The organism is Xanthomonas sp. NCPPB 2864 (genome assembly GCF_056675615.1).
Genome location: NZ_JBWWVS010000004.1, coordinates 57672 through 113964, shown reverse-complemented (window position 1 = coordinate 113964; position 56293 = coordinate 57672). Strand labels below are relative to the sequence as shown.

50 protein-coding genes, 1 tRNA gene and 2 pseudogenes (2 of these 53 only partly in view) are annotated in these 56293 nt (G+C 67.2%); 25 read left to right on the top strand and 28 right to left on the bottom strand.

Annotation, left to right across the window (positions count from 1 at the left end; all coding sequences use genetic code 11):
- The 3 genes in view from arsC to AC1KVE_RS11040 are tightly spaced (at most 17 nt apart) and all read left to right on the top strand, a layout consistent with a single transcriptional unit that may run on beyond the window.
- Positions 1-377 carry the 3' portion of an arsenate reductase (glutaredoxin) gene (gene arsC / locus AC1KVE_RS11050; protein WP_080931373.1) on the top strand. The gene continues 34 nt to the left of window position 1, outside the view, so 377 of the gene's 411 nt are visible here — the last part of the coding sequence; its start codon lies off the left edge, out of view; the stop codon is at positions 375-377.
- Positions 378-391: 14 nt separating this feature from the next.
- On the top strand, positions 392-1099 hold the full coding sequence (gene arsH / locus AC1KVE_RS11045; RefSeq protein ID WP_184379437.1) for an arsenical resistance protein ArsH: 708 nt from the start codon (positions 392-394) through the stop codon (positions 1097-1099).
- Between the two features lie 17 nt (positions 1100-1116).
- Complete coding sequence (locus AC1KVE_RS11040; protein ID WP_481092091.1) at positions 1117-2421, top strand: arsenic transporter; 1305 nt, start codon at positions 1117-1119, stop codon at positions 2419-2421.
- An 88-nt stretch (positions 2422-2509) separates the two neighbouring features.
- On the opposite strand, the pseudogene AC1KVE_RS11035 reads toward AC1KVE_RS11040, so the two are convergent.
- Positions 2510-2974 (bottom strand): annotated as a pseudogene (locus tag AC1KVE_RS11035) (DNA methyltransferase); the annotation flags it as partial.
- A 573-nt stretch (positions 2975-3547) separates the two neighbouring features.
- Here AC1KVE_RS11035 and AC1KVE_RS11030 point away from each other — a divergent pair.
- Positions 3548-3766 (top strand): hypothetical protein, encoded by a 219-nt coding sequence (locus AC1KVE_RS11030; protein WP_184458070.1) that lies wholly within the window; start codon positions 3548-3550, stop codon positions 3764-3766.
- On the top strand, positions 3763-4041 hold the full coding sequence (locus tag AC1KVE_RS11025; protein ID WP_161961094.1) for a hypothetical protein: 279 nt from the start codon (positions 3763-3765) through the stop codon (positions 4039-4041). Before AC1KVE_RS11030 ends, AC1KVE_RS11025 begins: the two co-directional genes overlap by 4 nt.
- Positions 4042-4172: 131 nt before the next feature.
- Here the strand turns inward: AC1KVE_RS11025 and AC1KVE_RS11020 are convergent.
- The 4 genes and pseudogenes from AC1KVE_RS11020 to dtd form a co-directional block, all read right to left on the bottom strand.
- Positions 4173-4248: transfer RNA gene (locus AC1KVE_RS11020), tRNA-Ile, on the bottom strand.
- A 275-nt stretch (positions 4249-4523) separates the two neighbouring features.
- Positions 4524-4837, bottom strand: a pseudogene (locus AC1KVE_RS11015) (hypothetical protein).
- Positions 4838-5023: 186 nt separating this feature from the next.
- The gene (gene rpoD, locus AC1KVE_RS11010) at positions 5024-6898 is read right to left on the bottom strand and encodes an RNA polymerase sigma factor RpoD (protein ID WP_016902493.1); all 1875 of its coding nucleotides are present in this window, start codon (positions 6896-6898) and stop codon (positions 5024-5026) included.
- Positions 6899-7005: 107 nt separating this feature from the next.
- Complete coding sequence (gene dtd / locus AC1KVE_RS11005; protein ID WP_481092090.1) at positions 7006-7446, bottom strand: D-aminoacyl-tRNA deacylase; 441 nt, start codon at positions 7444-7446, stop codon at positions 7006-7008.
- Here dtd and AC1KVE_RS11000 point away from each other — a divergent pair.
- Positions 7445-8461 (top strand): lauroyl acyltransferase, encoded by a 1017-nt coding sequence (locus tag AC1KVE_RS11000; RefSeq protein ID WP_024938516.1) that lies wholly within the window; start codon positions 7445-7447, stop codon positions 8459-8461. The two genes, dtd and AC1KVE_RS11000, sit on opposite strands and share 2 nt — an antisense overlap.
- A gap of 54 nt (positions 8462-8515) precedes the next feature.
- Here AC1KVE_RS11000 and AC1KVE_RS10995 read toward each other — a convergent pair whose 3' ends face one another.
- Positions 8516-9037, bottom strand: a complete 522-nt coding sequence (locus AC1KVE_RS10995) for a GNAT family N-acetyltransferase (RefSeq protein ID WP_016902496.1) — start codon at positions 9035-9037, stop codon at positions 8516-8518.
- Positions 9038-9281: 244 nt separating this feature from the next.
- Between AC1KVE_RS10995 and ribA the strand changes: the two genes are divergently transcribed.
- The 3 genes from ribA to AC1KVE_RS10980 all read left to right on the top strand — a co-directional run bounded on the left by ribA (position 9282) and on the right by AC1KVE_RS10980 (position 12532).
- On the top strand, positions 9282-10415 hold the full coding sequence (gene ribA, locus AC1KVE_RS10990) for a GTP cyclohydrolase II RibA (RefSeq protein WP_481092089.1): 1134 nt from the start codon (positions 9282-9284) through the stop codon (positions 10413-10415).
- A gap of 138 nt (positions 10416-10553) precedes the next feature.
- Positions 10554-11030, top strand: coding sequence for a PH domain-containing protein (locus AC1KVE_RS10985; RefSeq protein ID WP_024938517.1), 477 nt, complete (start codon positions 10554-10556; stop codon positions 11028-11030).
- Positions 11027-12532, top strand: coding sequence for a PH domain-containing protein (locus AC1KVE_RS10980; RefSeq protein WP_481092088.1), 1506 nt, complete (start codon positions 11027-11029; stop codon positions 12530-12532). Before AC1KVE_RS10985 ends, AC1KVE_RS10980 begins: the two co-directional genes overlap by 4 nt.
- Positions 12533-12618: 86 nt before the next feature.
- Here AC1KVE_RS10980 and AC1KVE_RS10975 read toward each other — a convergent pair whose 3' ends face one another.
- Positions 12619-13677, bottom strand: a complete 1059-nt coding sequence (locus AC1KVE_RS10975) for a CDP-glycerol glycerophosphotransferase family protein (RefSeq protein WP_184433170.1) — start codon at positions 13675-13677, stop codon at positions 12619-12621.
- Here AC1KVE_RS10975 and AC1KVE_RS10970 point away from each other — a divergent pair, their 5' ends adjacent.
- The gene (locus tag AC1KVE_RS10970; protein WP_184433167.1) at positions 13678-14502 is read left to right on the top strand and encodes a glycosyltransferase family 2 protein; all 825 of its coding nucleotides are present in this window, start codon (positions 13678-13680) and stop codon (positions 14500-14502) included.
- Between the two features lie 122 nt (positions 14503-14624).
- Here AC1KVE_RS10970 and AC1KVE_RS10965 read toward each other — a convergent pair whose 3' ends face one another.
- The 5 genes from AC1KVE_RS10965 to def form a co-directional block, all read right to left on the bottom strand.
- A complete protein-coding gene (locus AC1KVE_RS10965) occupies positions 14625-15902 on the bottom strand; it encodes an O-antigen ligase family protein (RefSeq protein ID WP_481092087.1) in 1278 nt (425 codons plus the stop codon).
- 153 nt (positions 15903-16055) lie between these two features.
- The gene (locus AC1KVE_RS10960; RefSeq protein WP_102253306.1) at positions 16056-17777 is read right to left on the bottom strand and encodes an ArnT family glycosyltransferase; all 1722 of its coding nucleotides are present in this window, start codon (positions 17775-17777) and stop codon (positions 16056-16058) included.
- A gap of 48 nt (positions 17778-17825) precedes the next feature.
- A complete protein-coding gene (rsmB, locus tag AC1KVE_RS10955; protein WP_481092086.1) occupies positions 17826-19136 on the bottom strand; it encodes a 16S rRNA (cytosine(967)-C(5))-methyltransferase RsmB in 1311 nt (436 codons plus the stop codon).
- Entirely contained in the window at positions 19136-20059 is a 924-nt protein-coding gene (gene fmt / locus AC1KVE_RS10950; protein WP_047124865.1) for a methionyl-tRNA formyltransferase, read from the bottom strand. Before fmt ends, rsmB begins: the two co-directional genes overlap by 1 nt.
- Positions 20060-20356: 297 nt before the next feature.
- Positions 20357-20869, bottom strand: coding sequence for a peptide deformylase (gene def / locus AC1KVE_RS10945; protein ID WP_046344678.1), 513 nt, complete (start codon positions 20867-20869; stop codon positions 20357-20359).
- A 131-nt stretch (positions 20870-21000) separates the two neighbouring features.
- Here def and AC1KVE_RS10940 point away from each other — a divergent pair, with 131 nt between their 5' ends.
- From AC1KVE_RS10940 to AC1KVE_RS10900, 9 genes are all read left to right on the top strand, one after another.
- A complete protein-coding gene (locus tag AC1KVE_RS10940; protein ID WP_104575567.1) occupies positions 21001-22137 on the top strand; it encodes a LysM peptidoglycan-binding domain-containing protein in 1137 nt (378 codons plus the stop codon).
- Positions 22138-22208: 71 nt separating this feature from the next.
- Positions 22209-23345, top strand: a complete 1137-nt coding sequence (gene dprA, locus AC1KVE_RS10935; RefSeq protein ID WP_481092085.1) for a DNA-processing protein DprA — start codon at positions 22209-22211, stop codon at positions 23343-23345.
- Between the two features lie 43 nt (positions 23346-23388).
- Complete coding sequence (locus AC1KVE_RS10930; RefSeq protein WP_003484452.1) at positions 23389-23862, top strand: DUF494 family protein; 474 nt, start codon at positions 23389-23391, stop codon at positions 23860-23862.
- 37 nt (positions 23863-23899) lie between these two features.
- Complete coding sequence (locus tag AC1KVE_RS10925) at positions 23900-24634, top strand: pilin (protein ID WP_435004737.1); 735 nt, start codon at positions 23900-23902, stop codon at positions 24632-24634.
- Between the two features lie 27 nt (positions 24635-24661).
- Positions 24662-25894, top strand: coding sequence for an RDD family protein (locus AC1KVE_RS10920; protein WP_481092084.1), 1233 nt, complete (start codon positions 24662-24664; stop codon positions 25892-25894).
- A gap of 182 nt (positions 25895-26076) precedes the next feature.
- On the top strand, positions 26077-28575 hold the full coding sequence (locus AC1KVE_RS10915) for a DNA topoisomerase I (RefSeq protein WP_184458050.1): 2499 nt from the start codon (positions 26077-26079) through the stop codon (positions 28573-28575).
- Between the two features lie 9 nt (positions 28576-28584).
- The gene (gene tsaC / locus AC1KVE_RS10910) at positions 28585-29148 is read left to right on the top strand and encodes an L-threonylcarbamoyladenylate synthase type 1 TsaC (protein WP_039515356.1); all 564 of its coding nucleotides are present in this window, start codon (positions 28585-28587) and stop codon (positions 29146-29148) included.
- Between the two features lie 90 nt (positions 29149-29238).
- Positions 29239-30054, top strand: coding sequence for a DUF4124 domain-containing protein (locus AC1KVE_RS10905; RefSeq protein ID WP_481092083.1), 816 nt, complete (start codon positions 29239-29241; stop codon positions 30052-30054).
- The gene (locus AC1KVE_RS10900) at positions 30051-30731 is read left to right on the top strand and encodes a DUF4124 domain-containing protein (RefSeq protein ID WP_184458046.1); all 681 of its coding nucleotides are present in this window, start codon (positions 30051-30053) and stop codon (positions 30729-30731) included. The genes AC1KVE_RS10905 and AC1KVE_RS10900 overlap by 4 nt, the downstream gene beginning before the upstream one ends.
- A gap of 268 nt (positions 30732-30999) precedes the next feature.
- On the opposite strand, the gene AC1KVE_RS10895 is transcribed toward AC1KVE_RS10900, so the two are convergent.
- Positions 31000-31776, bottom strand: a complete 777-nt coding sequence (locus tag AC1KVE_RS10895; protein WP_184458044.1) for an SDR family oxidoreductase — start codon at positions 31774-31776, stop codon at positions 31000-31002.
- Positions 31777-31882: 106 nt separating this feature from the next.
- Between AC1KVE_RS10895 and AC1KVE_RS10890 the strand changes: the two genes are divergently transcribed.
- Positions 31883-32098, top strand: a complete 216-nt coding sequence (locus tag AC1KVE_RS10890) for a hypothetical protein (protein WP_016903674.1) — start codon at positions 31883-31885, stop codon at positions 32096-32098.
- A 277-nt stretch (positions 32099-32375) separates the two neighbouring features.
- Here AC1KVE_RS10890 and sppA read toward each other — a convergent pair whose 3' ends face one another.
- The 4 genes from sppA to AC1KVE_RS10870 form a co-directional block, all read right to left on the bottom strand.
- Positions 32376-34277, bottom strand: a complete 1902-nt coding sequence (gene sppA / locus AC1KVE_RS10885; RefSeq protein WP_184458042.1) for a signal peptide peptidase SppA — start codon at positions 34275-34277, stop codon at positions 32376-32378.
- 84 nt (positions 34278-34361) lie between these two features.
- A complete protein-coding gene (locus AC1KVE_RS10880; protein WP_054591083.1) occupies positions 34362-35738 on the bottom strand; it encodes an MATE family efflux transporter in 1377 nt (458 codons plus the stop codon).
- 364 nt (positions 35739-36102) lie between these two features.
- Entirely contained in the window at positions 36103-36705 is a 603-nt protein-coding gene (locus AC1KVE_RS10875; protein ID WP_481092082.1) for a DUF3106 domain-containing protein, read from the bottom strand.
- The gene (locus AC1KVE_RS10870) at positions 36692-37726 is read right to left on the bottom strand and encodes a hypothetical protein (RefSeq protein ID WP_481092081.1); all 1035 of its coding nucleotides are present in this window, start codon (positions 37724-37726) and stop codon (positions 36692-36694) included. The genes AC1KVE_RS10875 and AC1KVE_RS10870 overlap by 14 nt, the downstream gene beginning before the upstream one ends.
- Positions 37727-38196: 470 nt before the next feature.
- Here AC1KVE_RS10870 and AC1KVE_RS10865 point away from each other — a divergent pair, with 470 nt between their 5' ends.
- Complete coding sequence (locus tag AC1KVE_RS10865) at positions 38197-40419, top strand: primosomal protein N' (protein WP_481092080.1); 2223 nt, start codon at positions 38197-38199, stop codon at positions 40417-40419.
- A 347-nt stretch (positions 40420-40766) separates the two neighbouring features.
- Here AC1KVE_RS10865 and AC1KVE_RS10860 read toward each other — a convergent pair whose 3' ends face one another.
- From AC1KVE_RS10860 to AC1KVE_RS10850, 3 genes are read right to left on the bottom strand one after another with little or no spacing between them, the layout of a single operon-like run.
- Positions 40767-41429 carry a glutathione S-transferase family protein gene (locus AC1KVE_RS10860; protein WP_386134523.1) on the bottom strand — a complete coding sequence of 221 codons (663 nt, stop codon included), beginning with the start codon at positions 41427-41429 and terminating at the stop codon, positions 40767-40769.
- Positions 41426-42256, bottom strand: coding sequence for an NYN domain-containing protein (locus AC1KVE_RS10855; RefSeq protein ID WP_481092079.1), 831 nt, complete (start codon positions 42254-42256; stop codon positions 41426-41428). Before AC1KVE_RS10855 ends, AC1KVE_RS10860 begins: the two co-directional genes overlap by 4 nt.
- Positions 42253-42786 (bottom strand): hypothetical protein, encoded by a 534-nt coding sequence (locus AC1KVE_RS10850; RefSeq protein ID WP_481092078.1) that lies wholly within the window; start codon positions 42784-42786, stop codon positions 42253-42255. The genes AC1KVE_RS10855 and AC1KVE_RS10850 overlap by 4 nt, the downstream gene beginning before the upstream one ends.
- Positions 42787-42904: 118 nt before the next feature.
- Here AC1KVE_RS10850 and AC1KVE_RS10845 point away from each other — a divergent pair, with 118 nt between their 5' ends.
- Both AC1KVE_RS10845 and AC1KVE_RS10840 read left to right on the top strand, forming a co-directional pair.
- Complete coding sequence (locus AC1KVE_RS10845) at positions 42905-44197, top strand: NAD(P)/FAD-dependent oxidoreductase (RefSeq protein ID WP_481092077.1); 1293 nt, start codon at positions 42905-42907, stop codon at positions 44195-44197.
- 52 nt (positions 44198-44249) lie between these two features.
- Positions 44250-44864 carry a trimeric intracellular cation channel family protein gene (locus tag AC1KVE_RS10840; RefSeq protein WP_016903683.1) on the top strand — a complete coding sequence of 205 codons (615 nt, stop codon included), beginning with the start codon at positions 44250-44252 and terminating at the stop codon, positions 44862-44864.
- A 150-nt stretch (positions 44865-45014) separates the two neighbouring features.
- Here the strand turns inward: AC1KVE_RS10840 and rpoH are convergent, their stop codons facing one another.
- The 6 genes from rpoH to rhlB form a co-directional block, all read right to left on the bottom strand.
- The gene (gene rpoH, locus AC1KVE_RS10835) at positions 45015-45890 is read right to left on the bottom strand and encodes an RNA polymerase sigma factor RpoH (protein WP_024938885.1); all 876 of its coding nucleotides are present in this window, start codon (positions 45888-45890) and stop codon (positions 45015-45017) included.
- Between the two features lie 200 nt (positions 45891-46090).
- Entirely contained in the window at positions 46091-46816 is a 726-nt protein-coding gene (gene ung, locus AC1KVE_RS10830) for a uracil-DNA glycosylase (RefSeq protein WP_054591102.1), read from the bottom strand.
- Between the two features lie 5 nt (positions 46817-46821).
- Positions 46822-47664, bottom strand: a complete 843-nt coding sequence (locus AC1KVE_RS10825; protein ID WP_016903686.1) for a response regulator — start codon at positions 47662-47664, stop codon at positions 46822-46824.
- 8 nt (positions 47665-47672) lie between these two features.
- A complete protein-coding gene (gene ftsX / locus AC1KVE_RS10820; RefSeq protein WP_046344707.1) occupies positions 47673-48623 on the bottom strand; it encodes a permease-like cell division protein FtsX in 951 nt (316 codons plus the stop codon).
- Entirely contained in the window at positions 48620-49306 is a 687-nt protein-coding gene (gene ftsE, locus AC1KVE_RS10815; RefSeq protein ID WP_016903688.1) for a cell division ATP-binding protein FtsE, read from the bottom strand. Before ftsE ends, ftsX begins: the two co-directional genes overlap by 4 nt.
- A 75-nt stretch (positions 49307-49381) precedes the next feature.
- On the bottom strand, positions 49382-51100 hold the full coding sequence (gene rhlB / locus AC1KVE_RS10810; protein WP_167709813.1) for an ATP-dependent RNA helicase RhlB: 1719 nt from the start codon (positions 51098-51100) through the stop codon (positions 49382-49384).
- Between the two features lie 198 nt (positions 51101-51298).
- Here rhlB and trxA point away from each other — a divergent pair, with 198 nt between their 5' ends.
- Together trxA and rho are read left to right on the top strand one after the other, a co-directional pair.
- Positions 51299-51640, top strand: coding sequence for a thioredoxin TrxA (trxA, locus tag AC1KVE_RS10805; RefSeq protein WP_005923050.1), 342 nt, complete (start codon positions 51299-51301; stop codon positions 51638-51640).
- 218 nt (positions 51641-51858) lie between these two features.
- Entirely contained in the window at positions 51859-53748 is a 1890-nt protein-coding gene (gene rho, locus AC1KVE_RS10800) for a transcription termination factor Rho (RefSeq protein WP_481092076.1), read from the top strand.
- Positions 53749-54385: 637 nt separating this feature from the next.
- Here the strand turns inward: rho and AC1KVE_RS10795 are convergent.
- The gene (locus AC1KVE_RS10795; protein ID WP_184626089.1) at positions 54386-55270 is read right to left on the bottom strand and encodes an energy transducer TonB; all 885 of its coding nucleotides are present in this window, start codon (positions 55268-55270) and stop codon (positions 54386-54388) included.
- Between the two features lie 59 nt (positions 55271-55329).
- Positions 55330-56293: the 3' portion of a bifunctional isocitrate dehydrogenase kinase/phosphatase gene (gene aceK / locus AC1KVE_RS10790; protein ID WP_481092075.1), read on the bottom strand. Its footprint extends 776 nt past the window's final position; the window shows 964 of its 1740 coding nt (coding positions 777-1740); the start codon falls outside the window, past its right edge; the stop codon is at positions 55330-55332.

Below are 56293 nucleotides of genomic sequence, written 5' to 3'. Positions count from 1 at the left end.
CGTCCCGGAACGTCTTGGAGATGATGCGCCAGTCTGGCGAGGACCCTGAGATCATCGAATATCTGCACACCCCGCCGACGCGCGAGAAGCTGGTCGAGCTAATTGCCGCCATGGGCATTGCGCCGCACGATCTGTTACGCCAGAAGGGAACCCCGTACGCGGAGTTGGGCTTGGACAATCCTGCCCTCACTGACGAACAGCTGGTGGACGCGATGATCGCGCACCCAATCCTTATCAATCGTCCCATCGTCGTTTCCGATCGGGGCGTGGCGCTCTGCCGGCCATCCGAGAAAGTGCTCACGTTGCTGGCCCACCCGGTCGCGTCCTTTACGAAAGAAGACGGCGAAGCGGTGACGACAGGCGGAGCGTCGAAGTAATGGGGGGCGTTGCCATGGATCTACCCGGCATCGATCCGACACACCTCACCCCAATCGACGTCAACGCACTGGCCACGCCCGGCGACCCCAGACATCCGCCCCGCATCCTCATCCTGTACGGCTCGTTGCGCGAGCGTTCCTATTCGCGGCTGCTGGCAGAGGAAACTGGCCGCTTGTTGCGCTGGTACGGCTGCGACGTACGCATCTTCGATCCGCACGATCTGCCGCTGCCCGACGGGGCGGCTCCAGACCACCCGAAGGTGAGTGAATTACGCGAGCTCGCCTACTGGTCGGAGGGTATGGTTTGGGTCAGTCCGGAGCGCCATGGCGCGATGACAGGGATCATGAAAGCGCAGATCGACTGGATTCCTCTCACCGAGGGCGCCAAGCGCCCGACGCAGGGCAAGACGCTGGCCGTCATGCAGGTTTGCGGCGGTTCGCAAAGCTTCAACGCCGTGAACCAGCTGCGCGTGCTCGGCCGGTGGATGCGCATGCTCACGATCCCGAACCAGTCATCCGTTGCCAAGGCGTTTCAGGAGTTCGATGAGTCTGGGCGGATGAAGCCGTCTGCCTACTATCAACGCGTCGTCGACGTTTGCGAGGAACTGGTGAAATTCACCTGGCTTGTGCGTGGCCGCTCGGCGTATCTGACCGATCGCTATTCTGAGCGAGTTGAAAACGCTGAAGAATTGTCCAAGCGCGTAAATCAGCGCTCCATCTGACCACTGCGGAGCGCTGCATGCTTGCCCTCGCGATTTTCATCGTCACCCTTGTTTTCGTCATCTGGCAACCGCGCGGGATTGGCATCGGCTGGTCGGCCCTCGCCGGTGCCGCAGTCGCTTTGGCTACCGGCGTCGTCGGGTGGAACGACGTCGGCACCGTGTGGGGGATCGTCTGGGATGCGACCTTTACCTTCGTCGCCCTCATCATCATCTCGCTCATCTTGGACGCGGCCGGCTTCTTTGCCTGGGCAGCACTGCACGTGGCTCGATGGGGCGGCGGCAATGGTCGGAAACTGTTTCCACTGATCGTTCTGCTAGGCGCCACGATCGCTACGGTTTTCGCTAACGATGGCGCGGCACTTTTGCTGACGCCCATTGTTCTCGCCATTTTGCTGCGCCTGAATTTCCCACCTGCCGGCGCGCTCGCGTTCACGGTGGCATGTGGTTTCATCGCTGACACGGCAAGCCTTCCGCTCGTTGTCTCGAATCTGGTCAACATTGTCACGGCGAACTTCTTTGACGTGTCATTCGGACGCTATGCAATGGTCATGGTGCCGGTAAATCTAGTGTCGGTCGTAGCGACACTGATCGTGCTGTGGCTCTGGTTCCGGCGCGACATTCCTCGCACGTATCCGGTCAGCGATCTCGAAGCGCCGCGTGAGGCGATACGTGACACGGCGGTCTTCCGTGCTGCCTTGCCCCTTCTCGCGTTGCTACTTGTGGCGTATTTCGTGACCGGGCCGCTCGGTGTACCCATCGCTCTGGTGACGGGCGCGGCCGCGCTGATGCTGATGGCAATTGCTGGCCGCTGGGCGACGGGCGGCAGAGGCGCCACGATGCAGCTGACGAAGATCCTGCGCGAAGCGCCCTGGCAGATCGTGCTGTTTTCGGTTGGCATGTATCTGGTGGTCTACGGACTCGGCAATGCTTGGCTAACTAAAGCGGCAAGTGCGGTCCTTGAGTGGCTGGCGGCGCAAGGAAGCTTTGTGGCCACGATCGGCACCGGCTTCGCAGTGGCGGGACTCGCCTCGATCATGAACAACATGCCGGCAACGCTGGTGGGCGCGCTCGCCATCGATGGGGCCAACGTTCCCGATGCTACCCGCGAATTGATGATCTATGCCAACGTCGTGGGCAATGATTTGGGTCCTAAGCTCACCCCGATCGGCTCGCTCGCGACGCTTCTATGGCTGCATGTCCTAGCCGGAAAGGGCCAACGAATCACGTGGGGCCAATACATGAAGGTGGGACTGATACTGACGCCGCCCGTTCTATTGGTCACCCTCGTCGCGCTTTGGATCTGGCTGCCGCTATCGCAATGATGGTCTGGGCGGTTGCTTGGACTGATGCACAACAGGTTGATGATGGCGCAACGAAATCGGAGCCGAGAATTCTCAGCTCCAGTAAGTTTTACAGGTAGCCTAACCGCTCGGACGCATAGCCCACATAGTGGCTAGTCATCTCCACACCGGTCCAGCCGTATCCCTCAAGCTCGGCCGCTACCAGTGTCGTGCCGCTGCCGGCGAAGGAATCTAGGATTCGTCCGCCTGTCTCGCAGATCTTGACCAGCTGCCGCTTCAAATCGGTGGGTTTGCCGGTCAGGTGATGCTTGTCAGCCTTGCGCACCGATTCACGGATGACCCCCGGCAGCACAGGCGCGCGGCGATCCAGTGGCATGTTGCCCTTGCTGCCCCACACGGTGTGTTCGGCTTGGTTCCAGCAGCGCCCCAACTGCGGCCGCACGCCTTCGGTCTTGTCCCACACAGTGATGTCGCGCCAGGCAACGCCGGCGATCTACAGCGCGTCGGTGACCAGCAGCACCGGCGCGCCTTCCTTGAGCACGCGCGCGCACTCGGACAGCCACAGGTGCATCCACGCCGGCCTTGCACAGCAGGCGGGCGCATTCGCCACAACGGAGGGTCTTGAGCATTGCGTGGTCTTGCGGTGGGACGAGATTACGCCGCTGCTCGTGGCGTAATTCGGTCAGGCTGGCACTGCTGGACTTGAGACATTGCTACACGGAACGACGGCGCAATTCGCGCCGGCATACGCTTATGTCGGCCAACACTGCCTTAAGGATCGCGGCACTCACCAATCGTTTCCGCACCGCCACCGCTATGAAGTGTGTTGCCTCAAGACTATTGCTATAGCGTTGCGGATTTTCCCGTTGACACGCTCCTAGCAGCGGAGCGAGTATTCCAACGTCGCCGCACATTCGGCGACCGGGATTGGCGTCCCGTAACCTGAGGCGCACCAGCGCCCATCGATCGATGCATGGCGCTTTTTTATCGCCCGCATCGTCGCGGGCGCATGCCGGCCAGCTTTATGGCGGGCGGTGCGCGGGGGCCGCAAGGCCCACCGGTCCTCAGGCCGGCACGCCAACCGCGTACCGTCCGCCACCCGGATTGGCGTCGGGGTGACGGATTTCCAAAACCTGAGGAGACCCGTATGTCCTACGACACCCAAGAAGCACCATTGTCGGCGGCGAGCCAGATTGCCCGCCAAGTCGACCTGATCATCAACGCTCTCGCTTGCAGCCATGCCACGTGGCTAAGCCTGATGGCACACCTCGCAAGTACACGCGAAGCCATCTACACCGTCACGTTTGCCGACGCTGCTGCAGCGATCACTACCGTCGATGCCTTAGATGCGCAGGTGCGGCGATGAGCACTAGCAAACAGTTCCGCGTCTGCACCGGCGTCACCCTCAGCTTCGAAATGATGCAGGGCTATGTGCTGGCCATGCTGCATTCCCACGCGCAGCCCGGTCTGCCGCCGATCCTGATCGCCTGCGAAGCCACCGGCTTCGATGACGTGTTGCCAGGCGGCGATGCGCAGAGCGTCGTACTGGGCCGACTGCATGTCTGTATGCATGAAGACCCGGCAGTTGACGTCCTTACTTGGCTGCGCAAGCAAGCGCACCGCAACGGAGCGACACGATGATTACCACACACGCAAACGCTTATCCAGAAGACGCCGACTACGCGATCAGCGAAGAAGAACACGGCGTTGCCCGATAGTTTCCGAGTCATAAAAAAGGCACTTGGGCGCGCGTCCAAGTGCCTGCTTTCTATTGGTGGGCCCACCAGGATTCGAACCTGGAACCAAAGGATTATGAGTCCTCTGCTCTAACCGTTGAGCTATAGGCCCGGCAGGGTGGGTGGCGAGATGCGGGGCATGTCGGACCGTCCAGCTGAGGCGAAAGTTTACCTGTCCGCGCGCGTCGCTGTCTGCTGACATCAGGCATTGATGAGGAGAAGCGCCCGCACCCACCCGTGCCCGTGCATGCCCACAAAAAAAGCCCGGCGCGAGCCGAGCTTCTAAATTTGTATGCGATCAGTGCGCTTTGCGCACCGTTCGCGGTAGACGACCCGGATCGACAAGCACCTCAGCAATCCCGAATCCCCACTCCCCACTCCCCACTACTAAGCCACCTCAAGCTGCGCATCGACCAATTGCCGGCCTGCACGGAATCCCTGCGCGATGGCTTCCTGGTAGGTCTCCCATCCCTGTTCCCGGCCACCGATGCGTGGCTGGCGTTTGCCGCCCAGTGCATACACGTCGACCCACAACGTCCACCTGGCGCCCGGGGACGCCTGCTCGGTGCGTACGCGAATCTCGTGCTCGCGGTATGTGGTGGTTTCAAAGCGGCTTTGCCTGCTCATACGACGGCCTCGTTCCATTCGTCCATCAACTTAGAAGCCACGGCTAGAACGTCACGTGAGTCAGGCAGAAACATCGGCTTTATGTTGCGCCGCTGTCTGGCTTCGTCGCCGGGGCGTGAATGTCGCCTGCGCCATCCCCGGCGCGTCCGTGCTTCGGCGACGTCCACCCGGGCAAGCATAGCGCGCAGCATGCCCCACAACGCAACAGCCCCGCATGTGCGGGGCTGTTGTGTGATCACTGCACCGATACGGCTACCGGATCAGTCGATGTCCAGGAACGAGCGCAGCTGTTCCGAACGGCTCGGGTGACGCAGTTTGCGCAACGCCTTGGCCTCTATCTGACGAATCCGCTCGCGGGTGACGTCGAACTGCTTGCCCACTTCTTCCAGCGTGTGATCGGTATTCATGTCGATACCGAAGCGCATCCGCAGCACCTTGGCCTCGCGCGGGGTCAGCCCTGCCAACACGTCTCGCACCGTCTCGGAGAGATTGATGTTGGTGGTGTTGTCGATCGGGGACTCCACGTTGGTGTCCTCGATGAAGTCGCCCAGATGCGAATCCTCGTCGTCGCCGATCGGGGTTTCCATCGAGATCGGCTCCTTGGCGATCTTCATCACCTTGCGGATCTTGTCCTCGGGCATGTCCATTTCCTTGGCCAGCTCCTCCGGCGTGGCCTCGCGGCCGAACTGCTGGAGCATCTGGCGGGAAATGCGGTTCAACTTGTTGATCGTTTCGATCATGTGCACCGGAATACGGATGGTGCGCGCCTGATCGGCGATCGAACGGGTGATGGCCTGGCGGATCCACCACGTTGCATACGTCGAGAACTTGTAACCGCGGCGGTATTCGAACTTGTCCACGGCCTTCATCAGGCCGATGTTGCCTTCCTGGATCAGGTCGAGGAACTGCAGGCCGCGGTTGGTGTACTTCTTGGCGATGGAGATGACCAGGCGCAGGTTGGCCTCGACCATTTCCTTCTTGGCCTTGCGTGCCTTGGCTTCGCCATAGGCCATCGCGCGGCTGATCTCCTTGATCTCGCCCAGGGTCAGGTAGTTGGCCTTCTCCATCTCGATCGAGCCCTGCTGCTCGGAGACGATCTGGTCCTTGACGTCGCGCAGCGCCGACGACCACTTCTGCTTGCGCTTGAGTGCGTCTTCCACCCATTCCAGGTTGGTTTGGTTGCCTTCCCAGGAGCGGATGAAATCCTTGCGCGGCATGCGTGCCACGGTGGTGGCCAGGTGCAGCACCTTGCGCTCGTGATCCTTGATGCCGTTGACCACGCCACGCAGCTGGGTGACCAGCGCATCGGTCAGCGGCAGCGGCAGCTTGAGCGTGGTGAAGATGGCGGCCATGTCCTCGCGCGCCTTGACCACCAGCTTGTGCTCGGCGCCGTTCTTGGCATAGATCTTCTTGAACTTGGCGTATTCGTTGGCCAGGTTCTCCATGCGCGTGGCCACTTCCACCGGGTCCGGACCGGTCGGGCCGGCCTCTTCCTCGGCAGCGTCGTCATCGCCGTCTTCGTCGTCGTCTTCATCGACCGCGTCTTCGTCGACGGCGACCGGGCCGGCGGCGGCCAGCGCAGCAGCGGCGGCGTCGGCTTCTTCGATCAGGTCGTTGAAGCCGACCACGATCTCGGCCAGACGCTTCTTGCCTTCCTTGTGCGCTTCGTAATCGGCCAGCAGCATTTCGGTCGACAGCGGGAACACGCCCAGCGCTGCCTGGACCTGGCTCAGGCCTTCTTCGATACGCTTGGCGATGGCGATTTCGCCTTCGCGGGTCAGCAGCTCGACCGTACCCATTTCGCGCATATACATGCGCACCGGGTCGGTGGTGCGGCCACCTTCGGTGTCGAGCGCGGTCAGCGCGGCGGCAGCTTCTTCGGCTGCGGTGTCGTCAACCTCGCGGTTGCCGGTGTTGCCATCGTTGAGCAACAGGGTTTCAGCATCGGGGGCAACTTCATGGACATCGATGCCCATGCCGTTGATCATGCTGATGATGTCTTCGATCTGCTCCGGGTCGACCAGGTCGTCGGGCAGGTGGTCATTGACTTCGGCGTAGGTCAGATAGCCCTGTTCCAGGCCCTTGCTGATCAGTAGCTTGATGTCGGATTGCTGGGCAGGACGTTCGTTGGCCATGAGTGCTCGCGCCACCGGCTTTGAGATTGGAAAGAGAACCTAGCATTATACCAGCGTGAAGCCCGGTCTGCCGGATTCAAGACAGGACCGCTGGTGGACGTGGGTTTCTAGGGTCTGAGAAGGAAGGTCACCGGGCCATCGTTGACCAGGTCGACAACCATATGGGCACCAAAGCGCCCGGTTTCCACCCCGCCGCAATGTTTTTGACGGCAGATCGCCACCAATTGATTGAACGCCCGTTCAGCCTCCAACGGCGGCGCCGCCGTGCTGAAGCCGGGGCGATTGCCGGAACTGGTGTCTGCGGCCAAGGTGAACTGGCTGACCAGCAGCAGGCCGCCGCCGGTGTCGGTGAGTGAGCGGTTCATCTTGCCGGCGTCGTCGGCAAACACGCGGTAGCCGAGCAGGCGCTCGGCCAGGCGCCGGATCTGCGCGTCGCTGTCGCCGGGTTCGACCCCGACCAGGGCCAGCAGCCCGGGACCGATCTGCCCGACGGTCTGCGCATCGACCGTGACGGCGGCGCGGGTGACACGTTGGATCAGCGCAAGCATGGGCACTCTCCGGCAGCAAACTGTGCCGCGCAGCATGCCCAGCACGGTTGGCACTGTCACGCGCGGGTCATCGCCGGCCGCGCTGTTTAGAATTGCGCGGATGAAACCCGATGTTCGCGCTCGCCTGCTCTACGCCACCGCCGCCACCGTGGGCCGCCTGCCGTGGCCGTTGCTCAAACGTGTGGCCGACGCGCTGGCCTGGAGCTGGCGCAAGCTCAATGCGCGCGAGGCGCGCGTGGCACGCCGCAACCTGGAACTGGCGTACCCGGAACTGGATGCCGGCCAGCGCGCGCAGCTGCATGCGCAGGTGCTGCGGTCGACCGCGCGGCAGACGCTGGAAGTGCTGCGCACCTGGACCCGCCCGCCGGCCGAGAACCTTGCCCGGCTGCAACGCAATGGCCAGGCGCTCTACGATGCCGCGCTGGCTTCCGGGCGTGGTGTCATCGTGGCCGCGCCGCATTTCGGCAACTGGGAGCTGCTCAACCAGTGGCTGTCCGAACGCGGGCCGATCGCCATCGTGTATCGCCCGCCCGAATCGGACGCGGTGGACGGCTTCCTGCAACTGGCCCGCGGCGGCGACAACGTGCGCCAGGTGCGTGCCGAAGGCCCGGCGGTGCGGCAGTTGTTCAAGGTGCTCAAGGACGGTGGCGCGGTCGGCATCCTGCCCGACCAGCAGCCGAAAATGGGCGATGGCGTGTTTGCGCCGTTCTTCGGCATCCCCGCCCTGACCATGACCCTGGTCAACCGACTGGCCGAGCGCACCGGCGCGATCGTGCTGTATGGCTGGTGCGAACGTGCCGGTGGCGACCTGCAATTCGCGTTGCATGTGCAGCCGGCCGACCCGGCAGTGGCCGACGCCGACCCGGTGCGCGCCGCCAGCGCGCTCAACGCGGGCATCGAACAGATCGCCCGGCGCGACCCGGCGCAATACCAATGGACCTACAAGCGCTACACGCTGCGCCCGCCGGGCAGCGGCGAGCCCAATCCGTATGCGACCGAGCGGCATCCGCACTGACGCCGGCTGGCTGAAGACGGAGCCGCTCGCACACAGCGCGGCGGCGGCAGCGGGTCAATCGTCGTGCGGATCGGCCGGCGTGGCGAGGATGCGCTGATAGAACGCCAGGTCCAGCCAACGGCCGAACTTGAAACCGGCCTCGCGCACGGTGCCGGCATGGGTGAAGCCGAACTGTTCGTGCAGGGCGATGCTGGCCTGATTGCTGGCATCGATGCCGCCGACCAGCACATGCACGCCGCGCTGTTCCGCCGCCGCGATCACGCCCTGCAACAGCAGGCGTCCAAGCCCCTTGCCGCGATGGTCGCGGTGCACGTAGATCGAATGCTCCACGCTGTACTTGAACGCCGGCCAGGCGCGGAAGGTGCCGTAGCTGGCGAACCCCATCAGGCTGCCGTCGGCAGCTTCCACCCCGATCACCGGAAAGCCGCCCGCGCGCTTGGTCGCAAACCAGCCGACCATGCTCTCCGGTGGCCGCGGCTTGTAGTCGTACAACGCGGTCGAATTGGCGATGGCGTCGTTGAAGATCTCCAGGATGGCGCTGGCGTGGCGGTCTTCGCTGCAATCGATAAGAGACATGGGGTCCGGTGCGGGCAGAGGGTCTTGGGATTAAAAGGCATTGCCGGGCGATGAACAACGCAGCCGGCATGCAACCAATCCACGCCTGCCGCGCAACTCAGACGGCGGGCGCTGGATGCAGCGTTCCACCCGGCCGTGGCGACTGGCGCTTGCGAACCACGCGACAATGGCCGCACGCGGCAGGCAACAGCCGCGGCGGCGTCCGCCTTGAAGCGGCCGTGGCAATCCCCATCTGGAGTCGTGCATGAGCAGCCCCGTCCCCTCCCCCAGCGCACAGGCCTTCGGTGATCCGGCGGCGATCCGTTGCGAGCGCGCCGCCTCCGAGCTGCGCGCCGGCCGCCCGGTGCTGCTGACGGCGGCCAACGGGCAGGCGCGCGCGGTGCTGGCGCTGGACAGCAGCACCGCGCAGTCGTACGCGGCCTTCGCGCGTGCGGCGCAGGGGCGGCACTATCTGTTCGTCACCCCGACCCGCGCCCAGGTGCTGGGCCTGAGCGCGCCGCAAGGCGCACGTGTGGCGCTGGTCGAACACGACTACGACCAGCTCGCTGCCCTGGCCTACCTGCGCGACACCCCGGTACCGACGCAATGGACCCCGGGCGATGCGCTGGATGCCGGCGCGGTGGAAATCGCGCGGCTGGGACTGCTGCTGCCGGCGATGCTGGCCGTGGAACTGCACGACGCGGATGACCACGCCGCCTTCGCCGGTTGCCAGTCGCTGACACTGGACGATCTGGGCAGCGGCTGCGCCAAATCCGCCGCGGCCGGCTACGAGCTGGTCACCCGCACGCCGGTGCCGTTGCGCGGGCTGGGGATGAGCGAGTTCGTGGTGTTTCGTGGCGGAGTGGCGCAGCGCGACCAGGTGGCGATCGTGGTCGGCCAGCCCGACCTGTCGGCGGCAGTGCCGGTGCGCGTGCATTCCTCCTGCCTGACCGGCGATCTGTTCGGTTCGCTCAAATGCGATTGCGGCGACCAGCTGCGGCATGGCCTGGCCAAGCTGAAGGAACTCGGCGGCGGCGTGCTGCTGTATCTGGATCAGGAAGGCCGCGGCACCGGCATCGCCGCCAAGATGCGCGCGTACGGCTACCAGCATGCCGGCCTGGACACCATCGATGCCGACGCGCAACTGGGCTTCGGCCCGGACGAGCGCCGCTACGGCAGTGCGGTGGCGATGCTGCGCGGTCTGGGCATCGGCCGGATCCGGCTGCTGACCAACAATCCCGCCAAGGCCGAGCGCCTGCGTGCGGCCGGCATCGCGGTGGAAGACCGCATCCCGGTGACCGGCGACATCACTCCGGAGAACGAGCAGTACCTGCGCACCAAGGCCGCGCGTGCCGGGCATGCGCTGGATGTGGACGCGCTGATTCTGGCCGCGCAGTAAGCGCCGCTGCGCCGGATGCGCCCGTCCGCGGCGCCCGGCTATGCTTGCGCACCGCTCCTGCAGGCCAACCTTGTGCACGACGCTCCACCGCCGCACCCCGAGGTCATCGTCGCTGCCGCGCCGGCACAGGCTCCGGCGGTGGACCACACCCAGTGGCAACCGCTACCGCAACGCGGTGCGTATGTGGCCGGCGTCAACGGCGCGCTGGGCGGCGGATGTGCCGGGCTGATCGCCGCCGGCGCAACCGTCGCCGTGCTGCACGCCTGGCATGACTGGCCGGTGGTGCTGGGCGTGACCGTGGTTGCCGCGCTGCTGGGTGCGTGGTTCGCGGTCAAACGGCATCGGCTCACCCACTGGAAACTCGACCAGCACGGCCTGGCGCTGCAACGCGGCCATCTCTGGCAAAGCGACACGCGCATCCCGATTTCGCGCGTGCAACACGTGGACCTGCGCCGCGGCCCGATCGAACGCGCCACCCGGCTGACCACGCTGGTGGTGCATACCGCCGGCAGCCGGCTCAACGCGGTGGCCTTGTCCGGCCTGGATCAGGGCGATGCCGAACGCCTGCGCGACCGCCTCGCCCGCCAGCTCGATCACGACGACGACGCGCTGTGAGCGCCATCGAACACCCCGGCCAAGACGAGCAGCGCCTGCATCCGCTGTCGTGGGTGTTCGTGTTGTTGCAGCAGATCCGCCAGTTCCTGATTCCGCTGGCGGCCTTGGTGCTGTTCGGCAGCCGCGATGGCAGCCGCGACTCGGCCGACCACATCGCCACCGGCGTGGTGATGGCAGTGCTGGTGGCAATCTCGGTGCTGCGCTATTTCACCTATCGCTACCGCATCGGCACCGATGGGGTGGCGATCCGCAGCGGGCTGCTGGAACGCAGCCGGCGCGATATCCCGTTCGCGCGCATCCATAACGTGGTGGTGCATCAATCGCTGCTGCACCGGCTGGCCGGCGTGGCCGAGGTGCGCCTGGAATCGGCCGGCGGCCACAAGCCCGAAGCGGAAATGCGCGTGCTGCGGCTGGACCAGGCACTGGCGCTGGAAGACCTGATCCGTCGCCGCACGCATGACGCCGATGCCAGCACGCCGCAGATCGAGGCCGACAGCAACACGCTACTGCGTCTGCCGCTGGGCGAAGTGATCCGGCTGGGGCTGATCTCCAATCGCGGCATGGTGGTGGTGGCTGCCAGCTTCGGCGTGATCTACCAGATGATTCCGCGCCGCACCGTGTCCAACTTCGTCGAACACAACGGCGAGCTGGCCTACCGCTACGTCAGCCAGATCCATCCGGGGGCGGCAGTGACCGCCGCGTTGGTGGTGCTCGGCGCCCTGGCCGTATTGGTCGCAATGCGCGCGCTATCGGTGGCGCTGGCGGTGGCGCAGTACCACGGCTTTCATCTTAGCCAATCCGAGCGCCGCCTCACCGTGGAGCGCGGCCTGCTGACGCGCATCCGCAGCAGCGTGGCGCTGCGGCGCATCCAGTCGTGGACGCTGTACGAAAGCCGCCTGCATCGCCTGTTCGGCCGTCGCCAGTTGCGGGTGGAGACTGCAGTAGCCGGCAGCGCCGACCGCGAAGGCAGCGCATTGAAGGAGCTTGCGCCGATTGCCGACCCGCAGCGCTGCGATGCCTTGTTGCAACGCCTGCTGCCGGGGATCGCCTGGCCGCCGGCACAGTGGCAGGCGATCGCCACGCATTGCTGGTGGCGATTGAGTCTGCCCACGCTGCTGTTGCTGCTGCCGCTGGTGACCGGCCTGGCCTGGCAGTTCGGCAACCAGGCGGCGTGGTTGCTGCTGTGGTTGCCGTGGAGCGCATTCAAGGCGCATCGCCAGGTGCACCGCATGGGCTACGCGGTGGATGCACGGTTTGTCGCCGTGCGCGGCGGCTGGTGGAAACGCTGGTGGCGGCTGGCCGAGCTGGACAAGCTGCAGGCGCTGCAACTGCAACGCTCGCCGCTGGACCGTCTGTCCGGCACCGCAACGCTGTGGCTGGACACTGCCGGCGCCAGCGCGGCCGGCCCGGGGTTGCGGCTGCGCTTTGTGCCGTTGGCGCAGGCGCAGGCGCTGCAGGCGCAGTTGGGTGCCGCGTTGGCGCGACGCAAGCTGCGTTGGTGATTGGGAATCGGGATTGGGAAGTCGGGATTCGGGATTGGGTGAAGTGCTGATTGGCAGCGGTCTCGTCGATGCGCAACTCGCAGTGATCAGCGTTGTACCGGGCCCCAGTATCCGAGTTCGCGGCGGATCTGCAGGCCTCGCCACACTGCGCCCAGCGGCTTGCGCCGCAGTGGGCCGAGCTTGCCGGCGATGAAGTCCTCGGTCGCTGCGATCACCCGCTCCGACGACTGCCCGTCGCGGTACGGGTGGATCGCATCGGCATAACGGGCGAGTGCATTACGCAGCAACGCATCCGGCGCCAGCGCGCGCGCCAGCTGCTGCGGCAATTGCCCGGGCTGCTGGAAGTCCAGCATATGCGGCTGCGGCACGCGGTTGCGGAAGGTCACCACCGGTTTGTGCTGCACCACAAACTCGGACACGATCGACGAGGTATCCGACACCAGCACATCGGCCGCACGCTGCGCGGCCATCACTTCTTCGGGTTCGACAAAGCGGGCATGCGGCCCGGCCAGCGCGCGATAGCGATCGAACAGCTCCGGCGCGCACTTCGGATGCAGCGTCAGCAGCCAGTAATGCGCACCGCGTGCGATATCGGCGGCGATCTCGTCGTAGAGCGCGGGCGCAGCGCTCAAGCGCTCGGTAAAGGTGGAACCGAACAGGATCACCGGGCGCCCGTTGGCGGGCGCGCGCAGTGCAGCGCTGCGGCCGCCATCGTCGCGGAACACCGGGTCGAGCTTGGGCCAGCCGGTTTCGACCACGGCAAAATGCCCTTCGCGCTCGGCAAGCGCGCGAAACGGCGCCGTGGTGGCCGGGCCCTGCGTGCAATACAGATCGAACAATCCGCGCACGCGGAAGTGCCCGCGGTTGTCTTCGCGTTTCTGCACGTTGAACCCATGGAACAGCTGCACCTTGGCGCCCGCAATGAACGGCGGCACCCAGTTGGCCGCGCTGAACACCGCACGCGGACGCAACGCCAGCGCCTCGCGCAGGCCGACCTCGCGCACGTCCGGCAACACCAGCCCGCGTGCACCGCCCTCGAACCACGCCGACACGGCGTGCCCGCGGGCCTGTAATGCCTGCGCCAATGGCGCCAGAATAGGCAACGCGTAACGCTCCGTTGCGAACAGCAGGTATTGAGCCATCACATGTCCTCTTCGACCGCACCCGACGAACGGCCGCGCATCAGCGCCTGCATTATCGCGTTCAACGAGGCCGATCGCCTACGCGACTGCCTGCGCTCGCTGGCGTTCTGCGACGAGATCTTGGTGGTGGACTCCGGCTCCACCGACGCCACCGTGACGCTGGCCACCGCGCACGGCGCACGCGTCCTGCAGCGCGCCTTCGATGGCTACCGCAGCCAGAAGGCGTTCTGCGTTGCGCAGGCCAGCCACGACTGGGTGCTGTGCCTGGACGCCGACGAACGCGTCAGCGATGCCCTGCGGGCGTCGATCGTTGCCGCGCGCGATGGCGGCTTTGCCGGTGCGGCAGGTTATCGCTTCGCACGGCTGTCGGATTATTTCGGCCGGTTCCTGCGCCATGGCAATGCCTATCCGGATCGGGTGCTGCGCTTGTTCGATCGACGCCGCGGCGGCTGGCGCGGCAAGCGCGAGATCCACGAGGCGGCCAGTGTCGACGGTGCAGTGGTGACCCTGGCCGGCGATCTGATCCACTACCCGTACCGCTCGCTGGCGCAGCAACTGGCCAAGACCCAGCGCTATGCGCAGATGATGGCCGAGCACGAGCATGCGCGCGGCAAGCGCGCGACCTGGAGCAAGCTGGTGCTGGCGCCGGCCTGGCGCTTCTGGCGCGGCTACCTGCTGCGCGGCGGGTTTCGCGATGGCTGGCACGGGTTGATCTATGCCTACGTGCGCGCCAACTACGTGCGCCAGAAGACCATCATGCTGTGGCTGCTGCAGCACAACCAGCCGGTGCAGGACCCGCCGCGTGCGGACGAGCGGCGCGGCGACTGAGAGCGGCCAGCAACACGACTGCGTTCGCCGCTACGTCGGCGCAAGACGCGCTCGAAGCCGGCAGTCCACCACGTCAATTCCGGTGACGCGCGAATAACCCATCGCCACCGCAAGCCCGCTTGCTAGACCTTGTCGGCCGCTCGAGCCGGGAACTCCTGCGCCTGACGCGCTGCCAGCCCGACCAGCACACCGACCATCGCCGTATAGAAGCTGGCCGACACCTGGTGCGCAAACATCGACTGGGTCAGTCCGCACAGCGCATAGCTCACCACGATCATCACCCCGGCCGCGGCCGGTCCGCGGAACTGGCGCTGGCCGCTGCGGCGATGCAGCCGCGCGAAGACCCATAACGGCACCCCGTAGACCGCAAACAGCAGCAACAGGCCCGGCACGCCCTGGGTGGCGCCCCACTCGGCCAGATCGTTGTGCGCATGGCCCAGATGGCAGCGCAGCAGCCAGGTGTCGCCGGCGCACACCGGCAGCTCGCGCATCGCATCGTCGAAGCGCCCGACGCCGATGCCGGTGAGCGGATGCGCGCGCAAGGTGTCCCAGGCCACATGCAGGCGCTCGATCCGGGCACCGGCGGACGAGTCGCTGTCGCCGACCTCGTAGCGCTGCAGGTCGCTCTGCAACTCGCCCAGGCGCATCTGCTGGGTCAACGCCGGCACGCTGAGCACCACGCCTACCGCCAGCACCGCACTGCCGACGAAGGTCAGCAAGCGCATGCGTGCGCTCTGCCAGGGCGCGCCCCAGATCAGCACGCCCAAGGTCACCAGCAGCGACAACCACACCCCGCGGCTGCCGCTGAGCACGATCACCACCACCGTGGCGATGGCCGCGCCCACCAGCCAGCGCACCTTGCCAGGCGGGCGGCAGAACACCGCCACTACCAGCAACATCAGCGCGATATCGGCAAATACAATCGCATTGGTCCAGCCTTCCGCGCGGTCGGCACCGTTTATCACCTGCAGCATGGCGATCAACATTGCCGCGAACACGCCGGCCAGCGCGCCACGCCATAGCCAGACCTGGCGCGGCCGCAGTGCGTACGCCCACACCGCCGCCCACGGCAGCACCAGAAAGCGCGAGCGGTTGTCGACATCGCGCAGCCCGTGTTCGAACAGCACGATCGACAACAGCGACATCGCGATCACCGCCGCGGCCAACCACCCCAGCGCGCGCAGCGACCAGGGGCGCATGGCAACGCCTGCGCGCAGGCTGCGCCAACCCACCAGCGAGCCAAGCAACAGGCACAGCCCGAACGGCAGCAACCCGCTCGGCATGCTGACCACCAAGGCGGTCAACGCGAACACGCCCAGTTCGGCAATGCCCACACCTGCAGGTGATGCGATGGGGGCCGACGAGGAAAGCGCAGCGGGCTGGGTGGGCAAGGAATTCATTCAGACATCGGTGGCAAGTGGGGGTGACATCGGGCGACACGCGTCAGCGACGCCGGCCAAGCTAACGATGCCCCGCATGAATCCATGCTAGACAGCGGCCGGCGACGGCATTGACGGGCCGCCGATCGCGGCAGACACCTGCGCTGCGCCGGCTCATTCGGTGTCCAGGTTGCCCTGCTCCTGCGCTTCCACTGCCCGCTGCTCGGAACTCGCCACGCAGCTGCCGTGCACGGCATCGGCCGGCACCAGCCACCAGCGACGGCGGTTGGCCACCCCCACCATCTGGCTGCGGCTGCGGTCCACGCAGGCCAGCAGCGCGGTCTCCTGCGCCATCAGCCAACGTCGATCGGGACGCTCTGCCTGCCAGGCCACCGCGCGCTGCAGCTGTTGTTCCCACGGCACCTTGAAGCCGAAGGTCTGCGCGGGGCGGTCGGCCATCAGCAGGTTCTGCTCTTTCCAGGCCACCAGCCCGAGCTGCGCGTCCGGGCCGATCCGGCGCCCGGCCTCGCGCATCACCGCGCCCGCCGAACTGGAGTCGTTGAAGATCGGATAGCAGACCAGACCGAACGCCACCCACCACGCGCCCAGCAGCGATGCTGCGGCAAGCGCGGAACGGCGCACCCGCAGCAGCAACAGGCTGGCCACGCCCCACAGACCGACTGCCAGCAGCAGCCAGCCGAGCGGGTCGGTGGCCTCGCTGCCGACCCCGCGGCTGTCCATGATCTTCTGCTCGAAGCCCGGGTGCCCGATCAGCATCGCCGCGCCGCCGGCAGCGAAGGCCAGCGTCAGCAGCAGCACGAATCCGAACAGCAGCCGCTGCACCCCGGCGCGACGCAGCAGGCCTGCCGCCAGCGGCGCCAGCGCCAGACAGAACATCGGCAGCGCCGGCAGGATGTACACATCGCGCTTGCCGCTGGGAATGGTGAAGAACACCAGCACCAGCAGCCACCAGGCCAGCGGCAACAGATAGCGCGCATCGCGTCGCTTGAGCCGGCGCCACCAGGCCGGGATCGCCCAGGGCAGCACCAGGATGGTCGGCAGCCACATCGTGGCCATGCCCTTGAAGTGGTACCAGACCGGCTGCGCGTGATCCCAGGAATTGGCATAGCGCTTGGCGGTCTGGCGCAGCAGGATGTCGTTGAGATAGACGCGGTACTCGGGCTGGCCGGCAGTCAGCGCGGTCACCATCATCGGCACGAACCACAGCAGGATCGCGACGAAGAAGAACAGCGGCCCCAGCCAGAAACGCCGATCGCGCACATGCACGCGCACGCCCGGCCAGCCGCGCGCCGCCGCGATGCCGGCCGGGATCAGCATCAGCAGGGCGATGATGCCGACCCCCTTGGTGATCACACCCAGCCCGGCGGCAAACCAGCCCAGCGTCCACCAGCGCCAGGCCGGCCCCAGCAGCAGATGGCGCAGCAACCCGTAATTGGCCAGGGTGATCCAGAACACCACCAGCGGATCGATCTGCGCCTTCTTGGCCTGGAAGGTGAAGTGCAGCGTGAACAACAGCATCCACGCCGCATACGCGCCCACGCGCCGGGTCCACAGGCGCCGCCCCAGGTCGTACACGCAGGCCAGCGTGCCCAGCGCCGCCAGCAGCGACGGCAGCAGGAACGCCACCCGCCAGTTGCCCAGCAGCGTGTAGAACAGCGCCTGCAGCCACATCAGCATCGGCGGCTTGTCCGAGTACAGCTCGTTGCCGCGATGCGGGAACAGCCAGTCGCCGCTCATCACCATCTGCTTGGCGACCAGTGCAAACCGCGGCTCGTCCGACGGCCAGGGGTCGCGCAGTCCCAGGCCGGCACCGATCACCAGAACGGCGGTGATGGCCAGCAGCCAGAAATCCTTGGAAGCACGAGTCTTGAGCATGACGGGCGGCAGTGGATGCACAGGTGGAGCGCCGGGATCGGCGCGCGGTTAGGACGCTTTTAGCAAAAGCGCGTAGAAAAAACCGTCGCAGTGCTGCTCGCCGGGAAAACGCTGGCGTCCGGCACCTGCCGCATGACCGAATTGCGCACCCAGCGGCTGCGCCTGCGCATCGGCAGTGCGTTGCAGGAATGCCTGCACCTGCGCCTGGTTCTCGCGCGCCAGCAGGGAACAGGTGGTGTAGAGCAGCTGCCCGCCCGGCCGCAGCGTGCGCCAGGTGGCGTCGAGCAGACGCGCCTGCAACGCACACAAGGCGTCGATATCGTCGGCACGGCGATGCAGCAGCACGTCGGGCTGACGGCGCACCACGCCGGTGGCCGAACACGGCGCATCCAGCAGCACCGCATCGAACGGCTGGCCGTCCCACCATGCGGCGGTATCGGCGGCGTCAGCGGTGTGCAAGGTCACCTGCGCGGCCGGCACGGTGCGCTGCAAGGTCTGCTGCACCCGCTCCAGCCGGCGCGCCTCCACATCCAGCGCGGTGAGCTGCAGGCCAGGATGACGTTCCAGCAGATGCGCGGCCTTGCCGCCGGGCGCCGCGCAGGCATCGAGCACGCGTGCCGACGGCGCCAGCGCCAGCGCATCGGCAACCTGCTGGGCAGAGCCGTCCTGCACCGAGACATCGCCGTCGGCAAAACCCGGCAACTGGCTCACCGGCACCGCCCCGTGCAGACGCACCGCATCCGGCAACAGCGCATCCGTGTCCGCGCCGATGCCCAGCGCGGCCAGCCGGGCGACATAGCCGGCCGGGTCGATCCGCGCGCGCTGCACGCGCAGCCACATCGGCGCCATCTGTGCGCTGGCCACGAAGATGCGTTCGGCCTGCTCGCCCCAATCGGCGCGCAGTTGCTTGCGCAGCCAGGACGGCCAGCCCGCATCGGCGGACACCGCCGGAAACCCCTCGCGCTGGGCGCGCCGCAGGATCGCGTTGACCATGCCAGCCTGCCGCGGCCGGCCCAGCGCGCGGCACGCGTCCACGGTGGCCGACAAGGCCGCATGCGCGGGCAGCTGCAGCACGTCGAGCTGGGCGAAGCCGGCCATCAGCAGCGCTTTCAGTTCCGCATCGCGCGGCGGCAACGGGCGTTCCAGCCACTGCCGCAATGCCACGTCATAGGCCGGGCGGCGGCGCAGCACCGCAAAGCAGATCGCCTCCACCAGCGCGCGGTCGCGTGGATCATCAAGACCGGGCAAGGTCGCGGCCAGTTCGGCCTTGAGCGAGCGGCCCTGGTCGAACACCGCCGTCAGCACCCGTGCTGCGGCCAGACGCGAGCCGACGCCGGCGGTTGCGGTCTCTGCCGACATCAGCGCAGCGCCGGCAGGTCGCGGCGCGCGTTGAGGTAGTCGGCAGCGGTGATCGCCTTGCCGCCCTCGCGCTGCAGCACGCGCACCCGCAGCGCGCCCTGCCCGCAGGCGATGTCGATGCCCTGCTTGCTGGCGGCGAGCAGGGTGCCCGGCGCCTGCTGATGGGCCAGCTCCAGCGCCACCGCACCATGCAGGCGCACGCGCTCGCCGGCCAGGACCGCCTCGGCCACCGGCCATGGATTGAACGCGCGTACCCGCCGTGCCAGCTCCTGCGCCGGCTGGGTCCAGTCCAGCCGCGCCTGCGTCTTGTCCAGCTTGTGCGCATAGGTCACGCCTTCGGCCGGCTGCGGCTGCGCCACCGGGCGGATGCCGGCACGCAGCAGGCCCAGGCCATCGGCCAGCACCTGCGCGCCCAGCGCGGCCAGGCGATCGTGCAGCTGCCCGCCGGTTTCCTGCTCGCCGATGGCCAGCCGCTGCGACAGCAGCACCGGGCCGGTATCCAGTCCGGCTTCCATCTGCATCAGGCAGACGCCGGTTTCGGTATCGCCGGCCTCGATCGCGCGCTGGATCGGCGCGGCGCCACGCCAGCGCGGCAGCAACGAGGCATGCACGTTCCAGCAGCCATGGGTCGGCGCGGCCAGCACCGCCTTGGGCAGGATCAGGCCGTAGGCCACCACCACCATCAGATCGGCATTGAGCGCGCGCAGCGCGGCCAGTGCCTCCGGCGAGCGCAGCGTCTGCGGCTGGAAGACCGGGATGCCGCGCGCAATCGCCTCCAGCTTGACCGGCGACGGCGTCAACCCGCGGCCACGGCCGGCAGGCCGATCCGGCTGGGTGTAGACCGCCACCACTTCATGCCGCTGCGCGGCTGCGCGCAACGAGGCGACGGCAAAATCCGGCGTACCGGCGAATACGATTCTCATAGGGCGGGGATTCGGGAGTGGGGATTTGTGAGTGGCAGTAGCGGGGAATGGGGATTCGGGCATCGGGATTCGCAGCAGGGGGCTTGGGCAACAGCGCAGTGGCTGGCCAATCCACATCCCCAATCCCGACGTGTCGCTCCATCCGTGTACGCGGAGCGCGCGCAGCGACGGCCTGCGCCATCGCTTTAATCACGCGCGATAGCGCCGCGCCCGGCGATTGGGATGGGGACCAACGGATCCGGCAAGCCAGAAAACCCGCTTCACCAATCCCCAATCCCAACTCCCCAATCCCTGCCCTCAGGCCACGTGCTTACGCTGCTTGGCCAGTTTCTTGCGCACCATTTCGCGCTTGAGCGGCGACAGGTAATCGACGAACAACTTGCCGTCCAGATGGTCCATCTCGTGCTGGATGCACACCGCCAGCAGGCCGTCGGTGCTCAGTTCCTGCGCGTTGCCCTGGCGGTCGAGATAGCGCACGGTGATCGCATCGGCGCGGGCGACGTCGGCATAGATGCCGGGTACCGACAGGCAGCCTTCCTGGTAGACCTGCTCGCCCTGCCTGCTCACGATCTCCGGGTTGATGAACACCTGCGGGAGCGTCTTCTCCTCGCTGACGTCGATCACCATGAAACGCTTGTGCACGTCCACCTGACTGGCGGCCAGGCCGATGCCGGGCGCCTCGTACATGGTCTGGAACATGTCGTCGAGCAGGGTCTGGAATGCCGGGCTGGTGAGCTCGGCAGCGTCGACCGGCACGGCCTTGGTGCGCAGCCGCGGATCGGGGAATTCGAGAATAGGGAGCAAAGCCATGGGATTACCCGTCTGGGAACACCGGCGCTGCGCCGGCAAGACGCTGTCATTCTAGCGCAATGCTTGCGTGACGCCCCGGTTTCTGGACTATAGTGCGCAGACCTGTTGGGGAATCAGGCAAGAAGGCACTCATGTTGAACCGACTTCGTACGGTCGTCGCTGCGGCGATGCTGACCGTCGCGACCTACGCTGCCGCGCAAGCGGTGGGCGAGCATCCAGAGACTTACGTGGTCCGCAAGGGCGATACCCTGTGGGACATCGCTGGACGTTTCCTGCAAAAACCCTGGTTGTGGCCGGAAATCTGGCAGGCCAACCCGCAGATCCAGAATCCGCACCTGATCTATCCCGGTGACGTGATCAGCCTGGCCTACCTGGATCGCGTCGCCAAGGGCACCGTCCAGCCCGGTCCGCGCCAGGAAGCGCCGATCAATGCGATTCCGCTGGCCGATGTCGAGCCGTTCCTGAAGAACCTGCGCGTCACCGACGACTTCGACCAGCTGCCGTATGTGGTGGGCCTGGAAGGCGGCCGCACGCGCGCCACCACCGGCCAGGTGGCCTATGTGGTCGGCCTGGACGATGCACAGCCGGGCCAGCGTTTTGCGGTGGTACGCCCGACGGTGAAGTTCAGCCTGCCCAAGCACAACGAAGACCTCGATGCGGCCGGCAACATCACCGCAGGCGCCGGCAACATCTGGAAGAACTACATCGCGCCGAGCACGCGCCGCGAGTTCCTCGGCTACGAACTGGCACAGGTCAATGTCGGCACCATCACGCGCAGCGCGGCGGGCGGCAACTCCAAGGCGGCCACCCTGCTGCTGCAGGACAGCGGCCGCGAGGTACGCGCCGGCGATCGCATCGTCGCCGTCGAGGCGCAGCCCTACGACCTGCAGTTCATCCCGCATCCGCCGTCGGAACAGGCCCTGCAGACCGAATTGCGGGTACTGGCCATCTCCGATGCCTTCACCGTCGGCGGCACCCGCGACGTGATCGCCATCTCCGGCGGTGCCCGCGAAGGCATCAACAACGGCACGGTGTTCTCGATCTGGCGCAAGGGCCGCACGGTCAGCGACCGCGTCAAGCACTCGCGCTTCTCGCGGACCGACGACGACTTCAGCGGCCCGGCCGGCTCCACCGTCGGCCTGCCCGACGAATACGCCTCGCACGCGATGGTGTTCCGCACCTTCGACAAGGTCAGCTATGCGCTGGTGATGGAAAGCGTCAAGCCGACCGGCCTGGGCTACTTCGTCAAGCATCCCGACGCGCAGTAAGCGAAAATTCCGATGCGGTAATACGACGGCGCCTGAGGGCGCCGTCGGCGTTTGCGGTTCAGGCTGGACGCATGGCCCTCCCCACTTCCGACCTGCGCGCACTCCTGACCCTGCTCCTGGCGGGCGGCCGTAGCCCGCCGCGCCATGCGCTGCTGGACTGCTTCGCCAGCCCGGCCGAGCTACTGGCGGCCGGGCCCGAGGCCTGGCTTGCCGCCGGCTGCGACGAGTTGCAGGCGGCACGGCTGCAGACCCCCGATGCGCGCTCGCTGGACGCCGCCCTGCAGTGGTGCGAGCAGCCCGGCCATCACCTGATCGGCCTGAACGATCCCGACTACCCCGCCCTGCTGCGCCACATCGTCAATCCGCCGCTGGCCCTGTTCGTGGACGGCGACCCGAACGCGCTCTGGCACCCGGGCGTAGCCGTGGTCGGCAGCCGCTCCGCCACCGCCGGCGGCCGCGACCACACCCGCGCGTTCGCCTCCGGCCTGGCAGGCGCCGGGCTGGCCATCGTCAGCGGCATGGCCGCCGGCGTGGACGCGATCGCACACGAGGCCGCGCTTGCCCGTGCCGGGGCCATCACCGTGGCGGTGGTGGGCACCGGCGCGGATGTGGCCTACCCGGCAAATCACCACTCCCTGCGCGATCGCATCGCCGCGCGTGGCGCGGTGGTCAGCGAATACCTGCCCGGCACCGGGCCGGTTGCGGGGCACTTCCCGGCCCGCAACCGGATCATCGCCGGGCTGGCCCTGGGCACCCTGGTGGTGGAAGCGGCCATGCGCTCGGGCGCGCTGATTACCGCGCGGCTGGCGGCGGAGGCCGGGCGCGAGGTGTTCGCCCTGCCCGGCTCGCTGCACAATCCGCTCGCGCGGGGCTGCCATCACCTGATCCGGCAGGGCGCCACCCTGGCCCAGGAGCCGGCCCAGGTCATCGACGGCCTGCGCCTGCTGTCGGGCGAACTGGCGAGCGCCTTGCGCCAGCGCCTGGCCGCCCCCACTGATCAGGCCAGGACACCGCCGCAAGCCGGCCCGGCGCGCCCGGATCCGGACTACCAGCGCTTGTGGCAGGCGCTGGGCCACGACCCAACCCCTATGGATTCCCTGGTCGAACGCACCGGATTGACGGCCGCCGCGCTGTCCTCCATGCTGCTCATCATGGAACTGGAGGGAGACGTGGTCACCGAGCACGGTCGCTATACCCGCAATCCCTAGTTTCTTCACCTCCACAGCGTCGCGCGACGCAGGCCGAGGGGCAATGAAAGAGAGCATTCTTGATGTACTGCTGTACCTGTTCGAACATTATTTCAGCGAAGATGCGGACCTGGTCCGCGACCGTGACTCGCTTCAGAATGGCCTGATCCAGGCCGGTTTCAGCCCCGCAGAAATCAGCAAAGCCTTCGATTGGCTGGACGCGCTCTCCGAGCAGCGGCCCAGCGTGGCGCGCCCGCATGTCGATGGACCGGTACGCATCTACCACGGCCCGGAGCTGGACAAGCTCGATGTGGACTGCCGTGGATTCCTGCTGTTCCTGGAGCAACACCGCATCCTCGACGCCGACCAGCGCGAGCTGGTGCTGGATCGCGCCATGGCGCTGGACCAGGACGAACTGGACCTGGACGACCTCAAATGGGTGGTCTTGATGGTGTTGTTCAACCAGCCGGGTGCCGAAGCGGCCTACGCCTGGATGGAAACGCAGATGTTCCTGGACGAGCCTGAACCCGTACACTGAGGCGGAAGCCGCAACGGACGCGTGCGAGGGGACGGCAATGAGTAGTTGGTATTACGCCGAGGGCAACCGCCACCGGCGTGGCCCGGTGGCCGGCGAGGCCTTGCTGGCGCTGTATCGCGAGCACGCGATTGCACTGGACACCCTGGTCTGGCGCGAAGGATTTGCCCGATGGGTGCCGCTGTCTGCATGCGCCGACGAGCTCGGGCCACCGATTTCCACCGATCTGCGCGCCGCAGCGCTGCCGCCGCCCCTGCCGTCGGTTCCGCCAGCGGCTGTTCACAACGCAGCCGCCAGTGCACCCTCTTCGTCAGCACATCGCCTTCCTGGCAACGGGCCGGGGTGGCCGCTGGCGTTGGTGCTGGGCGCGGTGGTGGGCATGTTCGTGCTGGTGGCGATGATCGGCATCCTGGCGGCGATCGCGCTGCCGGCGTACCAGGACTACACCACGCGTACCAAGGTCGCCCAGGCGATCGCGGCGCTGACGCCCCTGAAGCCGCAGATCGCCGAATTTCTCGCGCAGCAAGGCCGTTGCCCGGTCAACGGCGACGCCGGCTTTCTCGCGCCCGAGCAGTATGCAAACGATGTCCTGAGCAGCGTGCGGATCGGCCGTTTCGACACCACCAACTGCGGAGTCGAGGCGCTGCTGCGTGCGCCGAAAATGACCAAAATCGACGGCAAGGCGCTGTGGCTGGATTTCGACGCGGACGCCGGCAGCTGGCAGTGCAGCTCCGAGATCGACGACAACCAACTTCCGCCGGACTGCCGCGGCTAGTCAATCGCTCTACGCAAGGGGACTTCAATGACGCAGTGGTATTACGCCGACGCACAACGCGAGCGCCAGGGGCCGGTGGACACGGACACGCTTCGCGCGCGCCTGTCGGGAGGCCTGATCGATGCATCCAGCCTGGTCTGGCGCGAAGGCTTTCCGCAGTGGGTGGCACTTGGCGAGGTCATGGCCGAGCTGGGGATCGACACCGCCGTTCCAGCGCCCGCCGCGCCGAGCGTCGGAGATGTGCCGGTGAACGTTGCGCACAGCGAGCCGCAGGCGACGGTTCACCCGACCAGCGTCGCGGTGGATCACACGCCTGCCGCAGATGTGCCGTTTGCCGGCCCGGCGGCAGACGCTGCGCTCGGGCGGTCCGACTCCGGCCTTGCCGATTACCCTCCCGTAGCCGACCACCTGCAGCGTCCGCCGAGCGGGCAGGCTGCGCTGACAGATCCAGCGGCGTGGCCCATCACGCCGGCAGACCCTGCGGCAACCCCGGCGGCACCGAGCCCGCTCCTGACCGACACCTCCCACGCGCCTGCAACACCCGCGCATGCCGTGTCGCAACCACCGGCCGGCGCGCCGCTTCCAAGCGCCTGGGATTCCGTCGCCGCGCCCGCGGCAAGCGTCGCATTGCACGATGCCCCGGTCGTCTACGCCGGCCTGTGGCGGCGCGTGGCCGCCAGCATCCTGGACAGCCTGATCACCAGCTTTGCGGTGTACCTGATCGTGATCCCGCTGGTGTTCGTCGTGGCGCTGGCGACCAGCCGGGGTGATTCCGGCTCGGCGCTGGACGACGGCAGCGCGCTCAGCATCGCCATCCTGGTGATGTCCTACGGCATCGGCCTGGCGATCCCGACGCTGTATTTCGCCTGGATGCAGTCCAGCCGGCACCAGGCCAGCCTGGGCAAGCTCGCCTGCGGCATCAAGCTGGTGCGCGCCGACAGCAACGGCGGCCGGGTCGGTTTCTGGCGCAATGTGCTGCGCTACCTGGCCTACATGCTGATCAGCGTGCTCACCCTGGGCATCGGCGTGGTCGTGGCCGCGTTCATGGCCGGCATGACCGCGCGCAAGCAGGCTCCGCACGACAAGGTCTGCGACACCCTGGTGGTGGACCGCTGGGCGTTTACGGATCACCCGGAGCGCCAATCCAGGGGTCTGGACACGGTCACCATCGTGGTGCTGGCCATTTATGCGGTGCTGCTGGTGATCTCGGTGGTGGTGGTGGGCTTCATGCTGGCCGCCATCGGAATGAGCCAGAGCTAGCAGTTGGCGGCCCTGGCCGCTTGACACGGCGGCGTCCGCCGTGATCTTTCTAATAAGAGAACTGAACGCCCGGGCTCGTTTCCCGGGCGTTGACCTGTGGGAAACGGTCGATCTGCTTCCCTCCACCGGCCAATTAGGCCACGCTACCCGCCCCCCGGGCCCTGCCCAAAGAATTCGCCACCATGCCCAAGCACCTGCTCATCGTCGAATCGCCTGCCAAGGCCAAGACGATCAATAAATACCTCGGCAAGGACTTCACCGTCCTGGCCTCGTATGGGCACGTGCGCGATCTCGTCCCCAAGGAAGGCGCGGTCGATCCGGACAACGGCTTCGCAATGCGCTACGACCTGATCGAAAAGAACGAGAAGCATGTCGAAGCCATTGCACGCGCGGCCAAGAGCGCCGACGACATCTATCTGGCGACCGACCCGGACCGCGAGGGCGAGGCGATCAGCTGGCACATCGCCGAGATCCTGAAAGAGCGCGGGCTGCTCAAGGACAAGACGATGCAGCGGGTGGTGTTCACCGAGATCACCCCGCGTGCGATCAAGGAAGCCATGCTCAAGCCGCGCGCGATCGCGGCCGATCTGGTCGATGCGCAGCAGGCCCGTCGCGCGCTCGACTATCTGGTCGGCTTCAACCTGTCGCCGGTGCTGTGGCGCAAGGTGCAGCGTGGGCTGTCGGCTGGCCGGGTGCAGTCGCCGGCGCTGCGCATGATCGTCGAGCGCGAGGAAGAGATCGAAGCCTTCATCGCGCGCGAGTACTGGTCCATCGATGCGCATTGCCGGCATCCGTCGCAGCCGTTCAATGCGCGCCTGATCAAGCTGGACGGGCAGAAGTTCGAGCAGTTCACCGTCACCGACGGCGACACCGCCGAAGCGGCGCGGCTGCGCATCCAGCAGGCCGCGCAAGGCGTGCTGCATGTCACCGATGTGGCCAGCAAGGAGCGCAAGCGTCGCCCTGCCCCGCCGTTCACCACCTCCACGCTGCAGCAGGAAGCCTCGCGCAAGCTCGGCTTCACCACCCGCAAGACCATGCAGGTGGCGCAGAAGCTGTACGAAGGCGTGGCGCTGGGCGACGAAGGCTCGGTCGGTCTGATCAGCTATATGCGTACCGACTCGGTGAACCTGTCGCAGGACGCGCTGTCGGAAATCCGCGATGTGATCGCGCGCGATTTCGGCACCGCCTCGTTGCCGGACCAGCCCAACGCCTACACCACCAAATCCAAGAACGCGCAGGAAGCGCATGAGGCGGTACGTCCGACCTCGGCGCTGCGCACCCCGGCGCAGGTGGCGCGCTTTTTGTCCGACGACGAGCGTCGCCTGTACGAGTTGATCTGGCGCCGCGCCGTGGCCTGCCAGATGATCCCGGCCACGCTCAACACCGTCAGCGTCGATCTGTCGGCCGGCAGCGAGCACGTGTTCCGCGCCAGCGGCACCACCGTGGTGGTGCCCGGCTTCCTGGCGGTCTACGAGGAAGGCAAGGACACCAAGAGCAGCGAGGACGAGGACGAAGGCCGCAAGCTGCCGCTGATGAAGGCCGGCGACAACATCCCGCTGGACCGCATCGTCACCGACCAGCATTTCACCCAGCCGCCGCCGCGCTTCACCGAAGCGGCGTTGGTCAAGGCACTGGAGGAATACGGCATCGGCCGGCCGTCCACCTACGCCTCGATCATCCAGACCCTGCAGTTCCGCAAGTACGTGGAAATGGAAGGCCGCAGCTTCCGTCCCACCGACGTGGGCCGCGCCGTGTCCAAGTTCCTGTCCGGGCATTTCACCCGTTACGTGGATTACGACTTCACCGCCAAGCTCGAAGACGACCTGGATGCGGTCTCGCGTGGCGAGGAAGAGTGGATCCCGCTGATGGAGAAGTTCTGGGGCCCGTTCAAGGAACTGGTCGAGGACAAGAAGGATTCGCTGGACAAGACCGACGCCGGCAGCGTGCGCGTGCTGGGCGCCGACCCGGTCAGCGGCAAGGAAGTCAGCGCGCGCATCGGCCGGTTCGGCCCGATGGTGCAGATCGGCACCGTCGAAGACGAGGAAAAGCCCACCTTCGCCTCGCTGCGGCCAGGCCAGAGCATTTACTCGATCTCCATCGAAGACGCGCTGGAGCTGTTCAAGATGCCGCGCGCACTGGGCCAGGACAAGGACCAGGACGTCAGCGTCGGCATCGGCCGGTTCGGCCCGTTCGCGCGCCGCGGCAGCGTCTATGCGTCGCTGAAGAAGGAAGACGACCCGTACACCATCGATCTGGCGCGCGCGGTGTTCCTGATCGAGGAGAAGGAAGAAATCGCGCGCAACCGCGTGATCAAGGACTTCGAGGGCAGCGACATCCAGGTGCTCAACGGCCGCTTCGGCCCGTACATCAGCGATGGCAAGCTCAATGGCAAGATCCCCAAGGATCGCGAGCCGGCGTCGCTGACGTTCGAGGAAGTGCAGCAGCTGCTGGCCGACACCGGCAAGCCAGTGCGCAAGGGCTTCGGCGCCAAGAAGGCCACGCTCAAGAAGAACGCGGTGAAGGATTCGGCCAAGGAAGCCAAGGACGCCGCAGCCAAGAAGACCGCGGTAAAGAAGACCGCCACCAAGACCGCGGCGAAGAAGGCGCCGGCCAAGAAGGCCGCTGCCAAGAAGGCCAGCAAGCGCGTGGTCAAGAAGACCGCGAGCAAGGCCGCAAGCTAAGGCCGCCGCATGCAGCACACGCTCAGCCTGGACAGCGCCGTCGCCACCCTGACCCGGGGCGGCGTGATCGCCTATCCCACCGAAGCGGTGTGGGGGCTGGGCTGCGACCCGCGCCAGCAGGCCGCCGTGCTGCGACTGCTGGAGATCAAACGCCGCCCGGTCGACAAGGGCGTGATCGTGGTAGCCGCCAGCGTGGATGTGCTGCACGACTGGGTGGATCTGGACGCGCTGGCGCCGGCCCGCAAGCAGGAGGTGCTGGCCAGCTGGCCAGGCCCGCATACCTGGATCCTGCCGATCACCGCCCAGGCGCCGCGCTGGGTCACCGGCGCGCATGACGGGCTGGCGGTGCGCATCAGCGCGCACCCGCTGGTCGCCGCGCTCTGTGCGGCCTGGGGCGGCCCGTTGGTGTCCACCAGCGCCAACCTGGCCGGCGAACCGCCCGCGCGCAGCCGACAGGCGCTGGACCCGGCCCTGCTGGCCAGCATCGACGGGGTGACGGATGGCGAGGTGGGCGCATTGGCGCAACCGACCCAGATCCGCGACGCCCGCAGCGGACAGATCCTGCGCGACTGAGCAGCCGCCACGCGCCGCCTGTCGGCGCGCTTGGCCATGAACACCGCCTGCCCCTTTGCCCACAGCCGGGTAGACGCGCACACTGCGGCCATGCGTACCGTCCTGACCCTTCTGTTGCTGGCCACCGCGCTGCCTGCGTCGGCGGCCAGTACCGCCAGCAAACCGGATCCGAATGTGCGGATCTACCGCTGCGTCAGCAGCACCGGCACCGTCGCCTTGCAGGATGCGCCATGCAGCAGCGGCCGCCAGCAGGTGCTGGACCTGCAGCGTCCGCAGGATCCGCCGCCGCGGCCGCAGCGCGCCGTTGCCGCCCCGGCCGCCGTCGCGACGCAGCCACCGCGCGAGGTGCGCATCATCACCGTGCAGCCGCCGCAGCCGATGTACGAGTGCACCACCGAAGACGGCAACCGCTATACCAGCGACAGCCCGGAAGGCAATCCGCGCTGGGTGCCGACCTGGGGCCCGGCCTATGTGGGCAACGGCATTGCCCCGCCGGTCAGCGGCGGCGGCATCCAGCGCCCGCCGATTTCGGTCCGCCCACGCCCGGCGATGTCGGTGCAGGGAAGCGCCGGTCGCGGTGGAAGCCTGCGCGGCAGCGCAAGCTTCGGCGGCGGCGGTTATCAAGGCGGTTATCAGGGCGGCTACAACGGCGGCGGCTACGGCGGCGGCTACGGCGGCGGCTACGGCGGCGGCTACGGCGGCACGGTGATCGTGCCGTACGGCAACGTGCAGATCCGCGACGAATGCCATGCCCTGCCCGAACAGGAAGTCTGCGCGCGCCTGGCCGACCGTCGCTGGGAACTGATCCGCCGCTACAACAATGCCCTGCAGAGCGAGCGCCAGGATCTCAGCCGCGAACAGCGCGGTATCGACGCGCGCCTGCAGCGCGATTGCGGCGGCGCATGAGGCGCTGGCCGTGGGCGGTATTGCTGGCGTGTGCCTCGGTGGCCGGCGCACAGGAAGTGGCGATCTACCGGTGCACCGACTCCAGCGGCGCGCTTACCGTGCAGAACATGCCCTGCCCGAAAGGCATGCAGCAGCAGAAGAAACTGATGACGGCACCGGCCGCGGTACCGTTGACGGCGGATGGATTAGGCGCAGCATCGCCTGCGCGTAGCACGCCCGCTGCGCAGCCCCCCACCAGGCCGAAGACCGATGTCCCTGCCGCCGCACCCGCTGCGGCCCCGGCACCGGTGGCTGCGATGCCACCTGCCTCGACCTCGACCTCGACCTCGACCTCCACGCTGCCACCGCCGCCCTTGTTCGAATGCACCGCGCACGACAACGGGCGCTATTTCACCGAAGACCGCGAGCCGGCCACGCGCTGCCTGCCGATGCAGACCACCAACCTGGCGGGCGGGCCGGCAACCGGTGGCGGCAGCGCCTGCGAAGTGGTCACCGACCGCTGCGCACCGGTGCCGGACCAGAGCCTGTGCGAGGCCTGGCGCCAGCGTGCCGAGCAGGCCGAATCGACCTGGCGCTTCTCCGACGAGGCGCAAGCGGCCGAGCGCAAGCAGCGCTATTTGCAGATGCGCCGGGTGCTGGACGAAAGCCGCTGCGCGAATCCGTCCGCCACGCCATGACGCTGCAGCCGGCGTGGCAGCGCATGCCAGCCAGTGTGCCGGTGCAGTGCTTGCCGGGCTGATTCTTTCGAGCCACTGCAACCGTTAGCGATCACCGGATGACCTGCGCGGTGCAGCGAGCCGCATGCGAGCAAGCCCACCGCACTGTCGCCTGCAGACGCGGCGGACGAACACTGCAGGCGCAGGCGCAGCGACGGGTCGGCGCCTGCCTGCGCAGCTTCCGATGCCATGCGCAGGCACTGTCCGCGCGACCACGCACGCAGGCGTGTCAGAACCCGTAGCGCAGGAAGCCGCCATCCACCGCGATGCATTCGCCGGTGATGTAACTGGCGGCCGGCAGGCACAGGAAACCGACGGCGGCGGCCACTTCTTCCGGTTCGCCGATGCGGCGCATCGGGGTGCGCTCGATGACCTGCTCGTAGTAATCCGGATCCGACAACGGCCCGGAAGTGCGACGGGTGCGGATGTACCACGGCGCCACCGCGTTGACGCGGATGCCGTCCTCGGCCCATTCCACCGCCAGGTTGCGGGTCATCTGCTGCAACGCGGCCTTGGTCATGCCGTACGGCGCGCCACTGCGCACATGGGTGATGCCGGAGACGCTGCCGACGTTGACGATTGCCGATGCCGCGTGGCGGGTCAGCAACGGGTGCGCATAACGCGACAACTCGAAAGCGGCGAACACATTGGTTTCGAAGATGCCGCGCCACTGGTCTTCGGTGTAATCGATCGCCGCGCGGGTGATGTTGCCGCCGGCATTGTTGATCAGCAGGTGCAGGCCATCGGCATGGTCTTCCACCCAATCCAGAATCGCGCGCCGCTCTTCGTCGTCGGCCACATCGGCGGCCAGCCCATGCAGCTCGCGCTCGGGAAATTCCTCGGCCAACTCGTCGCGCGCCTGCGCCAGCGCATCGGCATCGCGCGCCACCATCAGCAGGTCCGCGCCGAAGGCCAGCAATTCGCGCGCGATGGCAAAGCCAATGCCGGCGCTGGCGCCGGTGATGAGCGCGGTCTGTCCATCCAGCCGCCAACGGAGGGTTGTCACGTGGGTCATCCTCTTTCAAGACGCAGGAAACGGCCGCAGCAGCGCGCTTGACGCATGCCTGGGGCCCGGGCGTTAGGATACCGCCACCCCGAGCGAGGTCACGACGATGAAACGGCATTGGATTCTTGCGATCAGCCTGACGTTGCTGCTGGGCGCCTGTCAGCGGCCGCAACCTGCGCCCACCGAGCAGAAGCCCGAGCCGCAGGCCACCGCCCTGCGCGACCACATCCAGGAACCGTTGAACAAGGCGCACGCAGTGCAGGCGGCAAGCGATCAGGCCGCAGATGATCAACGCAAGGCGATCGATGCGGCCACGCAGTAACCGAAGCCTGCTGGCTGAAGCACGCGCGTTTTTTGTCGACCCAGCAACTGCGCGTGCGCGCCTGCGATTGAGCGCAAGGCGATCACTGCATCTGCGCGCACGGCAAACACGCGTGAGGTCGCTCGACCGATGGCTGATTGCCTGTGACCGCGGCGCCGTGCGTCCTGCCATTTTTGCGCTGTTGGCGCGCCCGCATTGCTGCATCGCCTGAGCGCAGATACAACAACGCCGGCACAGGGCCGGCGTTGTCGATCCATCACGTTGTGAACCTGCCGCGTCAGAAGCCGCAGAAGCAGTACGCCAGCGACTTGACCGGGGTACCGCCCGCCTTGCTGTCGTGCACGGCGTCTTCGACGAAACGCAACTGCGTGTCCACTTCCGGCAGCGAGCGCGCCAGCAGTGCGCGCGCCATGCCCGAATCGCCCAGCATCCAGGCGCCCATGCGGCTGCCGGCAAATCCGCTCATGAACTGCGAGAACGGCGTCGCCGGCTTTTCCACGTAGCGCACGCGGAACTTGCCGCGGCTCAACTTGGCGCGGTCGGCCGCATCGGCCACCGCTTCGGACATGCCGCCGAACGCGTCCACCAGGCCATGCTGCCTGGCCTGCGCACCGCTCCACACGCGGCCGCGTGCGACCTTGTCGATGGCGTCCACCGACTGATGCCGCGCCTGCGCCACCTTGCCGGTGAAGTCGGCGTAGCCCTTGTTGATCACCGCCTGGATCACCTGGCCGGCGGCCGGGTCCAGCGGACGGGTGATGTCGAAGGCACCGGCAAAGCGCGTGGTGCCCACGCCATCGGTGTGCACGCCGATCTTGTCCAGCGCGCGGGTCAGGTTGGGCACCATGCCGAAGATGCCGATCGAGCCACTGATGGTCGACGGGTCGGCATAGATGCGATCGGCGTTCATGCTGATCCAGTAACCGCCCGAGGCGGCCAGATCGCCCATCGACACCACCACCGGCTTGCCGGCCTGCTTGAGCGCGACCACCTCGCGACGGATCTGCTCGGAGGCGAACACTTCGCCGCCGGGCGAATCCACACGCAGCACCACCGCCTTGACCTCGTCGTCGTCGCGCGCCTGGCGCAGCAACGCAGCGGTGGACTCGCCACCGATGCGGCCGGCCGGCTGCTCGCCACCACTGATCTCGCCAGCGGCCACCACCACGGCCACCTGCGGACGGCTGTCCATCGGCGAACGCTGCGCCTGCAACTGGCTCAGATAATCGTTGAAACCGATGTTGCGAAAGCCGCTGTCGGCGTCGCTGTCGGCCACGCCGCGCTTGGTCAGCAGCGCATCGACGTCCTCGCGGGTCTTGAGCCCGTCGACCAGCTTCTGCTGCAGCGCGAACTTGGCCAGATCGCCACCGGCGGCGGCCACGCCCTCGGGCAGCGTGTCGATGCCGGCGGTCAGCTGCGCCGGGCTCAGCTTGCGCGCCTTGCCGACATCGGTCAGGTAGCGCTGCCACACGTCGTTCATCCAGAACAGGTCCGCTTCCTTGGCGTCGGCCGAAGCGGCATCGAGAATGTACGGCTCGGCGGCGGACTTGTACTCGCCCACGCGGAACAGATGCACGTCCACGCCGAGCTTGTCCTGCAGGCCCTCGCGGAAATACTGGCGATAACGGCCAAGCCCTTCCAGCAGCACGCTGCCCATCGGGTCGAGATAGACCTCGTTGGCCTGTGCGGCCAGCAGGTACTGGCCCTGGCTCATGCTCTCGCTGAAGGCGACGATCTGCTTGCCAGAGGCGCGCAGCTTCTGCAACGCCGCGGCCACTTCGCGCTGCGAGGCGAAACCGGCGGGCTGAAACTTGTCCAGGTTCAACACCACCCGCTCGATCTTGCGATCCTTGCCGGCCGCCTCGATCACCCGCACCAGGTCGCGCAGCTGCACTTCCTCGGCGCTCTTGTCACCGACCGCCTTGGCCAGCGACCGGCTCACCGGGTCGGCGCTGAACTGCTCGACCAGCGTGCCTTCGGGGTTGATCACCAGGGTGGTGCGCTCGGCCAGCGGCTTGCTGCCGTCGCCACGCGCGATCGCCACCACAAACAGCAGCAGCACCAGGAACAGGAAGCCGAAGAACACCAGGTTGAAGATCAGGCGCCGGGTGAAATTCATCACATCCCACAGGCCGACGAAGAAACTGGCGATGGGACTGCGACGCACGGGGTGGTTCATGGAAAACTCCGTCAAAAGACGCTGCATACAATTCAATGGTGTCCAGCATACCGGCTGCGCGGCGCGCGCGGCATGCGCTGGAAGTCAGGGGGCCGTGCCGGCAGTCAGCCGCCGGCTGGTCTGCCGGAAGCGCAAGCCCATCAGGACCGACGCCACGGTCAGACCCAGAATCAGGCCGATCCACATGCCTTGCGGCCCCCAGCCCAGCCCCAGGCCGAGCCCGGCGCCGATCGGCATGCCGACACCCCAGTACGAGAACATCGCCAGGAACATCGGCACACGGGTGTCCTTGAGCCCACGCAGCGCGCCGCTGGAAAGCACCTGGATGCCGTCAGGGAACTGGAACGTGGCGGCAAACAGCAGCAGCACCGAGGCCAGCGCGGCCACCGCCACATCGTCGGTATAGACGCTCACGATGGCATCGTGGCCCAGCAACAGCACGCTGGCCGACAGCGCCTGGGTGCCCAGCACGATGGCGTAACCGGCCCAGGCCGCGCGCCGCATGCCGAGCGGATCGCCGCGCCCGACCGCATGCCCGACCCGCACGGTGGTCGCCTCGGCCACGCCCATCGGAATCATGAAACACAGCTGCGCGACGTTGATCGCGATCTGGTGCGCGGCCGCTTCGGTGGAGCCGAGCCGGCCGATCAGCAAGGCGGTGACGATGAACAGGCCGCCCTCCATCAGCACGGTGATGCCGATCGGCAGACCGGTGCGCAACAGATCGCCGATCGCACGCCAGCGCGGGCCTTCGAAATGGGCAAACAACTGCAGGTGCGCGAAGCGGCGCGAGCGCCACAGATACAGCGCAAACACGCTGGCCTGCACCCACATGGTGACCGCCGAGGCCATGCCCAGGCCCTGCGCACCGTGCTCGGCAAAGCCGAACTTGCCATAGGTCAGCGCATAACCCAGCGGCGCCAGCACCAGCAGGCCGCCAAAGCCCAGCAGCATGGTCGGCAGGGTCCAGTGCATGCCCTCGCTGAGATAGCGCATGCAGAAGTAGAACGTCAGCGCCGGCCCGCCCCAGCGCACCGCGTGCAGGAAGTCGGTCGCGCCCGGCACGATGTCCGGCGCAATCCCGAAGGTGGGCAACAGCGGCGGCACCGCACTGAGGAACGCGAACATCACCGCGCCCAGCCCCAGCGACAGCCACAGGGCCTGGCGGAACAGCGGGCCGATCTCGCGCTCGCGGCCGGCGCCGCGCAGCTGCGAGACCGAGGCGGTCAACGAGATCAGCGTGCCGATCGGCACCAGCATCGGCAGCCACAGCAGCGAGGTGCCGATGGTGACCGCCGCCAGCGTGGCGGTGCCGTGGTGACCGGCGATGACGTTATCGACAAATCCGATCAGGCCGGTGGAGACGTGACCGAGTACCAGCGGCAATGCGAGCAGGCCGGTGGTGCGCACTTCCGCGCCGAAACGCGGCGTCGCGGAGGTGGGTACAGGAGAGACAGACATGACAACCGATCGCTGCGCGGACTACGGCCGTGCCGGGAGGCGCTGGCACCGGGTCGCGTGGGGCCGCTATCTTACCCGCACTTGCGACACGGGCAGCGGCTATCGGCGGCAAGGCGTAAGGAGGGAGATGCTCGGCGGCGAGCGGCCGGCGTGGCTGGTTACCGGAACGGGATGCCTGGGCTTCAGCGCAGTCCGTGTCCTTCGTGACGCCCGCCGCTTCGCGCACGCATCGTCGAAGGCGGCAGACCTGCATGCTCTCGGCTCGGTGTTCGGCCCCGCTGCCCGGCATCGGGGAGGACACCGAGCACGTAGGCAGACGACGCCAGCGCAGGGGGCTGCAGCGGCGCAGTCCCGCCGCTGCCAATCAGCGCGCCAGCTGGCGCCTCAACCAGGCGCTGCGCGTTGCCGGCGCCTGCGCAAGCAGGGCATCGCGCAAGCCATCGCGCTCCTGCGGCGGTGTGCGTTGTGCCAGCATCGCCAGCTGTTCCAGCTGCCCGGCGTCCAGGCTGCGCAGCGCCGCCAGCAGCGTGTCGCGCTGCGCTGGCGGCACGTAGCCGATCAGGGGCTGCAACTGCGGATAGAACGCACCCAGCTGCGAGCCCAGGCGCCAGCCATCGCGATGCAGGCGATCCATTGCGGTGAACTGCGTGCGCAGCGCGCGCTGCTGGTCGTCGGGCAAGCCGTGCAGACGCTCGCGTGCCTGCCGCAATACCAACCGGTCGGTGGCGGTGAGCCCTTTCCAGGCCGCATAACGGGCGCGCAGCTCGGCCCGCTGGGCCGGCGTCAATGCGTCCCAGCGCGCGCGCTGCTGCGCGGCGCTCGGGGTTGCGGCAGTGGCGGCTGCGGGCGTCGGCATGCCGGCGGGCGCAGTCGCGTTGCCTTCCTCCAGCGGCGCCGGCAGGGTCTGCGCAGCGGCCATGCCGACAACAGCCAGCGCCAGCAGGCCGCACCACTTAATTGTCGTCATCGACGGTCTCCAGGGTGGCGGCAGGCTGGTCGGCGGCGGTGGCATGCGCGCCGGATTCGTCGGCCGGCACCGGATGGCCGGCCGCATACCAGGCGTAGAAATCGGCCGAACGCGCCAGTTCCAGGTCCGGGTCGGCCAGCATCGCCTGGTCGCGCGGATCCAGGCCGGGGTTTGCCACCACCCCCGGCAAGTCGGCGGCGGGAAGGTCTTCCACCAGCACCGGCGCGGCATCGGTGACATGCAGCACGCCGGCCGGGGCCTGCGAGACCGGCTCGGGCGGCAGGGCCGGGCGGCGATGCGTCCACCACCAGCCCAGCGCCGCAAGCAGCAGCGCCAACGCCAGCACGGCCAGCACGAGGCCGGCGTGGCGGCGGTCGATCTGCGGCCACTGCCACTGGCGTGCAGGACGGTGGCGCGGCGCGGCCGGGCGGCGCGCTTCGGCGGCGGCCACGGGCGCGGCTGCGACAGGCTGCAGCGGCATGCCGGCCAGGGCCGACTCGCGGAGCTGTGCCAGCCGGCTGACCTGCGCCGGGCTGAGCTCGCGCAACTCCTGCTGCGCCGCCTCGGCCAGGGCCCGCCAGGCCTGCGCATCCGGGTTGCCGGCCGCATCGCGCGGGCAGGCACGGGACAGCGACTGCCGATAGGCCGCCACCTCGATGCCTTGCACCTCGCTGGCAGGCTCTTCTTCCAGCCCGGCCACGATACGCAGCAGCAGCGCCAGCCGGTCGCTGGTCTGCATCCGCCCCAGTGCGGTGAACGGCGGCAGCCAGGTCCCCGGCATGGGCTCGCGCCGCAGCGGCGGTGCCGTTGCCAGCAGGCTCCAGAAGCGCATCGGCCAGCCGGCCATCGGGCGACCCGCCGCCTGGCTGCTGAATGCACGCAACGCCGCCGCCAGGGCCCGCTCGGCCGCCGCGCCATCGCCGCATTGCAGTTGTGCGAGCACCAGACCCCGGCGTTCGACACCGCGCAGGAAAGCAGACAGCGCGGCAGGGGTGACGGGGGCGTCGGGGACTACGGTCATGGGAACTCCAGCATCGGCCGGCATGATACCGACGCAATCGGCCCCCGCCGATGGCTTGACAGATCGACCCGGCTGCGCTGCGTCCCGGTGCCATCGACTGCCGTCAACTGCGCAGGTTGTGCACAGCGGCAGACATGCCGATACGCGGGCGTCTGTCAACTGTTGATTTTTCTTTGTTGCATTCGTGTTTCACGCCTAAGTGATTGATCCTTATAACTTTAAGCCGATTGGCGAAAAAATGTCCAACAGGTTGCAGAGGCTAGTGAATCCGCCTTCACAGCGTGGAGCACGAGACTAATTCACAGGCTTATCCACAGGCAGTGTGGATAAACCCGTTTCCCTAGCCCTCACATAGGTTTACGTCGGATTTATCACTTCCGTCACACAAACGCGTCGTAAGCCGAAGCACCGATTCGGAGACGACCGAGCGGCGTCTGCCGGGTGCTGGACAGGGTCGGTAGACTGACCGGATGTCTTCGACCGTCGCCACCTTGCGCGTCGCCCTGCCGGTGCCGCTGCCACAACTGTTCGACTATCTGCCTCCGGCCGACGCGCCGCTGACCGACCCGGCGCGGGTCGGCTGCCGGTTGCGAGTGCCGTTCGGGCCGCGTGAGCTGGTCGGGGTGGTGGTGGAGATCGGCCAGTTGGCCTCCGCCGAAGGACTGCGCCCGGCGCTGGCCTGGTGCGACGACGCCCCGCTGCTGGTCGAGGAGCTGGCGCGTTCGCTGCAGTGGCTGGCGCGCTACACCCACGCACCGCTGGGCGAGGCCCAGTCCAGCGCCCTGCCCGGCCCGTTGCGCCGCGGCGAGCCGCTGGCCGACACCCATGCCTGGGCCTGGCAGCTCACCGAGGCCGGACGCACCGGCGCCGCCAGCCTGCGCGCCGGCAGCCGCCCCGCCTTGCTGGCCGCCCTGTTGCTGACCGGTACGCTGGGCGAAGAACAGCTGGACCCCTTGCTGCCGCAGTGGCGCGAGGCCGCACGCAGTCTGGCCAAGCGCGGCCATGCCGAGCGCGTGGCGGTGCCGGCCGACAGCATCCCGCCCCGTCCCGGCAACGGCCCGCAGCTCAACGACGAACAGCAGGCCGCCGCCGACGCCATCCGTGCGCAAAGCGGTTTTGCCACCTATCTGCTCGATGGCGTCACCGGCAGCGGCAAGACCGAGGTCTACCTGCAGGCGATCGCCGACTGCCTGGCGGCTGGCCGCCAGGCGCTGGTGCTGGTGCCGGAGATCGGCCTGACCCCGCAGACCCTGGGCCGCTTCCGCGCCCGCCTGGGCGTGCCAGTACACGCGCTGCATTCGGGGCTGTCCGACGGCGAACGGGCGCGGGTGTGGGCGGCGGCCTGGCGCGGCGAAGCCAAGCTGATCGTCGGCACGCGTTCGGCGGTGTTCACCCCGCTGCCCAATGCCGGGCTGATCGTGATCGACGAGGAACACGACGGCAGCTACAAACAGCAGGACGGCATCCGCTATCACGCCCGCGATTTCGCGCTGGTGCGCGGCAAGGCGCTGGATGTGCCGGTGATCCTGGGCAGCGCCACGCCGTCGCTGGAGAGCCTGCACAACGCCTACTCCGGCCGCTACCGGCATCTGCGCCTGTCGCGCCGCGCCGGCGAGGCGCGTCCGCCGCGCGTGCGCGTGCTCGACGTGCGCAAGCGCCCGCTCAAGGACGGCCTGTCGCCGGAAGTGCTGGCCGGCATCGGCGCCACCCTGGCGCGCGGCGAGCAGGTACTGGTGTTCAAGAACCGCCGCGGCTATGCGCCGGTGCTGCTGTGCCACGACTGCGGCTGGACTGCCGCCTGCCAGCGCTGCAGCACGCCGCTGCACCAGACCCCGATGACCGTGCACGCCGGCGGGCGGCGCCTGCAATGCCATCACTGCGGCGCGCGCCAGCAGGCACCGCTGGCCTGCCCGGCCTGCGCCAGCCTGGCGCTGCAGCCGCAAGGCATCGGCACCGAGCGGCTGGAAGAACGCCTGACCGAAGCGTTCCCGGAGTTTCCGGTGGTGCGCATCGACCGCAGCACCACCCAGCGCCGCGACGCGCTAGAGACCCAGCTGGCGCGCCTGGGCAGCGAGGCCGGCATCCTGGTCGGCACCCAGATCCTGGCCAAGGGCCACGATCTGCCACGGCTGACCATGGTGGTGGTGGTCGGCATCGACGAAGGCCTGTTCTCGGCCGACTTCCGTGCCGCCGAAAAGCTCTCCCAGCAGCTGATCCAGGTGGCCGGACGCGCCGGGCGCGCCGACCGCCCAGGCGAGGTCTGGCTGCAGACCCATCACCCCGAACATCCCCTGCTGCAGACCCTGGTCAACGGCGGCTACCACGCCTTCGCCGATGCCGAACTGCAACAGCGCGAGGCCGCGGGATTTCCGCCGTTTGCGCATCTGGCGCTGTTCCGCGCCGAGGCCAAGGACGTGGCGGCAGCCAACCAGTTCCTGATGGCGGTGCGCAGCCTGACCACGGCAGACAGCACCGCGCAATCGCCTGCGTTTGCCGCAGTGGAGTGCTACGGCCCGATGCCGGCACCGATGCCGCGCCGCGCCGGTTTCCAGCGCACCCAGTTGCTGTTGTCGGCGCAACAGCGTTCGGCCCTGCATCGTTTGCTGGACGCGCAACTGCCTGCGATCTATGCGCTGCCGCAGGCGCGGCGCGTACGCTGGTCGCTGGATGTGGATCCGATCGATCTGTATTAGGGCGGGCGTATCGCACGCGGGGCTGCAGCCAGACCACCGTGTACCCAGCTTGCGTAGGAGCGCACCTGGGCGCGATGTGGCGTTACCGGGAATGCCCTCGCGCCCGGGTGCGCTCCTACAACACCGCGAGCGAACAGGCCACAAGTGTCCTCACGTTTTTGTAGGAGCGCGCTTGCGCGCGATGGGGCGTTACCGGGAATGCCCTCGCGCACAAGTGCGCTCCTACAGAGAACGCGGCTATTTGGCCGTGTGATGTACGAGGCGCATGTCCTTGCAGCAACGTGTCGGGTCGGCAGCACGTGCGGCGCTTGCCATGAATCACGCCGGCCTGAGCGGAAACGCGAAACTCAGGTCAGCGCGGTCATCACGCCACGCTGGTACGCAGGCCGTGCGCGCAGGCGCTGGTACCACGCCTGCAGATGTGGCAGCTCGGGCCGCTCGATCGGCATTTCGAACCAGGCGTAGATGAAGCTGCCCAGCGGAATATCACCCATCGCAAATTGCGCGCCGGACAGATACGGCTGCTGCGCCAGGGCCGCATCCGCGCGTGCGAGCAGGTCGCCCGAGTGCGCCAGCGCCGCGGCGATGCGCGCAGGATCGCGCTCGGGTTCCGGTGTGCGCAGCACGCCCCAGAACAGGTCGCGAAACACGCCGGCAAACGTCGAGGTGGTCCAGTCCATCCAGCGATCGCCCAGCGCGCGTTCGGCCGGTGCCTGCGGATACAGGGCCGGCGCATATTGCGCGGCCAGGTAGCGCACGATCGCATTGGACTCCCACAGCACCAACTCACCATCCTGCATCGTCGGCACCAGACCGTTGGGATTCAACGCGCGATACTCGGGCGTGTCGTTACGACCAAACGCACCACCGACTTCGATCGAGGTATAGGGCACCCCGGCTTCTTCGGCGCACCACAGCACCTTGCGCACATTGCTGGAATTGCGCCGCCCCCATAGCGTGATCGAGGCGTTTCCTGCCGCCGATTGCATTGCAGCGTCAGCCATCGTCATTTCCCTGCTGGCGGTTTGGGCGTCGCGCGCGCCGGACGCTTCGCGGTGGACGCCTGCGTGGCGACGGTGGCCGCTGGCTGCGCTACTTTCGCCCGCCCGCCCTTGGGCGCATCGCGCACCCACAGGGCCTGCTCGTCCTGCTTGATCTCGAACAGGCCGATCGCACGCACCAAGTCGCTGAGTTTGCGATAACCGTAGTTGCGTGGGTCGAACGAGGCCTGGTTGGCCACCTGCTTGCCCACCGCCCCCAGATGCGCCCAGCCATCGTCTTCGCAGGCACTGTCGATCGCATTGCGCAGCATCTGCACCAGCCGGGTGTCGCCGCGCAGCGCGGTGGCATCCTTGCGGCCGGCGGCGGTGTCGCTGGCCGCTGCCGCCTGCTCGCCCAGCGCTTCGACATAGGTGAACTTGGAACAGGCATTGACGAACGGCGCCGGGGTTTTCTTCTCGCCGAAGCCGTACACCTTCATGCCATCGGTGAGCAGACGCATCACCAGCGGAGTGAAATCCGCATCGCTGGAAACGATCGCAAAGCCATCCAGATTGCGTGCATACAACAGGTCCATCGCATCGATCACCATCGCCATGTCCGAGGCGTTCTTGCCCGAGCTGTAGGCAAATTGCTGGATCGGCCGGATCGCGTATTCGTGCAGCGCCGCTTCCCAGCTCTTCAGGTGCGGACTCTTCCAGTTGCCGTAGGCGCGGCGCACGTTGGCCACGCCATAGCGCGCCACTTCGGCCAGCACCACGTCGATCTTGCCGGCCGGCGCGTTGTCGGCATCGATCAGCAAGGCGATGCGTTTGTCGGGATTGTCGATCATGGTCATTCCTCGAAGGTGTCGGCAGAGTCGGTGTCGCTTGCGGTGTCGATTTCGGTGTCGGCCGCATCGGCCGACGGCAGCGTGTACTGGCTGCCATCGTGCATGGTCAACACGCCATCGCTCAGGATCTCGCGCTCGGACCCGCCGCTGACCCAGGTGGCATGCACGCGGCCGCGGCCGCGATCGCCTTCCACCGTGAACACGAAATCGTCGTCACCCGGCGCCAGACCGGTGCGCACCAGATCCACCCGCATCGTGTGGATCTGGCCGATCTGTTCCTGCACCACCGCATCGTCCTGCAGCGCGGCGCGTGCCTGGTCGGCAAACAGCGACCAGCCGAACACGATCAGCCAGCCGAGCGCGCCCAGCACCAGCATGCCGAACAGCACCACGCAGGCCGCCAGCCCGATCAGGCCGAGTGAGACGCCGCTGAGTTTCTGTCCGGGCGCACGCGCGGCAGCCGGTGCCATCGCCGGCGAAGCGGATGGCGGTGGCGGTGGCGACAGCGGCGGCAACGGCGGCGGTAGTGACGGCATGCGGTCATCATGTGGATGAGATGCGACATGATGCCGCAGGCAGGCTGGATCCAGGCGGCATGTTCATTACCGATGCGGCATGCTGATGAGCCCGCGTCGCAATCCATCGGACCTTACGATGACTTCTTCCCCCTCCCAAGCTCCGCTGCACCTGGTTGTGGTTGGCGGCGGTTTCGCCGGCTTATGGGCCACCCGCGCACTCGACGATCCCGGCATCCGCATCACCCTGATCGACCGCCAGAACCATCACCTGTTCCAGCCGCTGCTGTACCAGGTCGCCACCGCCGGCCTGTCGGCACCGGATATCGCCGCGCCGCTGCGCCACATCCTGCGCGAGCAGCGCAATGTCGAAGTGCTGCTCGGCGACGTCGCCGAAATCGCACCGGCGCGCCGTGAGGTGGTGCTCGCCGACGGCAGCACGCTCGGCTACGACATGTTGCTGCTGGCCACCGGCGCCACCCATGCCTACTTCGGCAACGATCAATGGGCCGAGCATGCGCCCGGCCTGAAGACGCTGTACGACGCGCTGGTGCTGCGGCGCAAGTTGCTGCTCGCCTTCGAGCGCGCCGAGGCAGAGTCCGACCCGGCCGCACGCGCAGCCTGGCTGAGTTTTGCCGTGGTCGGCGGCGGCCCGACCGGCGTCGAGCTGGCCGGCACGCTGGCCGAGATCGCCCGCCACACGCTCAAGAACGAATTCCGCCATATCGACCCGCAGCAGGCGCGCGTGCGCCTGGTCGAAGCCGGCCCGCGCGTGCTGCCCTCGTTCCCGGACGATCTCACCGCCAAGGCGCGCAAGCAGCTCGAGCGCCTGGGCGTGGAGGTGCACACCGGCACGCCGGTCACCCACATCGATGCGCTGGGCTATCAGCTCGGCGACACCTTTGTGCCTGCACGCACCGTGGTGTGGGCCGCCGGCGTGGCGGCATCGCCGCTGGCGCGCACGCTGGGCGTGCCGCTGGATCGTGCCGGCCGCGTGCTGGTGGAGCCGGACCTGAGCGTACCCGGTCACCCGGAGATCTTCGTCGGCGGCGACCTGGCCTCGGTCCAGCAGGACGGCCGCCCGGTACCGGGCGTGGCACCGGCAGCAAAGCAGATGGGCAAGCACATCGCCAAGGCGGTCCGCGCCCGCCACCGCAGCCAGCCTGCACCAGCCTTCCGTTACCAGGACTACGGCAACTTGGCCACGATCGGCCGCATGGCCGCCATCGTGCATGTCGGCAAGCTCAAGCTCTCCGGCATCGTGGCCTGGTGGTTCTGGCTGGCCGCGCACGTGTACTTCCTGATCGGCTTCCGCAACCGGTTCGTGGTGCTGGTGAACTGGGCGATGGCGTACTGGAGCTACCAGCGCGCCGCGCGCATCATCTTCGGCGGTGCCACCGACGACCCACCGCCCAGCAGCAAGGACGGATGACAGCGGCTCAGGCCGTGCGCGATGCTGTGCGGCCTGATGCGACGGTCTGATCGTGACCACTCTCCTGTTCCTGCTGGATCTGCTCGGCACCTTCGTGTTCGCCCTCAGCGGCGCGACCGTGGCGGTGCGCAATCGCCTGGATCTGTTCGGCGTACTGGTGCTGTCGTGCGCGGCGGCGGTGTCCGGCGGCATCGTGCGCGATGTGCTGATCGGCGCGACCCCGCCGGCCGCGCTGGTGCATCCGCAGTACCTGCTGGTCGCCTGCCTGGCCGGCGTGGCCGGTTTCTACTGGCATGCGGCGGTGGAACGGCTGCGCAACCCGGTGCAGCTGTTCGACGCGGCCGGGTTGGCGTTGTTTGCGGTCTACGGCACCAGCAAGGCGCTCGATTACCAGCTCAGTCCGCTCAGCGCGACCTTGCTCGGCATGCTCAGCGGCATCGGCGGCGGCATCGCGCGCGATCTGCTGGTGGCGCGGACGCCGGTGGTGCTGCAGGCCGAGCTGTATGCGGTCGCCGCGCTGGCCGGTGGCGGCCTGGTCGCGATCGGGCACATGCTCGCAGTGCCGCAGGCCTGGTCGCTGGCGACCGGTGCGCTGGTCTGTTTCGGGCTGCGCTTCATGGCCATCCGCTACGGCTGGCATCTGCCGGTGGCGCGCCTGCCGGAATAGCGCCGGCGGGCGCAGCGCGCGGTCGATCATCGGCGAGCGACCACGACGAACCACCACGCGTCGTCGGACTCGACGCAGCACCGGCAGCCCACATGCAAACGGCCCGGAAAACCGGGCCGTTTGTGCAACGCCTGGGGCATGATCGAAGGATCAGGCCACGAACAGCGCCTTCATCTTCTTCAGCGCATTCGCCTCGATCTGGCGGATACGCTCGGCCGACACGCCATACTCGTCGGCCAGCTCCTGCAGCGTCACCTTGGAGTCGGAGTCCAGCCAGCGGCGCTTGACGATGTCGCGCGAGCGCGTATCCAGGCCGGCCATGCCTTCGCGCAGCAACTGCAGCTGATTGTCCTCGCTGTCGTGGCGCTCGTAGGCCTGCGACGGATCTTCGTCGTTGGCCACCAGGTAGCTCACCGGCGACGGCGGACCATGATCGTCGTCTTCGTCGGACGAGGCATCGAAGCCGATATCGCGACCGGACAGACGCGACTCCATCTCCATCACTTCGCGCTCGGAGACGTTCAGGTCCTTGGCGACCGCAGTCACCTCGGACGCATTGAGCCAGCCCAGGCGGGTCTTGGACTTGCGCAGGTTGAAGAACAGCTTGCGCTGCGCCTTGGTCGTGGCGACCTTGACGATGCGCCAGTTCTTTAGGATGAACTCGTGCATTTCCGCACGGATCCAGTGCACTGCGAAGCTGACCAGGCGCACGCCCATTTCCGGGTCGAAGCGCTTGACCGCCTTCATCAGGCCGATGTTGCCTTCCTGGATCAGGTCGCCCAGCGGCAGGCCGTAGCCGTTGTAGCCGCGAGCGACGTGCACCACGAAGCGCAGGTGGGAATGGACCAGCTCGCGCGCGGCGTCCAGATCCAGCTCGTCACGGAAGCGACGGGCAAGATTCTGTTCCTCATCGACCGACAGCACCGGGATCTGGTGCACGGCACCGATGTAGGCGTCCAGCGAACCGAGCGCACTGGGAATCGGGAGATTGTTTGCCACTAGGGCAGTCGAGGTGATCTGGTTCATAGGGCACCATCTTAGCAGTCGAACTATTGGACTGCCGGGTACAGAAAGAGTTCCCAGCGTTCCATTTATAGGAAGTTCGGGCTTTTGGCGTTGCCGTCGTTCTACGGCGCAACTCCCGACTTCGAGCACCTACGCTACCACCGCCGACCTGGGTAGACCGTGACAAAGCCGCCGCGAAAGGGGGCCGGCGCCGGTACCGTTCAGCCGCTGGCCGGAGTGGTGTCCAGCGCGTTGCGGGGCGGCAGCGACCAGTCGATCGGGCCCAGCCCGCGGCGCTGCAGGTGCTCGTTGGTCTTGGAGAAGTGCTGGCAGCCCAGAAAGCCGCGATGCGCCGACAACGGCGAGGGATGCGGGGCCTTGAACACGCGATGGCGCGCCTGGTCGATGACCTTGCCCTTGGACTGCGCGTAGCTGCCCCAGAGCAGGAACACCAGGCCTTCGCGCTCGCGGTTGAGGGTCTCCACCACATGGTCGGTGAAGCCTTCCCAGCCCTTGTTCTGGTGCGCGCCGGCACGGCCCTGCTCCACCGTCAGCACCGCATTGAGCAGCAGCACGCCCTGGCGCGCCCACGGCATCAGATAGCCATGGTCCGGCCGCGCGATGCCCAGGTCGTCCTGGATCTCCTTGTAGATGTTGAGCAGCGACGGCGGCACCGGCACGCCAGGCAACACCGAAAAGCACAGCCCATGCGCCTGGCCTTCGCCGTGATACGGGTCCTGGCCCAGGATCACCACCTTGACCTGCTCGAACGGGGTGGCGTCGAAGGCCGCAAAGATCTGCGGGCCCGGCGGGAACACCCGCGCCCCGGCCGCCTTGCGCTGGCGCAGGAATGCGGACAGCTCCTGCATTTCCGGGCGCAGCAACCAATCGCCCACCCGCGCCTTCCACGACGGTTCCAGCTGGATACGCGCTTCCACTTCAGCCACTTCGGTCATAGCGTGACAGCCTGGTCCTCGAGCCGAGCCAGGCGCAGCTGGAACAGCACCTTGGTCACCAGCAGACGTTCTTCGATGGGTTTTTGCACCAGGTCGTTGGCGCCGGCGCGCAGCAGCTCGGACTGGTTGCGCGGATTGGTGTCGCCGGTCATCACCAGCACCGGCAGGCGACGCTTGCCGTAGGCGAAGTCGATGCGGATGCGCTCGACCACGTCGCGGCCGTTGAGCTCGCCCTTCAGGGTCACATCGGTCAGCACCACGTCGATGCGGCGCTCGGTGCGGCCCAGCGATTCGGCGGTGAGCAGCGCAAAGGCATCCTCGGCGGTGAGCACATGCACCACCTTCAGGCTCTGCCGCTCGAGCATGCGCTTGGTCGCCTCGGCCACCACGCGGCTGTCCTCGATGTACAGCACGGTCGCGCCGACCACCGGCTCGGGCTGCACATAGCCGCGGATGAAGGTCGCCAGGGCTTCGTGGCCCAGCGCCTTGTCGAAATAATCGGTGACGTATTCGGTGAAGCGGCGCTCCACCAGATGCTGCTGCGCATCGCCGGAGACCACGATCACCGGCACATAGGCCTGGCCGGCCGCTTCGCGCACGCTGCGCGCCAGGGTCAGGCCGTCGCCATCGGGCAGCGACAGCGAGGTGGTGACCAGATCCACCGCCCCGGCTTCCAGCGCCTGGCGCGCCTCGGCGATGCTGGAGCAGCCGATCACCTGCACGTTGGGCAGATCACGCTGCAACACATCGGCGATCAGCTTGCGCACCAGCTTGGAGCCATCGACCACCATCACGCGCGGCGCGTCGCTGATCAGGTGCTTGAGATCCGGTGGATGCATGGCAGGCCTCAGGTCTCGGTGGGACGGGTCTGGCGAAGAAAATGGCCGGTGACCAGCCAGGCGCCCAGCCAGCCCAGGACCAGGGTGCCGACCAGCACCAGCGCAGAATGCAGCAGATCCAGCCCGTGCAGGGTAAAGGAGCTGCCATAACTGTCGGCCAGGGTCGCCAACGGCGCGCGCAGCGCCAGCCCGGAGGCGGCGATCAGCGCGAGCGCCACAGCGCCGGCACCGAGCCCGTACCAGGCCCCCAGGTACAGAAACGGACGCCGGATGAAGCCATCGCTGGCGCCCAGCAACTGCAGCACGCCGATTTCCTCGCGCCGCGACTGGATGTCCAGCCGCACCGTATTGCCGACCACCAGCACCGCGCCGACACCCAGCAGTGCCGACAACACCTGCACCAGCCGCTCGCCGAAGTGCAGCCAGCCATCCAGGCGCTTGCGCCACAGCGCGTCGTGCTGCACCTGGTCGGCCTGCGGCAAGGCCTGCAGCGCACCGGCCAGCTGCGCATCGTCAGCCGTTTCGGTGGGCGTGACGACCAATAGCGTCGGCAGCGGGTTGTCGCCCAGCGCATCGATCGCCTCGTCGAGCTTGGCGCTCTCGCGCAGCTCGGTCAGCCCCTGCGCCGGCGTGCGCAGCGCGACCTGGGCAACGTCCGGGCGCGCGCGCAGTTCGCCGGCCAGGGCCTGCGCGGCCTCGGCGCCGATCTCGACCTTCAGGAACAGGTTGATCTCGCGTGACTGCTGCACGCTGCCGGCCAGCAACTTGACGTTGTCCAGCGCGATCGACAGCCCCAGCGGCAAGGCCAGCGCCAGCGCCATCACCACGATGGTCAGCAAGGTGGCCCACGGCTTGCGCATGGCACGGCCCAGGCTGAAGGCGATGCTGTGCAGATGGTGGTCGATCCACACGCCGACCCGCGAGGGGGCGACGGCTTCGGTATTGGCGGGCTTGCTCATTCGGCCAGATCCTGCGGCGAGATGTCGTCGACCAGGCGGCCGTGATCCAGGATCAGCACGCGCTTGCGCATCTGCTTGAGCAGGGCCAGGTCATGGCTGACCACCAGCACGCTGGTGCCGCGCGCGGGCAGCTCGGCGAACAACTGCATGATTTCCGCAGCCAGCGCCGGATCCAGATTGCCGGTGGGCTCATCGGCCACCAGCAGGCGCGGTTCGCCGACGATGGCGCGGGCGATGCCCACGCGCTGCTGCTCGCCGGCCGACAACTGCGACGGCAAGGCCCGCTCGCGATGGGCCAGCCCGATCCGCTCCAATGCCGAGCGCACGCGCTTGCCGATCTCCGCACGCCGGGTGCCGCGCAGGATCAGCGGTAACGCCACGTTCTCGGCGATGCTGCGGTCGTTGAGCAGGCGATGGTCCTGATAGACCGCACCCACCTGGCGACGGTGCAGCGGAATCTGCCGGCCGCGCACCTTGAGCAGGTTGCGTTCGCCCAGCAGTACTGCGCCCTGGCTGGGCCGCTCGCTGAGGTGGATCAATTTGAGCAGGGTGCTTTTGCCGGCGCCGGAGTGGCCGGTCACGAACAGCATCTCGCCATCGGCCACTTCGAAGCTGACATCGGTCAGCGCCTGGTGGCCACCGGCGTAGTGCTTGCTGACGTTGTCGAAACGCAGAACGGTCATCCAGCGATTATGCCGGAGCGCCAGCGCTTGCGTCGCATCGCCGGAGCCCGGCAATGCGACGCAGGCCGCAGGCGATCAGTTGCCGGACACCAGCGAGCGCAGGCGACGGCCGATACGGCTCAGCAGCGACGGGCTGCCGGACGGCTTGGCGGCGCTGCGCACCGGCTTGGCGACCACCTGGGTGGGCTTGCGCGGTGCGGCAGGTGCGGCGACCGGTGTGGAGGCCACTGCCGGCTCGGCACCTTCGACCGGACGGCCGTTGCGACGACGGCGCCGCTTGCGTGGTGCGCGCTCGGCATCGGCCACGATGGTGGAAGGCGCCTCGACCGACGCCGCCGCAACCACCGGCGTTTCGGTCGGCGCTGCCGCTGCCGGGGCTTCGCCCTCCACACGCGGCTTGCGACGCGGACGCGGCTTGCCATCGGCACTGCCGCCGTCGCGGCGACCGCCGCCACTGCCGCTACGCGATGGGCCGCCCGGGCCGCTGCGACCACCGCCGCGGCGCTGCTCTTCGGCAGCACGCTGTTCGCGCGCCTCGCGGAAGATGGTGCCCACGCTGTCGCCAGCATCCTCGTCGGCCTCTTCGCCTTCCACCGGTACACGCGCGGTACGCGGCAGCGGCGTCAGCAGCTCGGAGGTCACTGGCTCGACCGGGATCTTCTGCTCGATATAGGCCTCGATGTCCGGCAGGCTCATCGCATAGCGCTCGCAGGCGAAGCTGATCGCATCGCCCTCTTCGCCCAGCCGCGCGGTACGGCCGATACGGTGCACGTAGTCTTCCGCATCGAACGGCAGGTCGTAGTTGTAGACGTACTTGACGCCGTCGATGTGCAGGCCGCGCGCGGCCACGTCGGTGGCGACCAGGATTTCGAGCTGGCCCTTCTGGAAACGGTTGAGCAGCGACTCGCGCTTCTTCTGCGGCACGTCGCCCGACAGCACGCCGACCCGGTAGCCATGCCGCTCCAGCGTGCGCGCCACGCGCTCGACGAACGCCTTGGTATTGACGAACACCATGGTGCGCGCGCCTTCGCTGCGCGACAGCAGGCCCAGCAGCAGCGTCTGCTTCTCTTCGTCGGATGGGAAATAGATGCGCTGGCGCACCCGTGCGGCGGTGATGCTCTCGGTTTCGACGACCAGCTTTTCCGGCTCGTTCATGTGCTCGTAGGCGAGCTCGAGCACGCGGTGACTGAGCGTGGCCGAGAACAGCAGGGTCTGGCGGGTGCCGCGCTCGGGCATGCGCCGCAGCAGGAAGCGGATGTCCTTGATGAAGCCCAGGTCGAACATGCGGTCGGCTTCGTCCAGCACGCAGATCTCGCAGGCATGCAGCGAGACCACCTTGTGCTGCTTGACGTAGTCGATCAGCCGGCCCGGGGTGGCGATGATCACGTCCACGCCCTGCTGCAGCAGCTCGCGCTGCTTGTCGTAGTCCACCCCGCCGTAGACCAGCGCGAAGCGCAGGCCCAGGTCGGCGCCGAACTTGACCGCATCCTTGTGGATTTGGATCGCCAGCTCGCGGGTCGGCGCCAGGATCAGCGCGCGCGGGTCTTCCGGCTTGCGGTCGGCCAGCGCCGGGCGGATCAGCAGGCGGTTCATCACCGCCACCAGGAACGCCAGGGTCTTGCCAGTGCCGGTCTGGGCCTGGCCGGCGACGTCGCCGCCCGGCAGCGCGACCGGCAGGGTCAGCGCCTGGATCGGGGTACAGCGGGTAAACCCGGCGCTCTCCAGCCCGGCGATCAGCGCCGGATGCAGGTCGAACGTGGAAAAAGTCAAATCGGTCAGCGGTTTGTCGCTCATTATTCCGTCTTCGTGAGGCGCCCTGGGCAGCCCGGGCGCGGCTTGCATCGATGCCGACAGCGTCGCAAACTGCGGCTGTTGTGGCGGACAGCGCGGCTTCAGGACTGACACTTGATTCAGTCGCGCAATGCCCCAGTTTAACGCAATGTAGCGGCCTGCCCGTTCGGGCGGGCCGTTTTGGTTTCCAGGAGACCCAACGTGAGCGATAAGGTTCAACATGTCGGCGATGCCGACTTCGATACAGCTGTACTGCAATCCGGCGAACCGGTGCTGGTGGATTTCTGGGCCGAGTGGTGCGGACCCTGCAAGATGATCGCCCCGGTGCTGGACGATCTGGCCGATACATACCAGGGCAGGCTGAAGGTTGCCAAGGTCAATGTGGACCAGAACCGCGCCTTGGCCATCAAGTACCACGTGCGTTCGATCCCGATGCTGTTGCTGTTCAAGGATGGCCAGGTGCAGGCCACCCAGATCGGTGCGGTTGGCAAGGGCCAGCTGACCCAGATGATCGACAAGACCCTGGGCGGCGCGGCTGCCTGAGCGAGCGGGCGTCCAGCGATGGGCGCCCCGTGATGCGCCAGCAGTTAAATCCTGCTGCGGCAGGCGCTTGCGCGGTTGCGCGCAGCGGTGATAGTGTCAGTTGATCCGGAGCACGTTCGTGCGCCGACGTACCCCTCTAGAAACCTCTTCTAGACTCCCATCACCTAAAGTTCGCCCCCCCAGCCGGGCGCTCGCACTCTTAGCGAGGAATCACGCACTTGTCCGATCATCCTTCCTCCGATACCGGGAGCAGCGTCGACGCTCCTGTCGAGAAGCGCGTGCGCAAGCCGCGCGTGAGCAAGACCGCCGCTGCCACCGACGACGGTGGCGCGCAGCAGCCCAACCTGCCCTTGCCCGCCAGCCCCGTACCCGACGCTCCACGTGCCCCGCAGGCCCCGTCGCACGCTGCCGATTCGGCACCGGCGCAGACGTCCGGCGATGGCGCGTCCTATGCCGGTAACGCCCCCAGCGCCAACCAGGGCAACCAGGGCAACGACACCCATGGCGACTCCCGCGAGGGCGGCCAGACACAGCAGCAGCGCTTCAATCAGGCGCAGCAGCAACAGAACCAGAATCAGGCGCAACACCGGGGCCAGGGCCAGAACCAGGCTCAGCCCCAGGCGCAAGGTCAGGGTCAGGACCAGGCCCAGAATGGCGGCCAGCATCAGCAAGGTCAGGGCCAGGGGCAGAACCAGCAGGGCAACCGCCGTGACCGCTTCCGCAACCGCCGCGACCGTGGACGCGACCGCTTCGGCAACGAAGGTGGTGGTGGCATGCCGTCGTCCGATGGCAGCAACGAGCCGTTCGTCGCGCGCCCGCACCCGGCCGTGCCGGAAGGCTTCCCGGTCTACTCGCTGAGCGATCTCAAGCGGATGCCGGCGCAGAAGCTGCTGGATATCGCCGACCAGCTCAACATCCAGGAAGGCGTGGCGCGCGCGCGCAAGCAGGACGTGATCTTCGCCCTGCTCAAGGTGCTGACCCGCCACGGCGAAGGCGTTGCCGCCGACGGTGTGCTGGAAATCCTGCCCGACGGCTTCGGCTTCCTGCGTGCCGCAGAAGCCAGCTACCTGGCCGGCCCGGACGACACCTATATCTCGCCCAGCCAGATCCGCCGCTTCAACCTGCGGACCGGCGATCACCTGTCCGGCCGCATCCGCTTCCCGAAGGACGGCGAACGCTATTTCGCGCTGTCGATCGTCGACACCATCAATGGCGAGCCGCTGGAAGCCAGCAAAAACAAGGTGCTGTTCGAGAACCTGACCCCGCTGTTCCCGCGCCGCCGCTTCCGTCTGGAGCGTGGCGATGGATCGACCGAGGACATCACCGGCCGCATCCTGGACCTGATGGCGCCGCAGGGTAAAGGTCAGCGCGCGCTGATCGTCTCCCCGCCCAAGGCCGGTAAGACGATGATGATGCAGCAGGTGGCCACGGCCATCACCAGCAATCATCCCGAAGTGCACATGATCGTGCTGCTGATCGACGAGCGCCCGGAAGAAGTGACCGAAATGCAGCGCACCGTGCGCGGCGAGGTCATCTCCTCCACCTTCGACGAACCGGCCGCGCGCCACGTGCAGGTCGCCGAGATGGTGATCGAGCGTGCCAAGCGCCTGGTCGAGCACAAGAAGGACGTGGTGATCCTGCTCGACTCGATCACCCGTCTGGCACGCGCCTACAACAACGTGGTGCCCAGCTCCGGCAAGGTGCTCACCGGTGGTGTGGACGCCAACGCGCTGCACCGTCCGAAGCGCTTCTTCGGTGCGGCCCGTAACGTGGAAGAGGGCGGCTCGCTGACCATCATCGCCACGGCGCTGGTGGAAACCGGCAGCAAGATGGACGAGGTGATCTACGAAGAGTTCAAGGGCACCGGCAACAGCGAAGTGCATCTGAACCGTCGCATCACCGAAAAGCGCGTGTACCCGGCGATCGACATCAACCGCTCGGGCACGCGTCGCGAAGACCTGCTGATCGAGCCGGAGCTGCTGCAGAAGATCTGGATCCTGCGCAAGCTGCTGCACCCGATGGACGAAATCGCGGCAATGGAATTCCTGCTGGACAAGATGAAGACCACCAAGTCCAACGACGAGTTCTTCAGTTCGATGAAGCGCTGAGTCGGTCGGTATTCTCGACAAGAAAAAGCCCCGCATTGCGGGGCTTTTTTTGTGGGTGCGTGGTTGCTTGCAATCACAAGCCTGGTTGGTCGAGTGCGCGGTGCCCTCGCCGCTCGCGGGACACACCGCAGGTACGTACGTGTAGGCTCGGGAGCGGCATCCTCGCCGCCCGCGGTCCCGCAAGCGGCGAGGACACCGCACCAGGAAGTTGATCGGCGGGGCCAATACCTGCCTATCGCCGCGTCTGCGTTGGGATGCCAGAAGGCTTTGCAGGGTGCTTGTTGAAAAGCCTGCCTTCTCTCGGCTTGAAATGGAACGCTGGTGGGACGCGCTGTGACTCAAACAACAAACCTCATGCTCTGCTCGCAAACATGCACACCGACCATCTCGACGGGTCCTTGCCCGCCCATCGTCGCGGGACCTTACGCGGAATGGATGCCGCGTAAGAGCTTACATGGACGTACTTGCAGCGTGTCCCGCGATGGTGGGCGGGCAAGGGCCCTGCAGCCAGTGGCAGATCAGCGGCCTTGTAGCCAAGCTCCGATAAACCGTCCGGCAGCGAACGATCAAGACCACCCGCTCTGCAAGCAACAGGCGTGAGATAGCTTCGCCAGCCGCGCTGATGTTGGCTTCGCGCTTAAGTTCCTTGCAGCGGCGTCACCAGCCGCACACCTTCTCCGCGTGCGGAGAACAAGCCACTACCTGGCAGCGCATCCGGACTGTCGGTCGATGCCGACGCATCGCGCTGCTCGTGCCAGGGCGCCGGCTGACGCGGGCCCGGCAGATAGGATTGCCACTTTTTGGTTTGCTTTGCAGCGATCGAATTGCCTGGCCAGGATTCGATGGCGAAGGTGACCGGAACCCGCATGACCCAGTACGGCGCGTCGGCCTCGGCGCCTTGCGTTGGCGGCACAAATGTCCAGCCTCGCGCCTTGGCGATTGCAACGTCGGCAAACGCCTTGCGCCAGCGCGGGCGCTTGGATTCCGGCGCCAGCGTGGTCAGGTTGACCTGCTCGGCGACCAAGTCTTCGACCTTGCCATCGCGCCCGACCTTGAGCAGCAGATAGACCACCCCGGTCACACCTTCTCGAAACGCATGCTCAGGGTACGCAGGTGCCGGCATGTCCTTGGCAGCGACGCTGGCTGCAGCTTGCTCCTGGCTGCCGAAATGCGCACTGCGAATCGATACGGAATAGGTGCCGTTATCGGCCGGCTTGGCGACCAGCAGCAGATTCATCAGCAATTGCGCGGGCAAGGCGCTTCCATCGTCTTTGACAGGGTCAAAGCGCCAGGAAGCGATCGATTGTTTGACGCGGTCGCGGACCACTGGAGGCAGGCTTGCTTCGTCGGTGAGCTTGACCTCCGTAACGGTACCGTCCGGCGTCAGCGTCAATTCGCCTGCGATATTCATGCTGGCCTCCATCTGTGCCTGTACCTGCGCGGCACTGGGAACTGCCTGCACGCCGCTGACACTCGCCATTGCCAACAAAATGCCCAAGCCCAAGCGTTGCTTCCACTGCATGACCGCACTCCATGGTTATTGAGTTTCGTTGTACCAGCTTGGCGCATACGCGTAAATCTTCAGGCCAGTTTTCGCGAGTCTGCGTAGGGCGGGGTGTCGGGGTAGTCGTCCTCGCGCAGCCGGGTTTGCAGGTCGCGCCACCATTGCGGGTCGAACAGTTCCGGGTGCAGGTGCTTGACCGCTTCCAGCTGCGAGGGTGGCAAGCCCATGAATAGCGCGAAGCGCTCGGGGAACACATCGCGCGGGCCGACGTGGAACCAGGGCTCGGCAGTCATCTGTTCTTCATAGGTGGTGGGGGACGGCCAGTCGCGGAAGGTGCATTCGGTGATCAGGCACAGCTCGTCGTAGTCGTAGAACACCGCGCGCTGATGGCGGGTGATGCCGAAGTTCTTCAGCAGCATGTCGCCGGGAAAGATATTGTTGCGCGCCATGTCCTTGATCGCCTGGCCGTAGTCCAGCGCGGCCGCATGCGCGGCTTCGGGCAGCTGTTCGCGCAGGTAGAGATTGAGCGGGCGCAGGCGGCGCTGCACGTAGCACAGCGCGATCAGCACGTCCTGGCCATCTTCGCTCAGGCTCGTCGCACAGCTGGTCTGCAGCTCGTCCAGCAACGCGGGCGAGAAACGCGATTTGGGAAACCGCAGGAAGCGATACGGCTGCGCGTCCAGCAAGCGACCGATGCGATCGAGCTGGAACACCAGCTCGTATTTGCCTTCGACCTGCGCACGACTCATGGTCTTGGGATAGGCAAAGCGGTCGCGAATCAGTTTGAACACCAACGGATAACTGGGCAGGGTAAATACCACCATGACCATGCCGGGCGTGCCGTCGGCATGCACCAGCTGCTCGGAGGGATGCGCCTGGAAATGGCTGAAAAACGTGCGATAGCGTTCGGTCTTGCCCTGCTTGGCGCGCCCGAGCATCGTGTACAGCTCGTCGACCGGCTTGTGGGTGAGTAGGCTGCGCAGAAACACCACCGCGTCGCCGACGGTGGCCAGATCGGCCTGGAAGTAACTGCGCGAGTTG

What these genes read in the sequence shown, in the direction of transcription:
- AC1KVE_RS11000 (WP_024938516.1), top strand. Translation starts at nt 7,445, where the DNA reads ATGGGCACTCTCCGGCAGCAAACTGTGCCGCGCAGCATGCCCAGCACG.
- rsmB (WP_481092086.1), bottom strand. Translation starts at nt 19,136, where the DNA reads ATGTCGGCAGAGACCGCAACCGCCGGCGTCGGCTCGCGTCTGGCCGCA.
- AC1KVE_RS11025 (WP_161961094.1), top strand. Translation starts at nt 3,763, where the DNA reads ATGAGCACTAGCAAACAGTTCCGCGTCTGCACCGGCGTCACCCTCAGC.
- rhlB (WP_167709813.1), bottom strand. Translation starts at nt 51,100, where the DNA reads ATGAGCGACAAACCGCTGACCGATTTGACTTTTTCCACGTTCGACCTG.
- ribA (WP_481092089.1), top strand. Translation starts at nt 9,282, where the DNA reads ATGAGCAGCCCCGTCCCCTCCCCCAGCGCACAGGCCTTCGGTGATCCG.
- AC1KVE_RS10865 (WP_481092080.1), top strand. Translation starts at nt 38,197, where the DNA reads ATGTCTTCGACCGTCGCCACCTTGCGCGTCGCCCTGCCGGTGCCGCTG.
- AC1KVE_RS10995 (WP_016902496.1), bottom strand. Translation starts at nt 9,037, where the DNA reads ATGTCTCTTATCGATTGCAGCGAAGACCGCCACGCCAGCGCCATCCTG.
- AC1KVE_RS10920 (WP_481092084.1), top strand. Translation starts at nt 24,662, where the DNA reads ATGACGCAGTGGTATTACGCCGACGCACAACGCGAGCGCCAGGGGCCG.
- AC1KVE_RS10880 (WP_054591083.1), bottom strand. Translation starts at nt 35,738, where the DNA reads ATGTCTGTCTCTCCTGTACCCACCTCCGCGACGCCGCGTTTCGGCGCG.
- rpoD (WP_016902493.1), bottom strand. Translation starts at nt 6,898, where the DNA reads ATGGCCAACGAACGTCCTGCCCAGCAATCCGACATCAAGCTACTGATC.
- AC1KVE_RS10860 (WP_386134523.1), bottom strand. Translation starts at nt 41,429, where the DNA reads ATGACGATGGCTGACGCTGCAATGCAATCGGCGGCAGGAAACGCCTCG.
- rpoH (WP_024938885.1), bottom strand. Translation starts at nt 45,890, where the DNA reads ATGAACCAGATCACCTCGACTGCCCTAGTGGCAAACAATCTCCCGATT.
- ftsX (WP_046344707.1), bottom strand. Translation starts at nt 48,623, where the DNA reads ATGAGCAAGCCCGCCAATACCGAAGCCGTCGCCCCCTCGCGGGTCGGC.
- fmt (WP_047124865.1), bottom strand. Translation starts at nt 20,059, where the DNA reads ATGAGAATCGTATTCGCCGGTACGCCGGATTTTGCCGTCGCCTCGTTG.
- tsaC (WP_039515356.1), top strand. Translation starts at nt 28,585, where the DNA reads ATGCAGCACACGCTCAGCCTGGACAGCGCCGTCGCCACCCTGACCCGG.
- AC1KVE_RS10890 (WP_016903674.1), top strand. Translation starts at nt 31,883, where the DNA reads ATGAAACGGCATTGGATTCTTGCGATCAGCCTGACGTTGCTGCTGGGC.
- arsH (WP_184379437.1), top strand. Translation starts at nt 392, where the DNA reads ATGGATCTACCCGGCATCGATCCGACACACCTCACCCCAATCGACGTC.
- AC1KVE_RS10965 (WP_481092087.1), bottom strand. Translation starts at nt 15,902, where the DNA reads ATGAATTCCTTGCCCACCCAGCCCGCTGCGCTTTCCTCGTCGGCCCCC.
- AC1KVE_RS11030 (WP_184458070.1), top strand. Translation starts at nt 3,548, where the DNA reads ATGTCCTACGACACCCAAGAAGCACCATTGTCGGCGGCGAGCCAGATT.
- AC1KVE_RS10970 (WP_184433167.1), top strand. Translation starts at nt 13,678, where the DNA reads ATGTCCTCTTCGACCGCACCCGACGAACGGCCGCGCATCAGCGCCTGC.
- AC1KVE_RS11040 (WP_481092091.1), top strand. Translation starts at nt 1,117, where the DNA reads ATGCTTGCCCTCGCGATTTTCATCGTCACCCTTGTTTTCGTCATCTGG.
- ftsE (WP_016903688.1), bottom strand. Translation starts at nt 49,306, where the DNA reads ATGACCGTTCTGCGTTTCGACAACGTCAGCAAGCACTACGCCGGTGGC.
- AC1KVE_RS10795 (WP_184626089.1), bottom strand. Translation starts at nt 55,270, where the DNA reads ATGCAGTGGAAGCAACGCTTGGGCTTGGGCATTTTGTTGGCAATGGCG.
- dtd (WP_481092090.1), bottom strand. Translation starts at nt 7,446, where the DNA reads ATGCTTGCGCTGATCCAACGTGTCACCCGCGCCGCCGTCACGGTCGAT.
- AC1KVE_RS10875 (WP_481092082.1), bottom strand. Translation starts at nt 36,705, where the DNA reads ATGACGACAATTAAGTGGTGCGGCCTGCTGGCGCTGGCTGTTGTCGGC.
- AC1KVE_RS10930 (WP_003484452.1), top strand. Translation starts at nt 23,389, where the DNA reads ATGAAAGAGAGCATTCTTGATGTACTGCTGTACCTGTTCGAACATTAT.
- AC1KVE_RS10845 (WP_481092077.1), top strand. Translation starts at nt 42,905, where the DNA reads ATGACTTCTTCCCCCTCCCAAGCTCCGCTGCACCTGGTTGTGGTTGGC.
- AC1KVE_RS10960 (WP_102253306.1), bottom strand. Translation starts at nt 17,777, where the DNA reads ATGCTCAAGACTCGTGCTTCCAAGGATTTCTGGCTGCTGGCCATCACC.
- sppA (WP_184458042.1), bottom strand. Translation starts at nt 34,277, where the DNA reads ATGAACCACCCCGTGCGTCGCAGTCCCATCGCCAGTTTCTTCGTCGGC.
- AC1KVE_RS10825 (WP_016903686.1), bottom strand. Translation starts at nt 47,664, where the DNA reads ATGCATCCACCGGATCTCAAGCACCTGATCAGCGACGCGCCGCGCGTG.
- dprA (WP_481092085.1), top strand. Translation starts at nt 22,209, where the DNA reads ATGGCCCTCCCCACTTCCGACCTGCGCGCACTCCTGACCCTGCTCCTG.
- AC1KVE_RS10940 (WP_104575567.1), top strand. Translation starts at nt 21,001, where the DNA reads ATGTTGAACCGACTTCGTACGGTCGTCGCTGCGGCGATGCTGACCGTC.
- def (WP_046344678.1), bottom strand. Translation starts at nt 20,869, where the DNA reads ATGGCTTTGCTCCCTATTCTCGAATTCCCCGATCCGCGGCTGCGCACC.
- AC1KVE_RS10925 (WP_435004737.1), top strand. Translation starts at nt 23,900, where the DNA reads ATGAGTAGTTGGTATTACGCCGAGGGCAACCGCCACCGGCGTGGCCCG.
- AC1KVE_RS10850 (WP_481092078.1), bottom strand. Translation starts at nt 42,786, where the DNA reads ATGCCGTCACTACCGCCGCCGTTGCCGCCGCTGTCGCCACCGCCACCG.
- AC1KVE_RS10915 (WP_184458050.1), top strand. Translation starts at nt 26,077, where the DNA reads ATGCCCAAGCACCTGCTCATCGTCGAATCGCCTGCCAAGGCCAAGACG.
- AC1KVE_RS10900 (WP_184458046.1), top strand. Translation starts at nt 30,051, where the DNA reads ATGAGGCGCTGGCCGTGGGCGGTATTGCTGGCGTGTGCCTCGGTGGCC.
- AC1KVE_RS10905 (WP_481092083.1), top strand. Translation starts at nt 29,239, where the DNA reads ATGCGTACCGTCCTGACCCTTCTGTTGCTGGCCACCGCGCTGCCTGCG.
- AC1KVE_RS10870 (WP_481092081.1), bottom strand. Translation starts at nt 37,726, where the DNA reads ATGACCGTAGTCCCCGACGCCCCCGTCACCCCTGCCGCGCTGTCTGCT.
- AC1KVE_RS10855 (WP_481092079.1), bottom strand. Translation starts at nt 42,256, where the DNA reads ATGACCATGATCGACAATCCCGACAAACGCATCGCCTTGCTGATCGAT.